The sequence below is a fragment of the Bradyrhizobium sp. 44 genome, assembly GCF_023073095.1.
GTDB lineage: Bacteria > Pseudomonadota > Alphaproteobacteria > Rhizobiales > Xanthobacteraceae > Bradyrhizobium.
Map to the genome: position 1 here is coordinate 1,156,605 of NZ_JADPIY010000008.1, position 57,039 is coordinate 1,213,643.

General features: G+C 65.4%; 50 protein-coding genes (2 of these 50 running past the window's edge). 24 read left to right on the forward strand and 26 right to left on the reverse strand.

Going from position 1 to position 57,039, the window contains the following annotated elements; translation table 11 throughout:
- The 3 genes from IVB41_RS07620 to IVB41_RS07630 all read left to right on the forward strand — a co-directional run.
- Positions 1-313: the 3' end of an aspartate/glutamate racemase family protein gene (locus tag IVB41_RS07620; protein WP_247428594.1), read on the forward strand. Its footprint begins 371 nt before the window's first position; 313 of the gene's 684 nt are visible here — the last part of the coding sequence; its start codon lies off the left edge, out of view; the stop codon is at positions 311-313.
- Between the two features lie 126 nt (positions 314-439).
- Positions 440-3,745: a carboxyl transferase domain-containing protein gene (locus tag IVB41_RS07625; protein ID WP_247428597.1), complete on the forward strand. Its 3,306-nt coding sequence runs from the start codon at positions 440-442 to the stop codon at positions 3,743-3,745.
- Between the two features lie 110 nt (positions 3,746-3,855).
- Entirely contained in the window at positions 3,856-5,724 is a 1,869-nt protein-coding gene (locus IVB41_RS07630; protein WP_247428600.1) for a sigma-54-dependent Fis family transcriptional regulator, read from the forward strand.
- Between the two features lie 78 nt (positions 5,725-5,802).
- Here the strand turns inward: IVB41_RS07630 and IVB41_RS07635 are convergent, their stop codons facing one another.
- Positions 5,803-6,357, reverse strand: coding sequence for a flavin reductase family protein (locus tag IVB41_RS07635; protein WP_247428603.1), 555 nt, complete (start codon positions 6,355-6,357; stop codon positions 5,803-5,805).
- Between the two features lie 57 nt (positions 6,358-6,414).
- Positions 6,415-7,512 carry an LLM class flavin-dependent oxidoreductase gene (locus IVB41_RS07640; RefSeq protein ID WP_247428606.1) on the reverse strand — a complete coding sequence of 366 codons (1,098 nt, stop codon included), beginning with the start codon at positions 7,510-7,512 and terminating at the stop codon, positions 6,415-6,417.
- A gap of 240 nt (positions 7,513-7,752) precedes the next feature.
- Between IVB41_RS07640 and IVB41_RS07645 the strand changes: the two genes are divergently transcribed.
- The 3 genes from IVB41_RS07645 (at position 7,753) to poxB (ending at position 11,130) form a co-directional block, all read left to right on the forward strand.
- A complete protein-coding gene (locus IVB41_RS07645; protein WP_247428609.1) occupies positions 7,753-8,667 on the forward strand; it encodes a 2-dehydro-3-deoxygalactonokinase in 915 nt (304 codons plus the stop codon).
- 13 nt (positions 8,668-8,680) lie between these two features.
- Positions 8,681-9,313 (forward strand): 2-dehydro-3-deoxy-6-phosphogalactonate aldolase, encoded by a 633-nt coding sequence (locus tag IVB41_RS07650; RefSeq protein WP_247428612.1) that lies wholly within the window; start codon positions 8,681-8,683, stop codon positions 9,311-9,313.
- A gap of 80 nt (positions 9,314-9,393) precedes the next feature.
- Complete coding sequence (gene poxB, locus IVB41_RS07655) at positions 9,394-11,130, forward strand: ubiquinone-dependent pyruvate dehydrogenase (protein ID WP_247428615.1); 1,737 nt, start codon at positions 9,394-9,396, stop codon at positions 11,128-11,130.
- Here poxB and IVB41_RS07660 read toward each other — a convergent pair.
- Positions 11,127-11,492, reverse strand: coding sequence for a hypothetical protein (locus tag IVB41_RS07660; protein WP_027565260.1), 366 nt, complete (start codon positions 11,490-11,492; stop codon positions 11,127-11,129). The two genes, poxB and IVB41_RS07660, sit on opposite strands and share 4 nt — an antisense overlap.
- A 67-nt stretch (positions 11,493-11,559) precedes the next feature.
- The gene (locus tag IVB41_RS07665; RefSeq protein WP_247428620.1) at positions 11,560-12,468 is read right to left on the reverse strand and encodes a PaaI family thioesterase; all 909 of its coding nucleotides are present in this window, start codon (positions 12,466-12,468) and stop codon (positions 11,560-11,562) included.
- Between the two features lie 147 nt (positions 12,469-12,615).
- Here IVB41_RS07665 and IVB41_RS07670 point away from each other — a divergent pair, with 147 nt between their 5' ends.
- The gene (locus tag IVB41_RS07670; RefSeq protein ID WP_027565258.1) at positions 12,616-12,936 is read left to right on the forward strand and encodes a hypothetical protein; all 321 of its coding nucleotides are present in this window, start codon (positions 12,616-12,618) and stop codon (positions 12,934-12,936) included.
- 38 nt (positions 12,937-12,974) lie between these two features.
- Here IVB41_RS07670 and IVB41_RS07675 read toward each other — a convergent pair whose 3' ends face one another.
- Positions 12,975-14,444: an amidase gene (locus tag IVB41_RS07675; protein WP_247428624.1), complete on the reverse strand. Its 1,470-nt coding sequence runs from the start codon at positions 14,442-14,444 to the stop codon at positions 12,975-12,977.
- Positions 14,445-14,569: 125 nt separating this feature from the next.
- On the reverse strand, positions 14,570-15,682 hold the full coding sequence (locus tag IVB41_RS07680) for a ring-opening amidohydrolase (RefSeq protein WP_247428627.1): 1,113 nt from the start codon (positions 15,680-15,682) through the stop codon (positions 14,570-14,572).
- Between the two features lie 399 nt (positions 15,683-16,081).
- Between IVB41_RS07680 and IVB41_RS07685 the strand changes: the two genes are divergently transcribed.
- From IVB41_RS07685 to IVB41_RS07700, 4 genes are all read left to right on the forward strand, one after another.
- Positions 16,082-18,418, forward strand: a complete 2,337-nt coding sequence (locus IVB41_RS07685) for a Tex family protein (RefSeq protein ID WP_247428630.1) — start codon at positions 16,082-16,084, stop codon at positions 18,416-18,418.
- A 239-nt stretch (positions 18,419-18,657) separates the two neighbouring features.
- Positions 18,658-19,098: a hypothetical protein gene (locus IVB41_RS07690; protein ID WP_081747780.1), complete on the forward strand. Its 441-nt coding sequence runs from the start codon at positions 18,658-18,660 to the stop codon at positions 19,096-19,098.
- Between the two features lie 97 nt (positions 19,099-19,195).
- A complete protein-coding gene (locus tag IVB41_RS07695; protein ID WP_007596553.1) occupies positions 19,196-19,888 on the forward strand; it encodes a response regulator transcription factor in 693 nt (230 codons plus the stop codon).
- Positions 19,875-20,948 (forward strand): HAMP domain-containing sensor histidine kinase, encoded by a 1,074-nt coding sequence (locus IVB41_RS07700; RefSeq protein ID WP_247428635.1) that lies wholly within the window; start codon positions 19,875-19,877, stop codon positions 20,946-20,948. Before IVB41_RS07695 ends, IVB41_RS07700 begins: the two co-directional genes overlap by 14 nt.
- Here the strand turns inward: IVB41_RS07700 and IVB41_RS07705 are convergent.
- Positions 20,945-21,316 (reverse strand): response regulator transcription factor, encoded by a 372-nt coding sequence (locus IVB41_RS07705; RefSeq protein WP_027565252.1) that lies wholly within the window; start codon positions 21,314-21,316, stop codon positions 20,945-20,947. The genes IVB41_RS07700 and IVB41_RS07705 overlap by 4 nt on opposite strands.
- Positions 21,313-22,179: a S1C family serine protease gene (locus tag IVB41_RS07710; protein ID WP_247428638.1), complete on the reverse strand. Its 867-nt coding sequence runs from the start codon at positions 22,177-22,179 to the stop codon at positions 21,313-21,315. The genes IVB41_RS07705 and IVB41_RS07710 overlap by 4 nt, the downstream gene beginning before the upstream one ends.
- A gap of 194 nt (positions 22,180-22,373) precedes the next feature.
- Here IVB41_RS07710 and IVB41_RS07715 point away from each other — a divergent pair, with 194 nt between their 5' ends.
- The 3 genes from IVB41_RS07715 (at position 22,374) to IVB41_RS07725 (ending at position 26,830) form a co-directional block, all read left to right on the forward strand.
- Positions 22,374-23,339 carry a VOC family protein gene (locus tag IVB41_RS07715; RefSeq protein ID WP_247428641.1) on the forward strand — a complete coding sequence of 322 codons (966 nt, stop codon included), beginning with the start codon at positions 22,374-22,376 and terminating at the stop codon, positions 23,337-23,339.
- A gap of 60 nt (positions 23,340-23,399) precedes the next feature.
- The gene (locus tag IVB41_RS07720; protein ID WP_247428644.1) at positions 23,400-24,275 is read left to right on the forward strand and encodes a dihydrodipicolinate synthase family protein; all 876 of its coding nucleotides are present in this window, start codon (positions 23,400-23,402) and stop codon (positions 24,273-24,275) included.
- A gap of 233 nt (positions 24,276-24,508) precedes the next feature.
- Positions 24,509-26,830 (forward strand): xanthine dehydrogenase family protein molybdopterin-binding subunit, encoded by a 2,322-nt coding sequence (locus IVB41_RS07725; RefSeq protein WP_247428647.1) that lies wholly within the window; start codon positions 24,509-24,511, stop codon positions 26,828-26,830.
- Positions 26,831-27,044: 214 nt separating this feature from the next.
- Here IVB41_RS07725 and IVB41_RS07730 read toward each other — a convergent pair whose 3' ends face one another.
- Genes IVB41_RS07730 through IVB41_RS07740 form a run of 3 tightly spaced genes read right to left on the reverse strand, consistent with a single transcriptional unit; the run spans position 27,045 to position 30,265 of the window.
- Positions 27,045-28,241 carry an acyl-CoA dehydrogenase family protein gene (locus IVB41_RS07730; protein WP_247403643.1) on the reverse strand — a complete coding sequence of 399 codons (1,197 nt, stop codon included), beginning with the start codon at positions 28,239-28,241 and terminating at the stop codon, positions 27,045-27,047.
- Between the two features lie 15 nt (positions 28,242-28,256).
- Positions 28,257-29,405 (reverse strand): acyl-CoA dehydrogenase family protein, encoded by a 1,149-nt coding sequence (locus IVB41_RS07735; RefSeq protein ID WP_247428650.1) that lies wholly within the window; start codon positions 29,403-29,405, stop codon positions 28,257-28,259.
- Positions 29,406-29,410: 5 nt separating this feature from the next.
- Positions 29,411-30,265: an enoyl-CoA hydratase gene (locus IVB41_RS07740; RefSeq protein ID WP_247403639.1), complete on the reverse strand. Its 855-nt coding sequence runs from the start codon at positions 30,263-30,265 to the stop codon at positions 29,411-29,413.
- Positions 30,266-30,449: 184 nt separating this feature from the next.
- On the opposite strand from IVB41_RS07740, the gene IVB41_RS07745 reads away from it, so the two are divergent.
- The 3 genes from IVB41_RS07745 to IVB41_RS07755 all read left to right on the forward strand — a co-directional run bounded on the left by IVB41_RS07745 (position 30,450) and on the right by IVB41_RS07755 (position 32,576).
- On the forward strand, positions 30,450-31,052 hold the full coding sequence (locus IVB41_RS07745; RefSeq protein WP_027565244.1) for a LemA family protein: 603 nt from the start codon (positions 30,450-30,452) through the stop codon (positions 31,050-31,052).
- A gap of 132 nt (positions 31,053-31,184) precedes the next feature.
- Positions 31,185-32,075 (forward strand): YgcG family protein, encoded by an 891-nt coding sequence (locus IVB41_RS07750; protein ID WP_247428653.1) that lies wholly within the window; start codon positions 31,185-31,187, stop codon positions 32,073-32,075.
- A 3-nt stretch (positions 32,076-32,078) separates the two neighbouring features.
- Entirely contained in the window at positions 32,079-32,576 is a 498-nt protein-coding gene (locus tag IVB41_RS07755; RefSeq protein WP_247403634.1) for a TPM domain-containing protein, read from the forward strand.
- 157 nt (positions 32,577-32,733) lie between these two features.
- On the opposite strand, the gene IVB41_RS07760 is transcribed toward IVB41_RS07755, so the two are convergent.
- Entirely contained in the window at positions 32,734-33,546 is an 813-nt protein-coding gene (locus tag IVB41_RS07760) for an MBL fold metallo-hydrolase (RefSeq protein WP_247282469.1), read from the reverse strand.
- Complete coding sequence (locus IVB41_RS07765; protein WP_027520234.1) at positions 33,543-33,914, reverse strand: Crp/Fnr family transcriptional regulator; 372 nt, start codon at positions 33,912-33,914, stop codon at positions 33,543-33,545. The genes IVB41_RS07760 and IVB41_RS07765 overlap by 4 nt, the downstream gene beginning before the upstream one ends.
- 289 nt (positions 33,915-34,203) lie before the next feature.
- On the opposite strand from IVB41_RS07765, the gene IVB41_RS07770 reads away from it, so the two are divergent.
- The 3 genes from IVB41_RS07770 to IVB41_RS07780 all read left to right on the forward strand — a co-directional run bounded on the left by IVB41_RS07770 (position 34,204) and on the right by IVB41_RS07780 (position 37,108).
- Positions 34,204-35,199 (forward strand): hypothetical protein, encoded by a 996-nt coding sequence (locus IVB41_RS07770; protein ID WP_247404358.1) that lies wholly within the window; start codon positions 34,204-34,206, stop codon positions 35,197-35,199.
- Positions 35,200-35,293: 94 nt separating this feature from the next.
- Positions 35,294-36,844 (forward strand): hypothetical protein, encoded by a 1,551-nt coding sequence (locus IVB41_RS07775; RefSeq protein ID WP_247428656.1) that lies wholly within the window; start codon positions 35,294-35,296, stop codon positions 36,842-36,844.
- Positions 36,845-36,943: 99 nt separating this feature from the next.
- Positions 36,944-37,108, forward strand: a complete 165-nt coding sequence (locus IVB41_RS07780; protein ID WP_197031092.1) for a hypothetical protein — start codon at positions 36,944-36,946, stop codon at positions 37,106-37,108.
- 9 nt (positions 37,109-37,117) lie between these two features.
- Here IVB41_RS07780 and IVB41_RS07785 read toward each other — a convergent pair whose 3' ends face one another.
- The 3 genes from IVB41_RS07785 to putA form a co-directional block, all read right to left on the reverse strand.
- Positions 37,118-37,765 (reverse strand): glutathione S-transferase family protein, encoded by a 648-nt coding sequence (locus IVB41_RS07785; RefSeq protein WP_027565239.1) that lies wholly within the window; start codon positions 37,763-37,765, stop codon positions 37,118-37,120.
- Between the two features lie 150 nt (positions 37,766-37,915).
- On the reverse strand, positions 37,916-39,121 hold the full coding sequence (locus IVB41_RS07790) for a CaiB/BaiF CoA-transferase family protein (RefSeq protein ID WP_247428677.1): 1,206 nt from the start codon (positions 39,119-39,121) through the stop codon (positions 37,916-37,918).
- A 113-nt stretch (positions 39,122-39,234) separates the two neighbouring features.
- Positions 39,235-42,246, reverse strand: a complete 3,012-nt coding sequence (gene putA / locus IVB41_RS07795) for a bifunctional proline dehydrogenase/L-glutamate gamma-semialdehyde dehydrogenase PutA (protein WP_247428681.1) — start codon at positions 42,244-42,246, stop codon at positions 39,235-39,237.
- A 114-nt stretch (positions 42,247-42,360) separates the two neighbouring features.
- On the opposite strand from putA, the gene IVB41_RS07800 reads away from it, so the two are divergent.
- Entirely contained in the window at positions 42,361-42,822 is a 462-nt protein-coding gene (locus tag IVB41_RS07800; protein ID WP_247428700.1) for an Lrp/AsnC ligand binding domain-containing protein, read from the forward strand.
- 171 nt (positions 42,823-42,993) lie between these two features.
- Here the strand turns inward: IVB41_RS07800 and IVB41_RS07805 are convergent, their stop codons facing one another.
- The 4 genes from IVB41_RS07805 to IVB41_RS07820 all read right to left on the reverse strand — a co-directional run bounded on the left by IVB41_RS07805 (position 42,994) and on the right by IVB41_RS07820 (position 46,791).
- Complete coding sequence (locus tag IVB41_RS07805) at positions 42,994-43,194, reverse strand: cold-shock protein (protein ID WP_007596519.1); 201 nt, start codon at positions 43,192-43,194, stop codon at positions 42,994-42,996.
- Between the two features lie 208 nt (positions 43,195-43,402).
- Positions 43,403-43,711 (reverse strand): cytochrome c, encoded by a 309-nt coding sequence (locus IVB41_RS07810; RefSeq protein ID WP_247428703.1) that lies wholly within the window; start codon positions 43,709-43,711, stop codon positions 43,403-43,405.
- 11 nt (positions 43,712-43,722) lie between these two features.
- Complete coding sequence (locus IVB41_RS07815; RefSeq protein ID WP_247428706.1) at positions 43,723-44,922, reverse strand: molybdopterin-dependent oxidoreductase; 1,200 nt, start codon at positions 44,920-44,922, stop codon at positions 43,723-43,725.
- Between the two features lie 135 nt (positions 44,923-45,057).
- Positions 45,058-46,791 carry an adenylate/guanylate cyclase domain-containing protein gene (locus tag IVB41_RS07820; protein ID WP_247428709.1) on the reverse strand — a complete coding sequence of 578 codons (1,734 nt, stop codon included), beginning with the start codon at positions 46,789-46,791 and terminating at the stop codon, positions 45,058-45,060.
- Positions 46,792-47,086: 295 nt separating this feature from the next.
- Between IVB41_RS07820 and IVB41_RS07825 the strand changes: the two genes are divergently transcribed.
- Positions 47,087-48,751 carry a glycosyltransferase family 39 protein gene (locus tag IVB41_RS07825; protein ID WP_247429101.1) on the forward strand — a complete coding sequence of 555 codons (1,665 nt, stop codon included), beginning with the start codon at positions 47,087-47,089 and terminating at the stop codon, positions 48,749-48,751.
- Here IVB41_RS07825 and IVB41_RS07830 read toward each other — a convergent pair.
- Complete coding sequence (locus tag IVB41_RS07830) at positions 48,660-49,688, reverse strand: YcjF family protein (protein WP_247282463.1); 1,029 nt, start codon at positions 49,686-49,688, stop codon at positions 48,660-48,662. The two genes, IVB41_RS07825 and IVB41_RS07830, sit on opposite strands and share 92 nt — an antisense overlap.
- On the reverse strand, positions 49,685-51,154 hold the full coding sequence (locus IVB41_RS07835; protein WP_247428713.1) for a YcjX family protein: 1,470 nt from the start codon (positions 51,152-51,154) through the stop codon (positions 49,685-49,687). The genes IVB41_RS07830 and IVB41_RS07835 overlap by 4 nt, the downstream gene beginning before the upstream one ends.
- A 178-nt stretch (positions 51,155-51,332) precedes the next feature.
- On the opposite strand from IVB41_RS07835, the gene IVB41_RS07840 reads away from it, so the two are divergent.
- Complete coding sequence (locus IVB41_RS07840) at positions 51,333-52,028, forward strand: hemolysin III family protein (RefSeq protein WP_247282461.1); 696 nt, start codon at positions 51,333-51,335, stop codon at positions 52,026-52,028.
- Between the two features lie 56 nt (positions 52,029-52,084).
- Entirely contained in the window at positions 52,085-52,879 is a 795-nt protein-coding gene (locus IVB41_RS07845; protein ID WP_247428715.1) for an SDR family oxidoreductase, read from the forward strand.
- Between the two features lie 175 nt (positions 52,880-53,054).
- Here the strand turns inward: IVB41_RS07845 and mdlC are convergent, their stop codons facing one another.
- From mdlC to IVB41_RS07865, 4 genes are all read right to left on the reverse strand, one after another.
- A complete protein-coding gene (gene mdlC / locus IVB41_RS07850) occupies positions 53,055-54,677 on the reverse strand; it encodes a benzoylformate decarboxylase (RefSeq protein WP_247428718.1) in 1,623 nt (540 codons plus the stop codon).
- A gap of 141 nt (positions 54,678-54,818) precedes the next feature.
- Positions 54,819-55,664, reverse strand: a complete 846-nt coding sequence (locus IVB41_RS07855; RefSeq protein ID WP_247428739.1) for a MaoC family dehydratase N-terminal domain-containing protein — start codon at positions 55,662-55,664, stop codon at positions 54,819-54,821.
- An 18-nt stretch (positions 55,665-55,682) separates the two neighbouring features.
- Positions 55,683-56,786 carry a CaiB/BaiF CoA-transferase family protein gene (locus tag IVB41_RS07860; protein ID WP_247428759.1) on the reverse strand — a complete coding sequence of 368 codons (1,104 nt, stop codon included), beginning with the start codon at positions 56,784-56,786 and terminating at the stop codon, positions 55,683-55,685.
- A 9-nt stretch (positions 56,787-56,795) separates the two neighbouring features.
- Positions 56,796-57,039: the 3' end of an acyl-CoA dehydrogenase family protein gene (locus IVB41_RS07865; protein WP_007614510.1), read on the reverse strand. The gene runs 926 nt beyond the window's last position; only the last 244 of its 1,170 coding nucleotides appear in the window; its start codon lies off the right edge, out of view; its stop codon occupies positions 56,796-56,798.

The following is a 57,039-nucleotide window of genomic DNA, read 5'->3' on the forward strand; positions in this document are numbered from 1 at the left end:
GCCGCTGCTGGAAGCGAAGATCGACGCCTTGCCGGACGCGCTGGGGCTGCGATCGTATTACACCGGCGTCCGCTTCGCGGAGGGCGATCCGCAGGAGCTGATGCGCGATCCGGCGCGGCTGCGCGCAGCGCTCGCCGGCGCGGTCGAGGCCTGCATCGCGCAGGATGGCGCGGAGGCCGTCATCATCGGCGGCGGGCCGCTGGGCGAAGCTGCGCGCGAGCTTCAGCTGATGTTCACCGTGCCAATCATCGCCCCGATCCCGTCTGCCGTGGCGCGGATTATTCGCCTCATCACGGCGCAAGCGACCGACTAAAATTCCGGCCCGCGGGAACGGTCGTCGCGACCGGCGTTCTTGCCCTTGACGGCCTCGATTAAAGTGACGAAGCAGAACCATCGGACCTGTCGACCGCGCTTGGGCACGCGGGCATGGAGACGCTGCATGTCGTTCAAGAAGCTCCTGATCGCCAATCGCGGCGAGATCGCCATCCGCATCGCGCGCGCCGCAGCCGATTCCGGCATCGCGACGGTCGCGATCCATCCAGCGGACGATGCGCTGTCGCTGCATGTGCGGGTTGCCGACGAAGCGGTCGAAATCCCCGGCCGCGGCGCACGGGCCTATCTCGACATCGAGGCCGTGGTGAAGGCGGCAACGGCATCCGGCTGCGACGCCGTGCATCCCGGCTACGGCTTCCTCAGCGAGAACGCAGCGTTGGCGAAAGCCTGCGCTGATGCAGGCATCGCCTTCGTCGGGCCGAAGGCCGCGGCGCTCGAACTGTTCGGCGACAAGGTTGCGGCACGGCAACTGGCAAAGCGCTGCGGCGTGCCGATCATCGCCGGCACCAGCGGGCCGTCCTCGCTGGAGGACATCGCGGCGTTCTTCACCTCGCTCGGCAGCAACGCGGCGATCGTGATCAAGGCGATGGCCGGCGGCGGCGGGCGCGGCATGCGCGTGGTCGAGCGCGCTGCCGATCTGGCGGAGGCCTACGCGCGCTGCCAGTCCGAGGCCAAGGCCGCGTTCGGCTTCGACGGCGTCTATGCCGAACGGTTGATCCGGCAAGCGCGCCATATCGAGGTACAGATCATCGGCGACCGCCACGGCGCGATCTCTCATCTTTGGGAACGCGAATGCACCATCCAGCGCCGGCACCAGAAGCTGATCGAGGTGGCGCCGAGCCCGTCGCTCAGCGACGGCTTGCGTGGCCGTATCATCGAGGCGGCGAAGCAACTCGCCGTGGCCGCGTCGTACGACAATCTCGGCACGTTCGAGTTCCTGGTCGACGGCGCCGCCGAAGACAGCTTTGCCTTCATTGAGGCCAACCCGCGGCTTCAGGTCGAGCACACAGTGACCGAGGAGGTGCTCGGCCTCGATCTCGTCCGCGCCCAGCTTGCGGTTGCTGCCGGTGCCTCGCTTGCCTCGCTCGGCCTGGCGCAAGGCTCGATCCCGAAGCCGCGCGGTTATGCCATGCAGCTCCGCGTCAACATGGAGACGCTGGACGAGCTAGGGGCGACGCACCCGACCGGCGGCGTGCTTGCCGTGTTCGAGCCGCCGTCAGGCCCCGGCGTGCGCGTCGATAGTTTCGGTTATGCCGGCTACAAGACCAGCGCCGCCTTCGACTCGCTGCTGGCAAAGGTCATCGTGCATACGTCCGGTGAAGCCTGGCACGAGGTCGTTGCCAAGGCTTCGCGCGCCTTGCGCGAGTTTCGGATCGACGGCGTCGTCACCAATATCGGCTTCCTCCAGGCCGTGCTGGCGCATCCCGACTTCCGCTCCAACCGCATCGCGACAGACTTCATCGATCGCAACATCGGCAAGCTCGTCGAAGCCGCGGATGGCGCGGCCAAACCACTCTATTTTGCAGCGACGGAGCGAAGCGGCGGTCCCGGCACCGAGGCGCATACGGCACAGACCGTGCCCGAAGGCACGGTGATGGTCGCGGCGCCCCTGCAAGGCACCATTGTCACTATTCAGGTGAAGGAAGGCGAGATCGTGCGTCCGGGCCAGCAGCTCGCCGTGATCGAATCCATGAAGATGGAGCATCTCGTCATGGCCGAGCAGGGCGGTCGCGTCATGCAGCTACTCGCTGGCGACGGTGTCACGCTGATGCATGGCGAGCCGATCATGTATCTGGAGCCGCTCGAGGTTGCGGCTGATGCGTCGGCAACGGAAACCGATATCGATCTCGACCACATCCGTCCCGATCTCGCCGAACTGATCGCGCGCCAGGCCAACACGCTCGACGAAAATCGCCCTGCCTCGGTCGAGCGCCGCCGCAACACCAATCAGCGCACCGCGCGCGAGAATGTCGCGCAGCTCGTCGACGACGGCTCGTTCATGGAGTACGGCAGCCTTGCGATCGCGGCGCAGCGGCGCCGGCGCAAGCTCGACGATCTCGTCAAGAACACGCCGGCCGACGGCCTCGTCATGGGCGTCGCGACCGTCAACGCCGAGAAGTTCGGCCCGGAGGGCGGTCGCTGCATCGTCGTGGCCTATGACTACACCGTGCTCGCGGGCACGCAGGGCCACATGAACCACAAGAAGATCGACCGCATGCTGACGCTCGCGGAAGACTGGCGCGTGCCGTTGGTGTTTTATGCCGAAGGCGGTGGCGGGCGGCCTGGCGATACCGACCGGCTCGGCATGACCGGCCTCGACGGCCCGTCCTTCGTGCAGTTCGCACGACTCTCGGGTCTCGTGCCGGTCATCGGCATCGTCTCCGGTTACTGCTTCGCCGGCAATGCCGCGATGCTCGGCTGCTGCGACGTCATCATCGCGACCAAAAACGCCTCGATCGGCATGGGTGGCCCCGCGATGATCGAGGGCGGCGGGCTCGGGGTCTATCACCCGGCCGAGGTCGGGCCTGTTACGTTCCAGTCGCCGAACGGCGTCATCGATATCCTCGTCGAGGACGAGGAGGAGGCGACGCGTGTTGCGCAAAAATATCTATCCTATTTCCAAGGTGCGGTGACCGAGTGGCAGGCCGCCGACCAGCGGCTGCTGCGCCGCGCCATCCCCGAGAACCGCCTGCGCGTCTACGACATCCGCAGCGTGATCGACCTCGTCGCCGACAAGGATTCCGTGCTGGAGCTGCGCCGCGACTACGGTGTCGGCATGATCACCGCGTTGATCCGCATCGAGGGCAGGCCGTTCGGCCTGATCGCCAACAATCCGCGCCATCTCGGCGGCGCGATTGACGCAGATGCCGGCGACAAGGCCGCGCGCTTCCTCCAGCTCTGCGACGCCTTCGATCTGCCGATCGTCTCGCTGTGCGACACGCCCGGTTTCATGGTCGGCCCGGAAGCCGAGAAGACGGCGATCGTGCGCCACGTCTCGCGCATGTTCGTGACAGGCGCGAGCCTGACCGTGCCGCTGTTCGGCATCGTGCTGCGCAAGGGCTATGGGCTCGGAGCGCAGTCGATGATCGGCGGCGGCTTCCATGCCTCGTTCTTTACCGCGTCCTGGCCGACCGGCGAGTTCGGCGGCATGGGCCTGGAGGGTTACGTCCGCCTCGGCTTCCGCAAGGAAATGGAGGCGATCGCCGACCCCGCCGAGCGCGAGACTTATTACCGCAACAAGGTCGCCGAGCTCTATGCCAACGGCAAGGCTGTCTCGATCGCCTCCGTGTTCGAGATCGACAACGTCATCGATCCCGCCGAGACGCGGCGTTGGATCATGGCGGGCCTGCGCTCGGTGCCGAAGCCGCCGGCGCGGAATGGGAAGAAGCGGCCGTGCATCGATACGTGGTGAGGGCGGTGCAGCAATTCCGATTTGCGCTTCGCCGCCTTCCTGGTTCCCGATTGACATCCCCGCCTGCGGTGCCAGACTTTGCACAATAATACAGGGTGGAGACGTCCGCGATGGCCAGCCTTTCGGCCTCGAACCATGTCGCCCGCGTCTTGTCCGTCGCCAATCACGTGGCCGACGTCGATGCCTCTTCGCGCATTGCCAATTCCTGGCGGCGTTGCCTGGTCAGCCACAAGCTCGATCCCGCCCGTCAGGGGCCGCCGCAGACGCTCACCGAAGCCGAGATCCGTCACGTCGCCGAACCCATGGAAGAGACGATCCGGCTCGCAACGCCGGAGCTCGACGACCTCGCCCGGGTGCTGCGCGATGCCGGCTATTGCGTCAATCTGGCAGACGTGAACGCAACCATGCTGTTCAGCCGTCTGCCCGGCGAGGCCGACGCAAGACTGTTCATGGACTGGAAGATCTACACGGGGTCGAATTTTTCCGAGGCTTTTGAAGGCACCAACGGGCTCGGTACCGCGCTCGCCGAGCAGAAGCCGATCCTGGTGCATCGCGACGAGCATTTTCGCGCGCAGTGGCACATGTTTTCCTGCGCGGTGACGCCGCTGTTCGACCAGGCCGGACGGCTCGCAGGCGCCGTGAACATCACTTCCTGCCGCGAAGACCTCGAGCGCACCGCGCATCAGCTCGCGCTCGCGGTGACGATGGAGGCGACGCGGCGCATGGAGGGTGCGATCTTCCGCGGTCATTTCCGCAACGCCTGGATCGCGACCGTACCAGGCGATGGCGGCAGCGGCCTGCTCGCCTATGACGACGATCGCCGCATCGTCGGCGCCTGCCGTTCGGCGCGCGCGCTGCTGGGTCTCACTGACGGCTTGATCGCATCCGGCATCGATCTGTCGCGCTACGTCAAGTTCGACCATCCCGCCGCGCGCGACGCAGACGATCTCGTCGAGCTGCGCCGGGCCGATGGCACTCCGTTGGGGCATGGCCATGTCGCGCCGCCGCTACGGGCGAGGGTCTCGAGCCGTCCGCTCGCGCCGCGCCGCGATGCACAGGTCGATCGCTTCGATGCTCTGCAGCGGCTCGCCGGCCGCGACCCCGGCCTGATCAGGAGCGTGAAGCGACTTAGAAGCATCGGCGATCGCAATCTGCCGGTGCTGCTGCACGGCGAGACCGGCGTCGGCAAGGATGTGTTCGCCCGTGCCATTCACGCAGCCGGCAATCGCGCGCGCCACAACTATGTCGCACTGAACTGCGCGGCGATGCCGGAAAGCCTGATCGATGCCGAGCTGTTCGGTTACGAGGCCGGTGCCTTCACCGGCGCGCGCCGCGACGGCTCGAAGGGTCTGATCGTGCAGGCCGACGGCGGGACGCTGTTCCTCGACGAGATCGGCGATATGCCGATCGCGCTGCAGACGCGGCTGTTGCGCGTGCTGGAGAACCGCGAAGTGTGGCCGCTCGGCGCGCTGAAGCCCGTGCCGGTCGACATTCGCCTGATCAGCGCCACCCATCGCGATCTCGGCCACATGGCCGAGGAGGGCGCCTTCCGCACCGACCTCTATTTCCGTCTGCGCGGCATGGAGGTGCGGCTGCCGGCCTTGCGCGAGCGTGCGGACAGGGATGACATCGTCCGCCAGATCGCGCGCGAGGAAGCGCCGAACTGCTCCCTCTCGGACGAGGCCTGGGCGCAATTGGCGGCCTATCCCTATCCCGGCAACATGCGCCAGCTCCGACATGTGCTGCGGCTCGCCGGCTGCACGGCGGAGGACGGCGTGATTACCTATGCCGATCTCGATCTGCCCCCGTTTGGCGGAAGGGCGGTGGAAGCGGATCTGGCCGCGGCGGAGCGCGCCACGATCGTGGAGACATTACGCAAGCATGGCGGCCGTGTAACTGAAGCGGCGCGCGCACTGAGACTCAGCCGGGCCACGCTCTATCGTAAGATCAAGCTGTTGAAGATCGAGACGACGCAGTAGTCCTCAACTGCGTGCGGCGCACATTCGTCCTTCTCCCGCAAGGGGAGAAGGAAGAGCGCACCATCAACGCCGCCGCTCCTACGAAAAATCGCTCCAGCTCAGATGTCGTGAGTCGAGATCGCCGACGGTTACGGTGCCGCGGATTTCGTGAGGGACGTGGAAGCTGCTGCGGAGATACACCAGCGGCGCCGCGCCGTCGGAATGCGATGCACCGCGCACCTCGCCGACGAAGATCGAATGCGTCGTCGTCTCGAATTCCTGCGCCAGCACGCAGTCGAATGCGGCGACTGCGTCGCTCAGCACCGGCGCGCCGGTCACCCCGCGCGTCCACTCCCCGAACGCAAAACGGTCGTCGCCATTAACGCCCTTCTGGCCGCTGAAGGTGAGCGCGAGGAGAGCGTGGTCCTCATGCAGGAAGTTGATCGCGAACGCGCCTTCCTCGCGGATACGCGCGTGCGCACTGGCGTTGCGGTTGACGCAGACCATCAGGGATGGCGGTGAGTCCGACAGTGAGCAGGCCGAGGTGACCGTCAGCCCCGTGCGCTTACCGTGCTCGGCACCGACCGTCACCAGCGCCACGGCGCCCGCGCACTGGCGCATCGCCTGCTTGAATTCCTTTGCGTCCACCGTCACGCGGAAATCTCCGAAATGGATGCGGGTGCGGCACGATCGCGCCGCACCCGCGTCGGGTCAAGCCGCCTTCTGCGCGGAGCCGAGATGCTTCAGGCGCGGCATCACCTCGTTCCTCAGCAGCGACAGCGAGTGATGCCAGGCTTCCGCCTTGTGCTTGTAGTCGAAGCCGAACACCAGCAGCACGCCGAAGCCACCGACCTCCTCGTAGATCTTCTCGATTTTCTCGGCGACGGTCGCGGGCGAGCCGACGATCCAGTTCCGCTTGGCGCAATATTCGACGGTGACATCGCTATCGGGCACGTCGGGCGCGTGCTTCAAATAGTCCTTGAACCCGAAGTGGCCGAGCAGCGGCAGGAAGTACTCGCCCATCATCCGGCCCATCATGTCGCCGGTCGAGAGCCTCCACGCTTCCTCGTCGGTATCGGCGACGAACACCTCGCGCACCAGCCGCCAATCCGCGCGGTCCGGCTTGCGTCCGGTCTTGGCGGCACCTGCTACGACCGAATCCCAATGACTGCCGACATAGGCGGGGTTCAGGTTGAGGCTCATCGGGATGAAGCCGCGCTCGCCGGCGAGCTTCAGCGTGTCCGAATTCTTCGAGAGTCCGGCGACGCCGATCGGCGGATGCGGCGCCTGCAACGGCTTGATGTGCGGCTTGAGGAAGTCGAACATCGTGTCCGGCTTGGTCACCGTCCAGAACTTGCCCTTGTAGGTCCAGGGCGCGGGATCGCTCCACATCTTCAGAATGATCTCCAGCGCCTCGCGCGTCATGTCGCGGTTCTGTCCGCTCATGCCGTCGACGTTGAACATGGCCCAGTCGCTTGGCAGGCCGCTGGCCGCAACTCCGAAATTGAGTCGTCCCCCGGAGAGGTGATCGAGCATCGCGACGCGGTTGGCGAGCTCGGCCGGGTGGTGATAGGGCAGCAGGAAGCCGCCCGGTCCGATGCGGATATTCTTGGTCTGCATCAGCGCCTGTGCGATCAGCAGATCCGGCGTGGGATTGGGTTCCCAGGGCGCGGTGTGGTGCTCACCGACCCAGGCCTCCTGATAGCCGAGCTCGTCGAGCCAGCGCATGACCTGCAGGTCCCAGTCGTTCCCTTCCTTCAGGCCGCACTCCGGCGGGTGCGAAGGCATCGTGAAATAACCGATCTCCATGGGTTTCCTCATCTGATGTTGACGCGTCTTGTTGCGCGGTTCACGGACGTGAGCGGGAACGCTTTAGCAAGCGGTGTGCCACCTCTTCGCAAGCGGTGTGCCACCGCGAACGGCGCCCCAGACCCGCGAAAAAAGGCTGGTTTGCGGCAGCAATAGCCGATATCCCGGGGCAGATTTGCGGGGCCCCGTCTCATTGTCGCGAGACGGCGTCTCGGCGGTGAGACGAGGATACGCGTTGAGATGACCGAACCTGCCTATGTCGCGGTGGACTGGGGCACCAGCAGCTTCCGGCTCTGGCTGATCGACCGCGCCGGCGAGGTGCTGGCCGAGCGCCGCAGCGATGAAGGCATGCTGGTGGCCGCGAAGGCCGGCTTTGCCGCCGTGCTGCAATCGCATCTCGCGGCAGTCGAGGCGTCCGATCATCTGCCTGTCCTCGTCTGCGGCATGGCCGGCGCGCGTACCGGCTGGATCGAGGCCGGTTATGTCGATACGCCCGCGCCACTCTCCGCTGTTCTGAAGCAGGCGGCGCGCGTGTCCGGCGAAGCGCGCGACATCCGTATCCTGCCGGGTATCGCGCAGCGCGATGCAAAAGCACCGGACGTGATGCGCGGCGAGGAGACGCAGCTGCTCGGCGCGCTCGGGCTTGATGCCGCAGGTGAAGCTCTGGTCTGCATGCCCGGCACGCATTCGAAATGGGTGCGCCTGAAGGACGATACGGTCGCGCATTTCTCTACCTTTATGACCGGCGAGCTCTTCAGCGTGGTGTCGCGCGAGACGATTTTGTCGCTTGCGGTCGCGGGCGCCGAAGACGCCGAGGATGTCACGAGCTTCCAGGCTGCGGTGAAGGCGGCGTACGAGGCACCGGCCTTCGCCGCCAATTTTCTGTTCGGCGCGCGGTCGCGTCAACTCCTGTTCGGGGGCACACCGGCCGCCGCGCGCGAAACGCTGTCGGGCACGTTGATCGGCGTCGAGCTGGCGGCAGGGCTCTCCGGCGCGATGCCGAAAGCTGGAATCACGCTGATTGCCTCGGGGCGGCTCGCAATGCTGTACAGGCTGGCTTTCGACGCGCTGTCGGTCACCGTGAAGCCGGTCGATGCCGATGAAGCCGTCCGCCGCGGACTGTCAATGGCGGCTGCCGCGATCTGGACGAAATGAGAGGATAGTCGAGATGAGCGTTCCCTTTCCGGCGATGAAACGGCCACTGGTCGCGATCCTGCGCGGCATCAAGCCGGAGGAGGCCGAGGCCATCGTCGGCGTGCTGATCGAGGCCGGCATGACCGCGATCGAAATCCCGTTAAACTCGCCCGATCCGTTCCGCTCCATCGCCACCGCCGTCAAGCTCGCGCCGGCCGGCGTGCTGATCGGCGCCGGCACGGTGCTGACCACAGCGGATGTCGATCGGCTCAACGATGTCGGCGGCAAGCTGATGGTGTCGCCGAATGTCGATACACAGGTGCTCACGCGTGCGCACCAATACGCCATGGTCACGCTACCGGGCGTGTTCTCGCCGACCGAGGCGCTGCTGGCCGCGCGCTCCGGCGCCTCTGGCCTGAAATTCTTTCCGGCAAGCGTGCTCGGCGCGTCCGGCATCGCCGCGATCCGTGCCGTGCTGCCGGCCGGCGTGATGATCGCCGCCGTCGGCGGCGTCTCCGACCAGAATTTCGCGGAGTATATCAAGGGCGGCGTCACCGCGTTCGGGCTCGGCTCCAGCCTCTACAAGCCCGGCATGACGGCAACGGACGTTGCCGCTCGCTCAAAATTGACGATCGCGGCCTACGATCGGGCGATTGCGAAAGACTGAAGCAGCAATAAACAAGCCGTGATGCCGTCACTGTTGCGCGTTATCCTATCTTGCCGCAGAAGCAAGATCAGGAGACCGACATGGCAATCAACAACGTGGCCGATCTGTTCGTGGCAACGCTCGAACAGGCCGGCGTCAAGCGCATCTACGGCATCGTCGGCGACAGCCTGAATGCGCTGACCGAAGCGCTGCGGCGGCGCGGCACGATCGAATGGATCCATGTCCGGCACGAGGAGGTCGCGGCCTTCGCCGCTGCCGGGGAAGCGGAGATGACGGGCAGCCTTGCGGTATGCGCGGGCTCGTGTGGTCCCGGCAATCTGCATCTGATCAACGGCCTGTTCGACGCCCATCGCAGCCGCGTTCCCGTGCTGGCGATCGCCGCGCAAATCCCGACGGCCGAGATCGGCAGCGGCTATTTCCAGGAGACGCATCCGCAAAACCTGTTCCGCGAGTGCAGCCATTATTGCGAGCTGGTCTCCGATCCGAGTCAGCTGCCCTATGTGCTGGAAAACGCGATCCGCGCGGCGGTCGGCATGCGCGGCGTTGCCATCGTCGCCATGCCCGGCGACGTCGCCTTCCGCAGCCCACCCAAGCGCGCGCTGTCGACGGCGCGTGGCCTTGCACTGTCGGCGCCGAAAATCGTGCCGCAGGCCGATGAGTTGAAGGCGCTCGCAGACCTCTTGAACGGCGCCGAGCGCATCACCTTGTTCTGCGGCCGCGGCTGCGCCGGCGCGCATGCGCCGTTGATGCAACTCGCGGAAGCCTTGAAGAGCCCGATCGTGCATGCGCTCGGCGGCAAGGAGCACGTCGAATACGACAATCCCTACGACGTCGGCATGACCGGCTTCATCGGCTTCACCTCCGGCTATGCCGCCATGCACGCCTGCGACGCGCTGGTGATGCTCGGCACTGATTTTCCCTACAAGCAGTTCTTCCCGACTGATGCGAAGGTCGCCCAGATCGACATCCGCCCGGAGAATCTCGGTCGTCGCTGCAAGATCGATCTCGGCCTCGTCGGCGACGTCAAGCTCACCATCGAGGCGCTGCTGCCGCTCCTCAAGGCCAAGACGCAGCGCAGGCATCTCGACGATGCGATCGCGCACTACAAGAAAGCACGCGAGGGCCTGGACTCGCTCGCGAAGGGCACGCCGGGCAGCAAACCGATCCATCCGCAATATCTCGCCAAGGTCATCAGCGACCACGCCTCTGATGATGCCGTGTTCACCGCCGATGTCGGTACGCCGACGGTGTGGGCCGCGCGCTATCTCGAGATGAACGGCCACCGGCGGCTGATCGGCTCGTTCGTGCACGGCTCGATGGCCAACGCCATGCCGCAGGCGATCGGCGCGCAGGCCGCGCAGTCCGGCCGCCAGGTGATCTCGCTCTCCGGCGACGGCGGCTTCACCATGCTGATGGGCGATCTGATCACGCTGACGCAGATGAAGCTGCCGGTGAAGGTGGTCATCTTCAACAACGGCGTGCTCGGCTTCGTCGCACTGGAGATGAAGGCGGCCGGTTTCGTCGACACCAATGTCGATCTGGAGAATCCGGACTTCGCGGCAATGGCGCGCGCCATGGGCATCTTCGCAAGGCGCGTCGAGGATCCCGGCGAGCTCCCGGGCGCGATGAAGGAGATGCTGGCCCACAACGGACCGGCGCTGCTCGACGTTGTCACGGCGAAGCAGGAGCTGTCGATGCCGCCGACCATCACGCCCGAGCAGATCAAGGGCTTCAGCCTCTGGGTCCTGCGCGCCGTGATGAACGGCCGCGGCGACGAGGTCGTCGATCTCGCCAAGACCAATTTGCTGCCGCGCTAACCCCGCTTGACCGACGGCACGGGCAGCCGCTCATGGCGGCGCTGGAAGCGTTGCCAGTGCAGCACGATGCCGATCAGCAGCGCCGGTACGAAGCCGAGCGCGATCAGGAAATGCGGCAGCTGCGCCGGGGAGATGAACGCGATGCCGATGTCGGAGATCAGCCACAGCGCGGCGAACATCACCGCGAAATCGGTGCGCGGGCAGCGCAGATAGTAGAACACGGCGGTGATGACGACGGCGGGTCCGATGGCGATGCCGATCATCACCGTCGTCAGTTCCTTCGGCGTCAGCGCGTCGAGCACCATCGCTGCCAGCAGCCAGAGCGCGGCGAACATGGCGACGATGTCGAGCGGATGCCGCAACCCAATACCTCTCGCGGGAACATGCTATCGTTGTGGCCCAGACCCTGGCCGTCAAGGGAAAATGCGCCTATTCCTCGTCGTTTCCGGGCGTCGGCCGCAGCATGAAATGGCCGAAGGCGGTGGCGATCGGCTTGTTCGCATCGTCCTGCCAGGCCCGCGCCTCGAAGGCGACGATGCGCCGGCCCTGCTTCACGATCGAGACGTTGGCGAAGGTGTCGAGCGCGCGGCCCGAGCGCAGATAGTTGACGGTCAGTCCGATCGGCTTGGGCAGCGCGGCTGCGCCGAGTTCGCGCGCCACTCCGAAGATCGCGGTGGTCTCGAGGAAGGCGCCGGTCATGCCGCCATGGATCGCAGGCAGGATCGGGTTGCCGATGATCTTTGGCGAGAACGGCATCGTCAGTGTGTCGTCGTCGTTGACGCGAATGCCGAGGCAGCGCGCGAACGGGCTGTTGGCGAACGGGCCGTCCGGATCGTCCGGCGCCTCCAGCGTCGGGATGTTGCGGGAGTCCATCCTGCGGTCTGCGAGCATGTTGGTGCGGTTGGCACCGATCATGAAGCAGGCGGTGGCGGTCGCGACTGGATCGTCCTCGGAGTCCTGATAGGCGGTCGAGCGCACGAAGGCGATCGAACGCGTGGTGCGGTAGCAGACCGAATGCGCCTTGATGTCGAGGCCCGGCGTCGCCGGCTTCTGATAGTCGATGCGCAGATCGAGCGTCGCGATCGCGCTCGTGCCGTCGAGCGCAAGTTGCACCGCCATGCCGCAGCTCTCGTCCAGCATCGCGGTGACGACGCCGCCATGCAGCACGCCGGTCTCGGTATCGCCGACGAACACTGGCCGGTAGGGCAGGCTGGACCAGGCCTCGCGAGGCGCGAAGCGGTCGAGTTGGAGCCCGCTGATCTGGCCGTAATCGGAGCGGCGACCCCTGATCGCCTCGGCGAGGTCCTCGAACGAAAGTGTGGTCGGTGAGCTGGACATGAGGACGTTCTAGACCAGTGGCGGGCGCGGCGCAAAACCCCGGATGCGCGTCCCACGGCAGGTGCCGGGGCGGTTTGGCCTCGACAGGGCGGGCCGAAGCAACGATGGTGGGCGCCTCGTTCGTTCGACTAGCCGCAAGGAGTGCCCATGGCCGATCCCGAAACGCCCGCCACCAGCCAGGGGCCCGTCATTATTTCGACCTCGAGCTCGGAGCGGGCGCCGATCATCTATTTCGACGGTGCATCCTGCTTCGGCCACCACAACGGCGCGATCCAGATCGAGCTTGCGGCCAATTTGTTGATGCCGGTCGGCGCCGCCGTCAGGGTCGACGTCGTTCAGACCGCGCATCTGCGTTGCAGCGTGGCCGCCGCGCTGGCGCTGCGCGAAGCGCTCGAAAAGGCGCTGGCAATGTACCAGCAGGGCCAGCAGCAGCCCCGGCCGGAGGAAATTCCCTCGGTGAAGAACTGAGGCAGTTAGCGGATCGCAAGTTAATGCGATCAACTCACTCAGCTCACATGCACCTTCGGCTTCCTGCCGTCGTTCCACTTGCCGTCGAGCGCGCGCTCGATCTGGGCGGCGAGTTGCAGCAGCAGGCCGTCATTGGCCTGTTTCGCAATCGCCTGGATGCCGAGCGGCAGGCCGTGTTCCTGCGTGGCCATCGGCATCGAGATCGCCGGCATGCCGCAGAGATTGGCGAGCGGCGTGAAGGCTAAGAAGCGCCAGAGATTGCCGAACCAGTCGAGCACGTCAGGATTGTCGGAGATGGTGAGATACTCCCGGGTGCCCACCTTCGGCGTCGGCAGCGCGGTGATCGGGGTCAGGATCACGTCCCACTGCTCGAAGAAAGCGCCGAAGGCGCGCGAGGTCGTGTTGAACACGCCTTGCATCTTCGCCCGCTCGGCGAAGCTCGTATGCCGGCCGGCTTCCCAGATCCTGATATTCATCGGCTCGATGAGGTCTTCCGGCGGCCGTTCCAGTCCGCGCGCGGCGAGCATGTTCGAGATCACCACCGCAAAATTCGAGATGTAGCAGGTGGTCTGCGCCTCGAACGCGGCGCGGAAGTCGAGCTCGGGCAGGGCGTAGTCGACGTGATGGCCGAGGCCTTCGAGGAAGCGGCCGGCCTTCGCCAGCTCGGCGGCGATCTCTGGCGTCGCGGTGTAGTCGCCCCAGCTGTGCGACAGCGCGATGCGAAGCTTTGACGGATCGCGCTTGATCATCTCGGAATAGGGCTGCGCCGTGGTCCAGAACGGCATGAACTCGCCCGGCGCCGCTCCCCTTGCATGATCGACGAAGGCGGCGGTGTCGCGCACTGAGCGCGACTGGCAGCCCTGGATCGAGACCAGGCCGGTGAGATCGGACATGTGCGGTGCGAGCGAGAACACGCCGCGCGAGACCTTCAGCCCGATATTGCCGTTGACGCCGGCAGGAATGCGGATCGAGCCGCCGCCGTCAGTCGCGTGTGCGATCGGCACCACGCCGGCCGCGACCATTGCGGCGCTGCCGGCCGACGAGCCGCAGGTGGTGTAGTCGGTGTCCCAGGGATTGCGCGTGACATAGACGGCCGGATTGTCGGCCGAGCTGCAGACGCCGAATTCCGGCGTCGTGGTGCGTCCGATCAGGTTCAGTCCGGCCTGGCGGAATTTGCCGGTCAGGAACGTGTCGGCGCTGGCGCGATTGCCGCGCATCAGCAGCGAGCCCATCTCCTGGAGCCGGCCCTTCATGGTCGGGCCGAGGTCCTTCATCAGGAAGGGCAGGCCTGCGAACGGGCCAGCGAGATTGGCGCCGTCCTTGGCCGGATCGGCGATCACGTCATCGAACAGCTCGACCACGCCCGACAGTGCCGGATTGACCTTGGCAACGCCCGCGGCGGCCTGGCGCGCCAACTCCTTCGCCGTGAGCTCGCCCTTGCGGACGCGCGCGGCCAGCCCCACGCCATCGTGCTGCGCCCATTCGTTCCAGCTCATCGGGAAAGTCATGCGATCCAAACCTCTTCGTGCGGCGCCATCTTAGTTTCGCACGGAAACACTTTAATCAACTGAGGCGGCGCGAAGGGCAGGGTTGCGCCGGATGGAGAGGTAATCCCGCATTGCATGCGCGCGCATCAATTCGAGAGCTTTGCGATCACCGCGACCGGCCCGCCGCCGGCGGGGCCCTGATGCTCGGCGCCGCCGGAGACATAGACTGCCCCGGTGCCGGCAAGGCCGGCAATCAACCCGCCAACGGCAGCCCGGGCGTGGCGCGTCGAGCTGATATCGGTATCTTCCAGCATGGTGTGGCGGAAGCCGCGCACGCTGCCGTCAGGCGAGGCCTCGGCCTTGGCGAAAATGTTGACGAACTCGCGGCCGGTCGTCGTCTGCGGCGCGGCACGGAGCCCAACGCTCTCCAGCGCCGCGAGCACGGCGGCAGCGTCGATCGCATCGCTCATCACGGCATGTCCGATCTCGAATTCGCTCGTCGAGGACATCGAATTGCCGAGCACGATGACGACGTTGTGCATCAGCTCGATTCCGGATGAGGTCGAGGCGACGTTCGAAAACAGATCGTAGCGTCGCAGCACGTCCTCATCATGAACGTCGGTTGCGATCTCGCCGAGCGCGACCGCAACGCCGAGCGCGGAGGCGCCACGCGAATAGGCCATCGAACTGTAGGCGCTGGTCGTCGCCGTCTTGTGGCCGCGCGCGTTCGCCGCCGCGACGCGCTCACTGGTGAGCAGCGGGCACTTGATCTGCACGAAGTGGACGTCGGCGGGATCGGCGATGCCGGCATCCGCCATCGCGGCCTTCGCGGCCTCGGCTGTTTCCGTGATCTGAGCGGAGCGCCCGAGCTCTTCAGGGAGAAAATCCCGCGTCTGCGCCATGCCGATGCTCAGGCGCTTGCCGGAGATGCCTGCCGGGCGCTGCGGGACTTCCCTGCGCGTGAACACTGTAATGTGCGGGCTGAGCACGCCCTCGGTGCCGCCGGACATCACGAAAGCAATGCGCTGCTCGACCTCCTGCGGCGACAGCCCGAGCCGTGGCGCCAGCGCCGTGCACAGCGCGGCAACGGCATATTCCCGGGTAAAGTCGTTGACGCCGCCATTGCCTTCGGTCTTGCCGAGGATCGCCAGGATGGATGTCGGATCGATCGCGCCGGAGCCGATCATGCTGATCAATCCGGAGACGTCGCCGGGGCCTTTGGTGGCGATTCTAACGACGCCGACCGACGTGGTACGCATTATAGTCCTCACATGGGGTTCAGGAGCCCGGCGGACAAAACAGCCGTCGAACGAGGGTGTCTGTCAAGGTGTCGAGGCAATCCCCATCGTCGTCCTGGCGAACCCCAGGATCCACTACCCCAGGGGTGAGTTTGGCGAAGGCTCGTCGTTCGGTACGCCTACCGCCCACAATCGATGAATCACGCGGTATGGGTCCTGGCTTTCGCCAGGACGACGGGGATATGTGCGCCGTCTGCGTCGCACCCACGATTGTGGCGAGATCGCATCGCTTCGACAAAAAATCCCTTGTCGACGGTTGTCCGCTGCACCTTGATGAATCAACCCCGATTGGTCCATAAGCGGCGTCCCGCAGCCGGTGGTTCGCCTCCGCGATGCGTGCTTGGATAGAGGGGTTCTCGCGTGGCAAATATCAACCAGAAAATTGCGCAGGAGCTTGGGGTTCGGGCGGAGCAGGTCGAGGCGACTGTGGCGCTGCTCGACGGCGGCGCCACGGTTCCCTTCATCGCCCGCTACCGCAAGGAAGCGACCGGTGCGCTCGACGACGCGCAATTGCGCACGCTGGAGGAACGCCTGGGTTACCTGCGCGAGCTCGAGGACCGCCGCAAGGCCATCCTCGAATCGGTCCGCGAGCAGGGCAAGCTCGATGCCGCGCTGGAAGCCTCCATTCTCGCCGCCGACAGCAAGGCGCGCCTCGAAGACATCTATCTGCCCTTCAAGCCGAAGCGCCGCACCAAGGCGGAGATCGCCAAGGAAGCCGGCCTCGAGCCGCTCGCCAATCAGCTCATGGCCGAGCCCACCAACGATCCGAAGGTCGTCGCCGAAGCTTTCGTCAATGCAGAGAAGGGCGTTGCAGATGCCGCTGCGGCACTCGACGGCGCCCGCGCCATCCTGGTCGAGCGTTTCGACGAAGACGCCGATCTGATCGGCGCGCTTCGCGAGGAGGTGTGGACCAATGCGCGCATGGCATCCAAGGTACGCGACGGCAAGAAGACCGAGGGCGAAAAGTTTGCCGACTATTTCGAGTTCTCCGAGCCGCTGACGAAGCTGCCCTCGCACCGTATCCTCGCGATGTTCCGCGGGGAGAAGGAAGAGATCCTCGATCTCCAGATCCAGGCCGAGACCGAAGCATCGCCGCCGGGCGTGCCGAGTGTCTATGAGCTGAAGATCATGAAGCGGTTCGGCATCGCCGACCTCAAGCGCGCCGGCGACCGCTGGATGATCGATACCGTGCGCTGGGCCTGGCGCACCAAGATCCAGGTGCATCTCAACATCGACCTGCGCATGCGGCTGTGGAATGCCGCCGAGACCGAGGCCGTGCGCGTGTTCGCGTCCAATTTGCGCGACTTGCTGCTCGCGGCGCCAGCCGGCACCCGCGTCACCATGGGCCTCGATCCCGGCTTCCGCACCGGCGTCAAGGTCGCCGTCACCGACGCGACCGGCAAGGTGGTGGATACCGCCGTGATCTATCCGCACGAGCCGCAGCGGCAGTGGAACGAGGCGCTTGCGAGCCTCGGCAAGCTCGCGCTGAAACATCGCGTCGAGCTGATCGCGATCGGCAACGGCACCGCCTCGCGCGAGACCGACAAGCTCGCGGCCGACCTCGTCAAGGGTCTGCCCGACTTGAAGATGACCAAGATCGTGGTGTCGGAAGCCGGCGCGTCGATCTATTCGGCCTCGGCTTTCGCCTCGGAGGAATTGCCTGATCTCGACGTCACCCTGCGCGGTGCGGTGTCAATCGCGCGGCGGCTTCAGGATCCGCTCGCCGAACTCGTCAAGATCGAACCCAAGGCGATCGGGGTCGGCCAGTACCAGCACGACCTCGGCCAGGCCAAGCTCGCCAAATCGCTCGATGCGGTGGTCGAAGACTGCGTGAACGCAGTCGGCGTCGACGTCAACACCGCGTCCGCTCCGCTGCTCGCGCGCGTGTCGGGTGTCGGCTCCGGCCTCGCCTCGAGCATCGTGGCACACCGCGACGCCAACGGGCCGTTCAAGTCGCGCAAGGCGCTGAAGGACGTGCCGCGGCTCGGTCCCAAGGCGTTCGAGCAGTGCGCGGGCTTCCTGCGCATCCTCGGCGGCGAGGATCCGCTCGACGCCTCCGGCGTGCATCCGGAAGCCTATCCGGTGGTGCGCCGGATTCTCAGCGCCACCAAGAGCGACATCAAGGCGCTGATCGGCAGCAGCGACATCGTTCGCACGCTGAAGCCGAAAGACTTTGTGGACGAGACGTTTGGTCTGCCGACCGTCACCGACATCCTGCGCGAGCTCGAGAAGCCCGGTCGCGACCCGCGTCCGGCATTCAAGGCCGCTGTGTTCATGGATGGCGTCGAGGAGATCAAGCACCTCAAGAAGGGCATGATCCTCGAGGGCACCGTGACCAACGTCGCCGCGTTCGGCGCCTTCGTCGACATCGGCGTGCACCAGGACGGCCTGGTGCACATTTCGGCGATGTCCAGGACCTACATCAAGGATCCGCGCGAGGTGGTGAAGCCCGGCGACATCGTCAAGGTGAAGGTGCTGGACTTCGAGGTCGCGCGCAAGCGCATCTCGTTGACACTGCGCCTCGACGACGAGGTCGGCGCCAAGAAGGACGCCCCCGGCATGCAGCGGGACAACAGCTCACGCAACCCCTCCCGCATGACATCGTCGGCCCCGCGCCAGCAGGAATCTTCCGGCGGCGGCGCACTCGCCGAAGCGCTGCGCCGCGCGGCGGAGAAGAACGGCGGCAAGCGGGCGTAGCTTCTTCTATCCGCGTCGTCATTGCGAGCGCAGCGAAGCAATCCAGAATCTTTCCACAGCGGGACTCTGGATTGCTTCGTCGCAAGGGTTCCTCGCAATGACGAGGAGAGAGCGGGTCCTCTCCCTAACACCGGCGTCAGAATCTGGCGCGTTTGTAAGTTGAAGGCGCCTGTCCCTTGCTCTCATCTGATCCTTCTCGCGCGGTAGAAATATCGCCGCGCAGCACGGAGGATGCTTCGATGGACAACAGGCTTCTCAAAGGCCTCACCGCGGTGACGATCGCAGCGGTGATGGCGCTCGCTTCACCGGTGCTCGCCAGAGGTGGCGGTGGTGGCGGACATGGCGGCTTCGGCGGTGGCGGACATTTCGGCGGTGGTGGGCATTTCGGTGGCGGTATGCACGCCGGTGGCTTCGGCGGCATGCATGTGGGCGGTGCGCGCTTTGCCCATGTTGGCGGAGCAGGCTTCGGTGGACCACGCTTTGCGCATGGCGCGATCGGACCACGCTTTGCCGGCGCCGGCTGGCACGGCCACCATGCCTTCCACCACCATCACTTCCGTCGTTTCGCCGTCTTCGGTGCGCCCTATTACTATGCCGGCTACAATGACGGCTGCTGGCGCAGGAGCTTGACGCCCTATGGGTGGCAATGGGTCAATGTGTGCGGAGACTCTTGGTACTAGCATCGCCGTACCGCACCATTGTCGCGATCGTCATCGGGCGGTTCCGCTCAGCCCCGGAACGGGATAGTCTGGTGGCGATCGTCGCGCGGAGTTTGTCATGTCCGGAGGTCACCGCCGCATTCTGGTCGTCGAGGACGATGCGGAAACCGCAGGCCAACTCGTCGAGGAGCTGACGATTTCTGGCTACGACGTCGATCTCGCCGCCACGGGGCGCGAAGCCCTCAGCCACGGCGCCGCGCGCGACTATGCCGTGATCACCATCGACCGCATGCTGCCCGACATCGACGGCATCAGCGTGATGCGCCAGTTGCGCGACGACGGCATCGCCGCGCCGTTCCTGATCATTTCCGCACTTGGCGAGGTCGACGATCGCGTGCGGGGCTTGCGCGCCGGCGGCGACGATTATCTCGTCAAGCCGTTCTCCTTCACCGAATTGCTGGCGCGGCTGGAGGCACTCGGCCGGCGCAGCGACACCGTTGCCAAGGAGACGATCCTGCGGGTCGGCGATCTCGCCATCGATCTGATCGCGCGGAGCGCGAGCCGCCGCGGCCGGAAGATTCCGCTGTTGCCGCGGGAATTCCAGCTGCTCGAATATCTCGTCCGTAACGAGGGCCGCGTCGTCTCGCGTGCGATGCTGCTCCAGCATGTCTGGGATCTGCACTTCGATCCCTCCACCAACATCATCGACGTCTATGTCGGTCGCGTCCGCCGCAAGGTCGATGATGCCCAGGCCTATCCACTGATCCACACCATCCGCGGCATCGGATATTGTCTCCGTGCTCCTGGCTAAAACGCTCCGCTCCTCGACCTTCCGCCTGGCGCTGATCGCGATCGCGGCGTTCGGGCTGATCGTCGCGGCGATCATGGCCTATGTCTATTTCGGCACGATCGCCTATGTGCAGAACCGTGTCGGCGATGCCGGCGATCACAGCGGCTTCACCGCGATGATCGAGCTCGCAATGGCCGCTGTCGCGGTGCTGATGCTGGTGCTCGCGGGGCTCGCCGCGGTGCTGGTGACGCGCCGCACGGTCGGGCGAATCGAGGAGATCAACGCCACCAGCCGCGCCATCATGATGTCCGGCCTCGACCAGCGCATTCCCTTGCGCGGCAGTCACGACGAGTGGGACCGTGTCGCCGAAAACCTCAACCAGATGCTCGACCGCATCGAGACTTTGATGGGCGAGGTCAAGCAGGTCAGCGACAACGTTGCCCATGATTTGCGCACGCCGCTGACGCGCATGCGCGGCCGGCTGGAGAAGGCCTATCACACCCCTCGCAACGGCGAGGCCGACGCGGTGCTGATCGGCGACACCATCGCCGATCTCGACGCCGTGCTCGGCATGTTCGCCTCAATCACCCGCATCTCGGAGATCGAGACCCGCGCCCGCCGCAGCGCGTTTCGCACCCTCAATCTCGCCGAAATCGCCGGCGAGGTCGTCGAGCTCTACGATGCCGCCGCCGAACAGGTCGCGACGCGGCTCAGCCTGGGCGGCGACCGCGAGGTGGCGATTATTGGTGATCGCGACCTTCTGTTCGACGCCGTCGCCAATCTCGTCGATAACGCGATCAAGCACGGCCGCAAGGGCGGGCAGGTGACCGTCACCTGCCGCAGTGCCAACGAGGGGGCAGTGATCGCGATCGTCGACGACGGTCCAGGCATTCCGGCGGATCAGCGCGATCACGTGTTCAAACGCTTCTACCGGCTGGAGCAGAGCCGCTACACCCCTGGTAACGGCCTTGGTTTAAGCCTGGTCGCCGCGGTCGCTCGCCTCCATGGCGCCGAGATTGCCCTGCACGACAACACGCTGGGCCTGACGGTCCAGCTCAGTTTCCCGCCGCATCCGCCCTAGAGTTCGATCACGCCGCGGCGTGCCGCATGTGCCACCGCATCGGTTCGGCCGGTGGCATCGAGCTTGTCGAGCAGCGAGCCGACATGGAATTTCACGGTGTGCACGGAAATGCCGAGCTGACGCGCGATCATCTTGTTGGAGCCACCTTCCGCCATCAACGCTAGCACATCGAGCTCGCGCTGTGTCAGCGCGATGTCGTCAGGCATGATGCGCGGATCGCGGGTGACGATCGCCGCTGCGGCCTTCTCGCCGGGTCCGGCGAGGCGAAGCCCGGCGATATTGCCGAGCAGAGCAGCCAGGCGATCGGCGAGGGCGGGATCGTCGATCTCCAAAGCCAGCACGATCTCGGGCGCGATGTCCTCGCTCACGCCGCCGGCCTCTCGCCGATCGTAACCTTGAAGCTGACCGGCTCGCCGCCGCGGCGCGCCGCGATATCGACCACCGCGCCCACGCTCGCCGGACCCAGCGTCCGCGACAGCGCGCGTACGCCGGACAGCTTCTGGTCGTTGACGGCGACGATGACGTCGCCCTGGCGAATGCCGGCCGCGGCCGAAGGGCCGGCCTTGTCGACATTCATCACCATCGCGCCGACGCCGTCGTCGAGCCGGACCGGCTGCAGCCCGAGGCCGAGATACCCGCGTGCGATGCGGCCGCGGGCCTCCAACTGTGCCGCGACCCGCTCGATCGTCGCTGTCGGGATCACCAGCACACGCCTCGGGCCTAGCACGGCCATGCCGAAGGCCTCGCCCGATGCATCGAGCGCGAGGCCGCCCTGCTGGCTGGAGCGCAAGCGGACATCGATCTCGATCCGCGCGTCGATGTCGCCGCCGCGCAAGGAGCGCCAGCTCTTGCCGGACAGCGACACCATCCCGAGCGCGGCGCTCGGCGTATCGCGGTTGGTGGCGACGACGACCGACAACGCGCCGAGGGGCGGGACAATTGTTGCCAGCTTGACCGGGGTCAGCGCGCTATCGGCGCGCAGCAGCGCGATGTCCGTCGTATGGTCGCGGCCTGCAATCGTGGCGGCTGCGGTGCTGCCGTCGGGGAGGCCGATCTCGATGTCCCCCTCATCGGCCAGCGCCTCGTCGGCGGTGACGATCAGGCCGGGCTTCCAAACGAACCCGGTGGCGCGGGAGCGATGCGAATGCACGGTGACGACGGACGGCGCGGTGCGCGCCACCACATCCGCGAGCGCGGACGACAGCGAGGACAGGGGGGTGGGTTCGGTCATGGGAGGCTCCTGTAAAGCTGCCGTCAATCTGGGATGTCGCGGGCGATCGCGTAACTGGCCGCATGGCCAGGAAATGAGCAGGGAAGCTGATTCATACGACCACTGCCGACGAACATGTGATTGGGAGCCGCTCACGGGAACGTGTAGCAATCGCGAAATTGCGCCGCCTTCACGATTTTCAGCGAGCCTGACCGATGACCATCTACCTCACCCGCCGCACCCTGCTTCAACTCGCCGGCGCCACCTCGCTGGCAATGGCGGCTGCGGGCGCGGCGCGGGCCGAGGGCGCACCGCAGGGCGGCGGGCCGACCTACGCCAGCCGCACGCCGATGCGGGTCGGCATGGTGACGCTCCGGGTGAAGAACCTCGACAAGGTCGCCGACTACTATCGCGACGTGATCGGCCTCACCGTGATGGAGCGCTCTGCCAGCGCCGCCAAGCTCGGCACAGCCGGTATCACGCTGCTGGTGCTCGAGGCCCGTCCCGATGCCACAATCGAGCCGCGCAACGCCGCGGGCCTCTACCACACCGCCTTCCTGATGCCGACCCGCAAGGACCTGGCGCGCTGGCTGGTGGCAGCCGCTTCGCATCGTGTGCCGCTTTCGGGCTTCGCCGATCACCTCGTCAGCGAATCCGTCTATCTCGACGATCCCGAAGGCAACGGGATCGAGGTCTATGCCGACCGCGATCCCGCGCAATGGCAGTGGAGCGAGGGCAGCGTGAAGATGGCGTCCGACGAGCTCAACATTCCCGACCTGCTGTCGCTGACCAATACGCGCGTGCCTGATTATGCCAAGGCGCCGGACGGTCTGCGCATCGGCCACATGCATCTGCGCGTCGGCGACCTCGCACAGGCCGAGCGCTTCTACCACGGTGCCATCGGCCTGGACCCGACCCGCAGCCGCAACGGTGCCGCGTTCCTGTCGTCGGGCCGCTACCACCATCACCTCGGCATGAACGTCTGGCAGAGCCAGGGTGCCGGCCAACGCGACGATCAGGCAACAGGGCTCGCCTGGTTCTCGCTGGTGACGGAGAAGCCGGACCTGCTTGCCGCGCAGGACGAGCGCCTGCGCAAGGGCGGTGCGAAAGTCACGGGGCTGGCCAATGGCGTGGAGGCGATCGATCCCTGGGGCACGCGGGTGCGGTTGATCAGGGTTTGATCGCCTGCGCCGGCGTTGCTAAGACCCGTCAGGTGCAAACCAGTCTCCGGGTCCCCTGACATGCCCGATTTTCGCGGTGTCTTCCCCTATCTCGTATCGCCCGTCGATGCCGACGGCGCGGTGCGGACGAACGTCCTCGCAAAGCTCTGCGACGATCTGATCGGCGCCGGCGTCCATGGTCTGACCCCGCTCGGCTCGACCGGCGAGTTCGCCTATCTCAACGCCGCCCAACGCACAGCGGTCGTGCAGACCACGATCGAGGCGGCAAAGGGACGTGTGCCTGTGGTTGCGGGCGTTGCCTCCACCTCGACGGCTGACGCGGTGGCGCAGGCGATAGCGTATCAGAAGCTCGGCGCCGACGGCATTCTGGCGATCCTGGAAGCGTATTTCCCGCTCGCCGACGTTCAAATCGAATCTTATTTCCGCGCCATCGCCGATACCGTGAACATCCCGGTCGTCATCTATACCAATCCGCAATTCCAGCGCTCTGATTTGACCCTCGACGTCATCGCGCGCCTCGCCGAACATCCCCGCATCGGCTATATCAAGGACGCCTCGACCAACACCGGCCGGCTGCTCTCGATCATGAATCGCTGCGGCGATGCCTTGCGGGTGTTCTCGGCCTCCGCCCATATCCCGGCCGCGGTGATGCTGATCGGAAGCCTCGGCTGGATGGCGGGCCCGGCCTGCATCATCCCGCGCCAGAGCGTCGCGCTGTACGACCTCTGCAAGGCCGGTCGCTGGGACGAGGCGATGGCGCTCCAGCGCAGGCTGTGGCGCATCAACGAGGCTTTTGCCCGCTTCAACCTGGCGGCCTGCATCAAGGCCGGATTGGCCTTCCAGGGCTACGACGTCGGCGATCCCGTCCCGCCGCAGGCCGCACTCACCGCCGATGCGCGCAAGGTCGTGGAAGCGGCCTTGCGGGAGCTGGCGTAGCCGGTCCCCTCGTCGTCATGGCCGGGCATAGCCGCCCGAAGGACGGCGTCGCTTTCGCTCGCCTATGTCCCGGCCATCCACGCGCCTCCACACGAAAAGTACGTGGATGCCCGGGACAAGCCCGGGCATGACGAAATCGCGGATATACCACCTAAAAGCGCGGCTGGTATGCCCTTGATCGATCCGCTAAAAGGCGGCCCGCAGTTTCGAAAAGACCCTGAGGACCCCACTGAATGAACATTCTTCCCGGCAATTTGCGTTTCGGAGCGGGGCAACCCGTCAAGCGTTTGGAAGACCAGCGGCTGCTCACCGGGAAGGGGCAGTTCATCGACGACAAGCCGGAAGATGGCGCGCTGTGGCTGTACCTGCTGCGCTCGCCGCATGCCCACGCGAAGATCGTCTCGGTCGACACCAGCGCCGCCACTGCGATGCCCGGCGTGACCGCGGTCTACACCGGCGCCGACCTCATCAAGGACGACATCGGCGTCATCCCGACCTTGAGCATCTTCAAGCGCCCCGACGGCAAGCCGATGACGGTGCCGCCACGCCGCCTGCTGGCGCACGAAATCGTGCGCTATGCCGGCGAGGCCGTGGCCGCCGTAGTGGCCTCCTCGCGTGCCGACGCGCAGAGCGCAGCCGAAGCGATCGTGGTCGAATATGACGTGCAGCCGGCGGTGGTCGATCCCGTCGAGGCGGTCAAGCCCGGCGCGCCATTGGTGTGGCCGGAGGCGCCCGACAACGTCGTCGGCGCGATGGCTTACGGCGATGCCGCCAAAGTGGACGAGGCTTTTGCCAAGGCGGCGCATACCGTCGAGCTCGATCTCGTCAGCCAGCGCCTGGTGCCGTCAGCCATGGAGCCGCGCTCGACCATTGCCGAGATCGACAAGAAATCCGGCCGCCTACTGCTGCATGTGCAGTCGCAGACGCCCGCCTCGACTCGCGACGTGCTGGCCGAGGCCGTACTGAAGCGTCCGAAGGACAGCGTTCGCGTGCTGGTCGGCGATATCGGCGGCGGCTTTGGCCAGAAGACCAACCTCTATCCCGAAGACGGTATCGTCGCCTATGCCGCAACCAAGCTGAACAAAAAAATCCGCTGGCGCGGGGACCGCACCGACGAATTCGTCGGCGGCACCCATGGCCGCGATCTGACCTCGACCGCTTCCTTCGCACTCGACGAGAAAGGCAAGGTGCTGGCCTATCGCGTCAGCTCGATCGGCTGCACCGGCGCGTATTCCTCGGGCGCGGCCAACATCATTCCGCTGGTGCTGGGCCCGTTCGTGCAGACCGGCGTCTACGATCTGCCGCTGGTGCATTTCGAGGTGAAGTCGGTGATGACTCACACCGCGCCCGTCGGCGCCTATCGCGGTGCGGGTCGCCCGGAAGCCGTGTTCATCGTCGAGCGCCTGTTCGACGCGGCCGCACGAAAAATCGGCATGGATCCGCGTGCGATCCGGAAAGCCAACTACATCAAGCCGGCGCAACTGCCCTATACCAATGCGGCGGGGCAGGTTTACGATTCTGGCGCCTTCGCGCACATGCTCGATCGCGCCGTGAAGCTCGCCGACTGGGACGGCTTTGCCGCGCGCAAGAAGGCCGCGAAGAAAAGGGGCCTGCTCTACGGCCGCGGGCTCACCTCCTATATCGAATGGACCGGCGGCCGCGCCCACACCGAGAAGGTCAGCCTGCACGCGACGTCGGAAGGCCGCGTCATCCTGCATTCCGGCACCATGGCAATGGGGCAGGGGCTGCAGACCACCTACACCCAGATGATCTCCGACACGCTCGGCATTGCCATGGACAAGATCGACGTGGTCCAGGGCGACACCGATCTGGCGACGGGCTTTGGCAGCGTCGGCTCGCGGTCGCTGTTCGTCGGCGGCACGGCGGTCGCGGTCTCCTCCAACGATCTGATCCAGAAGGCGCGCGAGAAGGCGGCGAACGTGCTGGAGACCTCGATCGAAGACATCGAGTACCAGGGCGGCATGCTCACCGTGGTCGGCACCGACCGCCGCATCAGCCTGTTCGATATTGCAGAGAAGGAGAGCGGCGCAAAACTCAGCGTCGATTCCGAAGGCGAGGTCGATGGTCCGAGCTGGCCGAACGGCACGCATATCTGCGAGGTCGAGATCGATCCGGAGACCGGCAACTCCAAGGTCGTGCGCTACACGACCGTCGACGACGTCGGTGTCGCCGTGAACCCGATGCTGGTCACCGGCCAGATCCATGGGGGTGTCGCACAAGGCATCGGCCAGGCGCTGTATGAGGGCGTGTCCTATGATGCCGACGGACAGCTGCTCACCGCAAGCTACCAGGACTACTGCATCCCGCGCGCCGACGACGTTCCGCCGATCGTGGTGACGCTCGATGATTCCGCGCCCTGCCGCACCAATCCGCTCGGCGCCAAGGGCTGCGGCGAATCCGGCGCCATTGGCGGCCCCCCCTGCGTCACCAACGGCGTGATGGATGCGCTCGCCGAGCTCGGCATCACCCAGCTCAACACGCCCTTGACGCCGCAGAAGATCTGGCAGGCGATCAAGGACGCGAAGGTGGGGTAGGTGTAGCCCGCGCTGTGGCGGCGATTTCCGCCGTCGTCCCGGCCTAGTGCGCCATTGCGCACGGGGGGCCGGGACCCATAGCCACCGAGTCTAATTTGGCGACGGCTGGTGGTTACCAGCTACGCACGCCAACTTCGTCACGGCGTATGGGTCCCGGCCTTCGCCGGGACGACATTGAGTTTGTGATGCGTGCGTTGCCAAATTGCTCGCCGGTTCAAATCCCCAACATCATCTTCGCAATAATATCGCGCTGGATCTCCGAGGTGCCGCCGAAGATCGTGTAGGCGCGTCCGTTGAGATATTCCGGCACCACCGTCAGCATCTCCTCCGGCATCGCTGGCTCATGGTTGAGCCTGTAGAGCGGGCGCATCGGCTCGACCGCGAGGGCGTCATGGCCGATCACGTCGGCGCCGAGCCGGGTCACGGCCTGCCGGATCTCGCTGTTGCGCAGCTTCAGGATCGACGACACCGCGCCGGGATTCTGTCCGGTCTGCAGCGCCGACAGCACGCGCAGCTCGGTCATCTCCAGCGCGTCGATGTCAACCTCGACCTCGGAGATGCGCGTCGCGATATCAGGACTGTCGATCGCGCGGCCCGTCAAGTCGGACTCGGCGAGACCCGCGATCGCCTTCAGCCCTTCGCGCAATTTTGCCGACGCAATGCCGGAGCCGCGCTCGAACTCGAGCAGATACTTGCCGTAGGTCCAGCCCTTGCCTTCCTCGCCGACGCGGTTCGCCACGGGAACGCGCACGTCGTCGAAGAATACCTGGTTGACCTCGTGGTCGCCGCCGATGGTGAGGATCGGGCGCGTCGTGATGCCCGGCGTCTTCATGTCGATCAGGATGAAGCTGATGCCGTCCTGCTGCCGCGGGCCGTCGCTGGTGCGCACCAGCGCGAACATGCGGTTGGCGTGATGGGCATGCGTGGTCCAGATCTTGGTGCCGTTGATGATGTAGTCGTCGCCGTCGCGCACCGCGCGCGTCTTCAGCGAGGAGAGATCGGAGCCGGAGCCCGGCTCGGAATAGCCCTGGCACCAATAATCCTCGCCGGACAGAATGCGCGGCAGGTAGAAGTTCTTCTGCTCCGCCGAGCCGAAGCCGATGATGACAGGGCCGACCATCTTCACGCCCATCACGTTGACATTGGGCACGCCGGCCCGCGCGCTTTCGGTCTCGAAGATCCAGCGCTGCGCCGGCGTCCAGTCGGGACCGCCATGCTCGACCGGCCAGCCCGGCGCGCCCCAGCCTTGCTTGTGCAGCGTGCGCTGCCAGGCCATGCCGATATCGGGGTCGGAGAACACCGACGGCGTCAGCGCGGTCGCGCGCTTCATCTCCTCGGTGAGATTCTTGGCAATGAAGCCGCGCACCTCGTCCTGGAAGGCGCGCTCCTCGGCATTGAACGACAGGTCCATGATGCGCTCCTTGTGTCAGGCCGGCACGGTGCCGCGGCCAAGCAGGGCGTGGCGGCCATAGTGGTGCGCGCTGCCGCCGAACAACGTGTCGAACGCGACCAGCCGCTTGAAATAAGCGCCGACCTCGAGCTCCTCGGTGACGCCCATGCCGCCGTGAAGCTGGATCGAATGCTCGCCGACGAAACGCGCGGATCTGCCGATCTTCGCCTTCGCGCCCGACGCCGCCCGCGCGCGCTCGACCGGATCGGCGTCGACCTTCAGCGCGGCGCGCAGCGCCATCGAACGCGCTTCGTCGACCTGCACCGCCATGTCGGCGAGGCGGTGGCGGATCACCTGATTGGCCGAGAGCGGCCGGCCGAATTGCTTTCGGATCTTTGTGTACTCCAGCGTGGTGTCCAGCAGCACCTGCATGATGCCGACGGCCTCGGCGCTAAGCGCAGCCATGGCGCGGTCAACAGCCCATTCGATGGCCGGCAGCGCGTCGTGCCCGTTGCCGAGCAAGGCATCCTCCGGCAGTTGCGCATCCGACAGCTCGATGTTGCAGGCGCGCCCGCCGCCGAGCCGCTCGTAGTCGGAGATCGCGACACTCGGAGTCGTCGCCGGCAGCAGGAACAGGCCGATGCGGCCGGAGGGGCCCTGATGATCATGGATATGCGCGGAGACGATGATCTCGTCGGCGGCGTGGCCGTCGAGCACGGCAATCTTGCTGCCGGCCAGGCGCCAGCCTTGCGCCGTCTTGTGGGCGGTGGTTGCGACCTTGGCAAGATCGAACCGCGCCGCGCGCTCGGAATGCGCGAGCGCAAGCTTCAACGATCCCTCCGCGATCTTCGGCAGGATTGCCTGCTTCTGCGCCGTGCTGCCGCACCGCTCGATCAACGCAGCGCCAAGCACGACCGTCGCGATATACGGCTCCGACACCAGCCCGCGACCGAAGGCTTCCATCAGAATGCCGATCTCGACCGCGCTGCCGCCGAGCCCGCCAAACTCTTCCGCAATCGGCAGCGCCAGCCAGCCCAGTTCTGCGAATTGTTTCCACACCGCCGGACTGAAGCCGAGCGGATCGTTCGCCATCTTGCGGCGGTGATCGGCATCGTAGCTTTCGGCCACGAAGCGCCCCGCGCTTTCGCGCAGCAGCCGTTGCTCGTCGGTGAGATTGAGATCCATCGTATCTACTCCGCGGCCGCCGGCGGCTTGCGCACGGAGGGGTGCAGGCCGGATGGATCGACTACCATGCCGAATTCCTGAAGATTATGCGCGTGACAGAGCTGATGCAGCGTAAAGGCCTGGTCGATTGCGGCCGGTTGGCCCATCACGTCAACCGAACGATTCACCGCCTCCTTGGTCAGCTTCAGCGCAAAGGACGGTTTTGACGCGATTTTGCGCGCCAGCGCCAGCACGGCGGATGACAGCTCTGCGCGCGGCACGACCCGGTTGACCATCCCGAGTTGATGCGCCTCCTGCGCGCTCCAGCTATCGGCCGTGAACAGAAATTCCTTGGCCTTGCGCGGGCCGAGCTCCCAGGGATGCACGAACCATTCGACGCCGCAGACACCCATGGTGACCACGGGATCGCAGAACTGCGCATCGTCGCTGGCGACGATGAGATCGCACGCCCAGGCCAGCATCAGGCCGCCGGCGATGCATTTGCCGTGCACCTCGGCAATGGTCGGCTTGGCGAGGTTGCGCCAGCGCCGCGTGATCTGGAGATAGATCTCCTGCTCGCGCGCGAAGCGGCCATGAGCGTTTGCTTCGGCGAAGCCGCCCCAATTTCCGATCGGCGGAAAATCCACGCCCGCTTCATTCTTGCTGCCGGGTCGCAGGTCATGGCCTGAGGAGAAGTGCGGACCATTGCCGGCCAGAATGATCACCTTGACCGCATCGTCCTGCACCGCCTGATCGAAGGCGGCGTTGAGATCGTAGGTCATTTGCAGGTTCTGCGCGTTGCGCGCGTCGGGCCGGTTCATCACGACCCGGGCAATCGCCGGCTCCGGCCTCTCCACGAGGATGGTCTCGAACGAGCTCATCGCGTTCCCCTGGCGTTCCCGACCTGGCATTATTGTTCCCTCAAGTTGACTATTACAGCCGGGATTAAGCAAGAGGCTTGCGTACATCGGCTGCTTTTCACAGGCCACGGCCGGGACGCAAGATGTCTGGCATCTCGCGCGCGCAATCTGGTAGCTTGCGCCCGATTCCACCGGGAGAAATTTGATGCGCAAGATCCTGACCGTGCTGGCGGCGCTGGCCTCGTTGAGCCTCACCAATTGCGGCTATAACGCGATCCAGAGCGAGGACGAGCAGATCAAGGCCAACTGGTCCGAGGTCGTGAACCAGTATCAGCGCCGCGCCGATCTCGTGCCCAACCTCGTCAACTCGGTGAAGGGTTTTGCGCAGCAGGAGAAGGACGTGCTGCTTGGCGTCACCAATGCTCGCGCCAAGGTCGGCAGCATCCAGGCGACGCCCGAGGTGCTGAACGATCCCGCCGCATTCCAGAAATTCCAGGCGGCCCAGGGCGAGCTCTCCGGCGCGCTGTCCCGGCTGCTCGTGGTCACCGAGAACTACCCGCAGCTCAAGTCGGACGCGCTGTTCAAGGATCTGATGTCGCAGCTCGAGGGCACCGAGAACCGCATCACGGTGGCGCGCAACCGCTACATCAAGGCGGTGCAGGACTATAACGTCACCATCCGTTCGTTCCCGAGCAATGTCACCGCGATGGTGTTCGGCTACAAGGAGAAGCCGAACTTCTCGGTCGCGAACGAGAAGGAAATCTCGACCGCACCGAAGGTCGATTTCAATCCGGCGCCATCGAAGTAAGTGCCTTCGACCCCGATGCATACCCCACCCACCACTGTCATTCCCCGCGAAAGCGGGAAATCCAGTACGCCGCGGCTTCACCATATCCCGCTGGCGTCTCTGGAATACTGGATCGCCCGGTCGAGCCGGGCGATGACAGCGAGTGTGTGGTGGCGTGTTGCCATCACGGTCGCGCTCCTGTTCACCTTTGCGCTTCCCGCCTCAGCCGATGTCGCCATACCCCAGCTCACCGGCCGCTTGGTCGATCAGACCGGCACGCTCTCCAGCGGCGACATCGCCGCGCTGTCGCAAAAGCTGCAGGACTTCGCGACCCGCAAAGGCAGCCAGCTCGTCGTCCTGATCGTGCCGACGACGGATCCGGAGACCATCGAGCAGTTCGCGATCCGCGTTGCGGAGGCCTGGAAGATCGGACGCAAGAAGGTCGACGACGGCGCCATCCTCGTGGTGGCCAAGAACGACCGGCACCTCCGCATTGAGGTCGGTTACGGCCTCGAGGGCTCGCTCACCGACGTCACGTCGCGGCGCATCATCGACGAAGCCATCACGCCGAAATTCAGGAGTGGCGATTTCGCCGGCGGCATCACGGCGGGCGTCGATCGCATGATCCGCGTCATCGATGGCGAGCCGCTGCCGACGCCCTCGCGGAGCGTGAATTTCGGCGATTGGAACGACATCGAGCCGCTCTTTTTCTTTCTGCTGTTCGGCCCGCTGGTCATCGGCGGTATCCTGCGCTCCATGTTCGGGCGGCTGTTCGGTTCGGGGATAACCGGAGCGATCGTTGGTGTCATCGCCTGGTTCGTGATCGGCTCTGCGATCATTGGACTAGGTGTCGGTTTGCTCGGCGCTGTTCTGACGTTTATTGCCGATCTGTTTGGGGCGGGATCGGGCACGGGATCCTCGCGTCGCGGCTCGTGGTCGAGCGGCTCGTCATCCGGCGGCTGGAGCAGCGGGTCGTCGTCGAGCGGCGGCTTCAGCGGCGGTGGCGGCAGCTTTGGCGGCGGCGGTGCTTCGGGGAGCTGGTAGGTCATGAGCATCAGGCGCATCACCCGGCATCTGCTCCAGCATCATTGGCGTGCCAAGCAGGTGTTTCCGAAAGACGTGCTCGACCGCATCGAGCAGGCGATCAAGCGTGGCGAAGCCATGCATTCCGGCCAGGTGCGGTTCGTGATCGAAGGCGCGCTCGATGGCGGCCCGCTGTTTCGCAATCAGCCGGCGCGCGAGCGGGCGCTCGACGTGTTCTCGCAGCTGCGCATCTGGGACACCGCACACAACAACGGCGTCCTGATCTATCTCCTGCTCGCCGACCGCGATGTCGAGATCATCGCCGATCGCGGTATCGATGCGAAGGTTGGCGCCGAGGGCTGGGAGAGCATCTGCCGCGCGATGGAGGCGGAGTTCAGGTCAGGGCAATTCGAGCGCGGCGTGATCGGCGGGATCGAGGCGGTGTCCCGCGAGCTGGCAAAGCATTTCCCGCCGCAGGGCCCGCATGCGAACGAGTTGCCGGATGCGCCGGTGGTGATGTAGTCCCGGCTGGTAACCCTACACTCCGTCATTGCGAGCGTAGCGAAGCAATCCAGACTGTCTCCTCCGTGGGACTCTGGATTGCTTCGCTGCGCTCGCAATGACGATGCTGAAGCGCCGTGCTTCTTCCGCAAAGAGTCACACGCAGCCGCCAGCCCACCTAATCATCCAGCTTGTTCAGATCCCGCACCGACTGCATGATCGGCTCGAAGTTCGAGCGCGCATCAAGCGCGTCGAACAGTTGCGCGGTGTCGTCCAGCAATCCATGCGACCTAGCAATCGCGATGCGGACGTCTTGCTGCGGTGTGTCCGACAGGCGCCCGTGACCAGACAGCAGGATCTTCGAGTCCAGCCCCTTCAGCCGCTCCAGCGATTCGATGTAGTCGGCGATGCTTCCCGAGCCGAACACGCCGCCCATCACGCCGCCGGGCATGAGCGTATCGGCGGCGAACAACAGCCCCTTGTCCTGGTCGAACAGCGTGATGCAGGCCGAGGTGTGGCCGGGCGTGTGCATCACGTTGAGACGGAAATTGCCGAGGTCGATCAGATTGCCCTCCTCGAGCCAGATGTCGATATTAACAGGCACGTTCGGCTCGTTGAACATCTTTCGCAGCATCGAGAAGTCGTCGCGCAGCATGATCTTGTTGGCGGCGAGGCGATGGGCGGCGACGAAGGTGCGGCGCTCGTTGAAGTGCCAGGCCGCGCCGATATGGTCGAGATGCTCGTGGCTGAGCACCACCATGTCGATCTTCTCCGGCGGGCAGCCGACGAAGTTCAGGCATTCGACCATCGCCGCATAGTTCGAGGACAGCCCGGTATCGATCAGGATGGTCCGCGCCGAGCCGCGCACGAGATAGACATTGGCGGCGCGATTGGAGAAACGGATCTGGTAGACGTCGTCCGCCGCCTGGATCAGCGAGCAGGTGTCGTTCTTCATCAGGACCGGAAAGGCCGTCGGCTTGCCGTCGCTCATGATTGGGCCGCCCGGTAGCTGACCGCGTTGGCGGCGCGCAGGCGCTTCGACAGCGCATCCATCACCATCAGCGCAAAGGCCGGCTGCTGGCTGACGAGATAGACGAAGCGGGCGTGGTTGACTCTCATCACCTTCGTGTTCGGCGCCGCCGCGATCGCGGTCGCCGAACGTGCGGAGCCGTCGATCACGGCCATCTCGCCGAAGAATTCGCCCTTGCCGAGTTTGATGATGCTGGTCTTGCTGGCGCCGCTGAACTTGGCGATCTCGACCTCCCCGTCGAGGACAACGTACAGCTCGCGGCCGGTCGAGCCTTCCTCGAAGATGATGTCATCGACGCCAAACTCGTTGATGCACTTCTCGATCGTCATGGCACCCCCCAAGGGCCTCTGCAGCCGTTCTGGCTGACAGGCAGTCATGTTAGCGGGGTAACAGGGGCGGGCAAACAGCCTGTTCTGGCGGGAGCGTGCCCTACCGCAGGGCAGCATCGGCTGACGATTTGTTGCACGCCGTCACACCGGTTCCACTTTCCCGGCCCAATTCGGCCCCGGATGAGTTCCTAAAATTTTGGTAAGCGGGTCCGCAGGTAAGGAATTCGCAAGCAATGAAAGTTACCAAAAGGTCAACCGAGACTGGAGTATTTGAGCCGTGAGCGAACCAATGCCCGAGCAGGCCGCCCAGGATACTGGCGTCGTCGTAGCCGCAGCGACCGTGCCGCAGGCCATCGAGGCTGCTGCCGGCATCGAGGCCCCCTCGATTGCCCCCGACCACGAGACGCCGCCGAAGCCTGATCCGGTCAAGCCCGATCCAATCAAGGTCGAGCCCCCAAAAATCGAGGCATCGAGGATCGAGACGCCGAAGTTCGAAACCAAAGCCGAGCCCAAGCCAGAAACCAGGTCCGAGCCAAAGCCCGGCAAGCTCATCGTCATGGCACCCGCGGAGCGGTCTTGGGGCGGCGAGGAGTTTGCGCCGCATGTGAAGGCGGACGAGCCGCGCGAGACCGGCGGCAAGCGCCGCCTGTCGGCGATGGCCGCGGTGGTGGCGATTGCGGCCAGTGTCGGCGCCATCAGCGGCGCGCTCGCGACCGCAGGGATGATGCACTTCGCAAGCCCCGCGCCGGCACAGGTCGCCGACACCAGCGCGCTGGAATCCTCGGTCGCCCGGATCGATGCCGATGTCGTCGCGCTCAAGGCCAATGTCGAGCACACCTCCAAGACCGGCCTCGGCCAGTTCAACCGGACCAACGACCGCCTCGACAAGCTCGAGAAGGCGCAAGCCGAGCCGATGGCCAAAATCGCGAAGCTGTCCGAGACCGTCGACAAGCTCCGTGCCACTCCGCCGGCGGCGCCCGCCCAGGCCGCAGCCGCCGTGCCGGCCCGTGAGACCACCGGCTCGATCGCTCCGGCCCAGGTTGCGACCGCAGCAGCTGCGCCGGCTCCCGCCGCACCCAAGACCGAGGTCGGCAGGCTGCCGACGGTCGAAGGCTGGGTGCTGCGCGACGTCTCCAACGGTGGTGCACTGGTCGAGGGCCGCGGTGGGCTCTACGAGGTTTATGCCGGTGACCCCATCCCAGGGGTTGGCCGTGTCGATGCGATCCGCCGCCAGGACGGCCGCTGGGTGGTCGTCACCAGCAAAGGGCTGATCGTCGCGCGCTGAGCCGCTCATCATCCGACTTTCGAAGAGGCGCTTCACCACCAGGTGAAGCGCCTTTTTGCTTGAATAGTCGTCCCTGCGCGGTGTTACCTGAGGCATGAGCCGCGCCTTGCGAATTCTCGTTGCTGCTGCCGTATTTTTCGGCGGCATCGTGTCGTTGTTGGCCGCGGAGAACGCGCAACTGGCACGCGGCACGGCGATCACCGATCCCGATCTCCTGCGCGAGATTGACCAGCACGATGCGCTCACGATCTCACGCCTATTGTGGCCGGAGCGGAACGCGAACTTTGCGCTGACGACCGATCTGATGTTTTCGTGGCTGTCGCAGCTCAAGGAAATTCGCCCCGCAATCGACGCCGAGATCGACCGCTATGTCGCGCGGCAGAAGGCGGCATATTCGACCGAGACCATCGGCGTCGGCGAGGGCTTCGACGTACAATTGTTCGATCGGGCCAATCTGAAATCCCGCGACACCCGTTTCGTGCTGGCCGGCATCGTCAACCGCATGGACCGGGCCTATGTCTCGGAAGACTCTTGCGGCGAGATCAGGCTGATCTATCGTCTTGCGCGTTTCGAGACCAAACCGGACGGCGGCAGGACAGCCACGCGGCTGCCGATGACGCTCAATCTGGTGATGAAGGCGCGCGACGCGCGCCAGATGGACGGGAGCGGCAAGCGGATCACCTGCGCCGAGGTCGCGCGACGCTGGCTCGGCGATGGCGACTGGCAGGGGCTGATCGACAGCGACTTCTTCCCTTACGATGCGACGCTCGATCGCATCGAGACCAACGTTCAGATCTCGGTTGCAGCGAAATCGGCGCTGCACGATTTCCGCTCCGACTATCTGCTCAAGGTGTTCAAGTACGACGCCGCCTCCAAGACGTTCGCGGAATCGACCCTGGAGAACCAGATCGACCGCGACCGCATTCTCGCCGACAATGATCTCCGGCGCGACTTCAGGGATTGGCTGCTTGCGCCCGACCATCTTCGCGACTTCGATCGCGGGACGGTGCTGATCCCGGAAAAATTCCTGGCCAAGGCTGCAATCGTGCCGACGCCCGCCGGCCTCGATTCTTCCCCGTTGCAGCCGGAGTTCGGGATGATGCAAGGGGAGGGCAACGGAGAGGGACAAGGCGAGCCGGTCTTCTCCGACAACGACGTGGTTGGTGCGCTGAAGCAGGCTGCGGCGCGTGGCATCGATCTGCAGAACGTCCGCTCGGTCGCGGGCTTCCAGCGCCGCCTCAACGATATCACCTGCGCCGGGTGCCACCAGACCCGCGGCATCGGCGGCTTTCATTTCCCGGGCGTCGATTGGCTCGCGGACAAGCCGTCCAATGCGACCATCGTGCCGGCTTCGCCGCATTTTCTTGGCGACCAGGTCCGCCGCCGCGACATCCTGACCGCGATGGCCGCAGGCAAACGTCCTGATTTCTCACGCGGATTTGCCAGCCGGCCGCAGACCCGCGGCAGCACTGAGCTGGCCGGGACCGAATATCAGGACGGCTGGGGCGCGCATTGTTCCCTGGAAAATGCGGGATCGGGATCGGCCGACAGGAGTTTTACGTCATGGAACTGTGCTAAAGGATTGACCTGTCAGGCTGCCGCGGCCTCGCGCCGCATCGGCATGTGCTTCATCAAGACGCGTTAGCGCGTGATCCGGACCCGGAGGGCCGCGCCAGCGCAAAGTGTGCAGCGGTTTTCCGAAGATCACGCGCAAGATAAAGCCCACAACCGGTTTGGATGACCCATGACGGACTCCAGCGAAGCCAACAAGGAGCGCAATCGCGAGATCGCGCAGAATGAAGAGGCCAAGCAGGTCACCGGCAGCATCCGCGTCAGCACCTGGGCTGTCACGGTCGTCGTCATCATCGGTGGAATCCTGTTCACGCTCGGCTGGCTGGCGCTGAAGTAGTCGGCACGCTCACTTCGCGTAGTTCGTCATCCGCTTGCCGGGCAGCAGCTCGTAGGCCGGCTTCCACCCGGGCAGTGCGGCCATGCGGCCAAGCCAGGCGTGGATGGCGGGATAGCTTTCCGCGAAATCGAAGCCGTGCTCGTCGCTCGGATAGTGCAGATAGGCCATCATCGAGATATCGGCGACGGTCGGCCTGGTGCCGATCGCGAATTCATTGTGCTGGAGATGGCCGTCGAGAATGCCGAGGAAGTCTTCGAGCCGCCTGCGAAAGTGTTTCAGCACCTGCGGATCGTTACTTTGCGTGAAGGCGCGCATGAAGCGGTAGGTCGCCATGTAGCCGGTGAGCTTGTGGTTGTCCCAGAACAGCCAGCGCAGCAGCTCGAACTTTTCCTCCTCGGTCTCGGCACCGAAACGCCCGTACTGCTCGGTAAGCTTGAGCAGGAGAGGCGCGGTCTGCGTCATCTTCACACCGTCGACCTCGAGCACGGGAATCTCGCCCATCTCGTTCACGCTCTTGCGCCATTCCGGCGTGCGCGTGACGCCGCCGGCAAAGTCGGTCCAGACCGGCTCGAACCTCTCGCCGCAAAGCGTCAGCATCAGCGCCAGCTTGTAGCTGTTGCCGGATTCGGGGAAGTAGTGCAGGCGGTAGCTGGGCATGGGACCTCGCGATTACTTTGCCGACTACTATACCGCGATCTCCTGACATGGTCATTGCGAGCGTAGCGAAGCAGTCCAGCAATGCGTTCGCGGCGGGATTCTGGATTGCTTCGCTGCGCTCGCAATGACGGGGTTGTGGCAGCGTATTGCCTACCCCACCGCCCCCTGCGACCGCAGCTGCTTGATCGCGGCGTCGTCGTATCCCGCGCCGCGCAAAATCTCGTCACTGTGCTCGCCGACGCCGGGCGGCTTGCGCGGCTGCACTTTCTTGGCGCCGTCGATCCAGATCGGGCTGGAGATGGTGAGCATGGTGTCGTTCTCGAACGGCACCAGCACCTCGTTGTCGAGCATTTGCTTGTCGTTCGGGATGTCGTCCAGGATGCCGACGATGCCGAACACGAGTCCGTTGCCGTCGAGGATCTTGCGCCATTCGGCGAGATCCCTGGTCGCGAAGGTCTCGTCAAAGATCTTGATCAGCTCGACGGATCGGGCGTGGCGGTCGGGTTTGGTAGCGAAACGCGGATCGGTGACGAGGTCTTCGCGGCCGAGACACCTGGCCAGCGTCGGAAACTGCTTCTCCTCGCTCAGCAGTGACAGGATCAGCCAGCGGCCGTCCTTGCACTGATAGTGGTTGGCGACCGCGTTCAACGCGCGTTCGCGCGGCCGCCGCTCGGCGAACTTGGCGCCGCAGAGCTTTGCCTGCGCCAGCACGCTCGCAGCCCACACGCCGTTTGCCATCAAATTGGAGGCGACATGCGAGCCCTTGCCGGTCTTCTCACGCTGGTACAGCGCGGTGACGATGGCGCCGTAGAACGCCATGGCGCAGGGATGGTCGCCCATGCCGGCGACCGAGCGGGCCGGCGTCGTGTCGGTGTCGGCGCGGACGAGGTCCATCAGGCCGGAGCGCGCCCAATAGGCGTTGCTGTCGAAGCCGGGCTTGTTGGCCTCTTCGCCTTTCTCGCCATAGCCGGTGAAGGAGGCGTAGATCAGGCGATCATTGAGATGGGCGAGGTGGTCATAGGTGATGCCGAGCTTGGTGCGCACCGGCGGCGGCATGTTGGTGATGAAGACGTCGGCCTCTTCCACGAGCTTGTAGAGCACGGCCTGCGCCTCCGGCTTTGCGAGGTCGAGCGCGATGCTCTTCTTGTTGCGGGCCTCCAGCAGCCAGGCGAAATTGTGCTCGCTGGTCGGATAGCCCGGAATGTTGGGCAGGTTGCGGTAGGGATCGCCGGCACCGGGCGGCTCGATCTTGACGACATCGGCGCCGAAATCCGACAGCACGGTCGCGGCCGCTGGTGCTGCGATGAAGCTCGCGCAATCCAGCACCTTGAGCCCTGCAAAAATGCCCTTTTCCATCGCGGATTGCTCCCTCACTCGTGTTGTTTCCCGCGCGCTGGAATTGGCGAGGGCCACGTCACGGGCAGCATTAGACCGATGTTTCGGCGGGATGCAACGCTCCTCGCCGCGCCTCACTCATCCCCTGCGAGCAGGGCAGCGTTGCCGCCGGCTGCTGCGGTGTTGATCGTCACGGTCTGCTCGGTCGCAAAGCGCGCGAGGTAGTGCGGGCCGCCGGCTTTCGGGCCGGTTCCGGACAGGCCGTTGCCGCCGAACGGTTGCACGCCGACGACGGCGCCGATCATGTTGCGGTTGACGTAGATGTTGCCGATCTGGACGCGGTCGACGATCGCCTCGATGGTATCGTCGATGCGGGAATGGATGCCGAGCGTCAGCCCGTAGCCGGTGCGCTCGATGGCTTGCAGGACGCGTTCGAGATTTTCGGCAGGGTAGCGCACGACGTGGAGGATCGGGCCGAACACCTCCTCGGTCAGCTGGCCGGCATCCTCAAGCTCGAAAATATGCGGCGCCACGAAGCAGCCCTTCGGCGCGGTGCCGGCAAAGTGCAGCCGCGCCTCTCTCTTCATTCGTGCGATATGCGCATCGAGGCGCTGCTTGGCCTCGACATCGATCACCGGGCCGATATGGGTCGCGACGTCGCTTACGTCGCCGATCTTCAACTCGCGCGCGGCGCCCGCGATCATCTCGATCATGCGGTCGGCGACGTCCTCTTGCACGAACAGCAGCCGCAGCGCCGAGCAGCGCTGGCCGGCGGAACGAAACGCCGAGGTGACGACATCGTCCGCGACCTGCTCGGGCAACGCGGTCGCATCCGCGATCATGGTGTTGATGCCGCCGGTCTCCGCGATCAGCGGCACGATTGGCCCGTCCTTGGCTGCCAGCGCCCGGTTGATGCTGCGCGCGACCTCGGTCGATCCGGTGAAGACGATTCCGGCGATATCGGGGTGCGCGGCCAGCGCGGCGCCGATGTGGCCGTCGCCGGCGACGAGGTGCAGCGCGCTTGCGGGGATGCCGGCTTCGTGCAGCAGCCGCACCGCCTCGACCGCGATGCGCGGGGTCTGCTCTGCGGGCTTGGCCACCACGCTGTTGCCGGCCATCAGCGCGGCCGTGACCTGGCCGAGGAAGATCGCCAACGGAAAATTCCATGGCGAGATCGCGACGAAGACGCCGCGGCCGCGCATGGCCAGTGCATTGCTTTCGCCGGTCGGACCCGGCATCGCCACATCGTTGCCGAATAGCTTGCGGCCCTGCGCGGCATAATAGCGGCAGAAGTCGGTGGCCTCGCGCAGTTCCGACAGCGCATCGTCGAGCGTCTTGCCGCCCTCGCGTTGCAGCAGCGCGATAAAATGGGGCGCGCGGTTCTCCAGAAGATGCGCTGCCTGCTCCAGCGCCGCCGCGCGCGTGGCTGCGGGTGTCCGGCTCCAGGCGGCAAAGCCGGCGCGCGCTGCAGCCACTGCCGCATTGGCCTGATCCGGCGTTGCCTCAGTGACAGGTTTGAAGTCGATCGTCTCGGCCTTGACCTCGGTCAGCAACCGCTCGAGCGCGGCGCGCGCGCCGAATTCGACGCCGCGCGAATTGCGCCGTTCCGGCGCGAACAGATCGCCCGGCAGCGGAATTTTCGGATGGGACGCCTGCTGCGGCCGGACGACGGCATCCGCCGGGCGTTGCAACAGCGCCGTAACCGGCACGCGGTAATCGGACGCCTGTGCCACGAAGGAGGAATTGGCACCGTTCTCCAACAATCGCCGCACCAGATAAGCGAGCAGGTCGCGATGGCTGCCGACCGGGGCGTAGGTGCGGTAGGCGATTTCGGGGTGATCCTTGGCGAGCTGCTCGTAGAGCGCCTCGCCCATGCCATGCAGGCGCTGAAATTCGAAGCCGCCGTTGACGCCGGCAAGCTCCAGCACGGTCGCCACGCTCAGCGCGTTGTGGGTGGCGAATTGCGGGAAGATCCGTGGCCGCAGACTCAACAGCTTTTGAGCGCAGGCGACGTAGTTCAGATCCGTCATCGCCTTGCGGGTGAACACGGGATAGCCGTCGAGCCCGCGCTCCTGCGCGCGCTTGATTTCGGTGTCCCAATAGGCGCCCTTGACCAGCCGCACCATCAGCTTGCGGTCGTGCGCGCGGGCGAGCGCATCGACATAGTCGATCACGTCGCTGGCGCGCTTCTGGTAAGCCTGAATCGCGAGGCCAAATCCGTCCCAACCGGCAAGCGAGGGATCGGCGAGCGTTGCCGCGATCACGTCGAGGGACAATTCCAGCCGGTCGGCTTCCTCGGCATCGACGGTGAAGTTGAGATCATGGGCCTTGGCGCGCTGCGCCAGGTCCAGCAGTTGCGGCACCAGCTCGGCCATCACGCGGTCGCGGCTGATCGCCTCGAAGCGCGGATGCAGCGCCGAGAGCTTGACGGAGATGCCGGGCCGGTCGGGCAGGGGATGGTTGCCGGCCGCCTTGCCGATCGTCTCGATGGCACTGGCATAGGCGTCGAAATAGCGCCTGGCGTCGGTGGCCGTGCGCGCGCCTTCGCCGAGCATGTCGAAGGAATAGCGCGCCCTCTCACCCGAGCGCGGCCGGGCCCGCTCCAGGGCCTGCGCGATGGTCTCCCCCAGCACGAAATGATTGCCCATCAGCCGCATCGCCTGGCGCGTGGCGGTGCGCACGGCCGGTGCGCCCAGCCGCTTCACGAGACGGCCGATGGTGCCGTCGGGCGTCTCGCCGGGCTGGATCACCCGCGCCGAGAGGCCCAACGCCCAGGCCGAGGCGTTGACCAGGAAGGCGGTGGACTTGGTCTCGTGATGGATGAAGTCGCCCTCGCCGAGCTTGTCCTCGATGAACTGGTCGGCGGTGCGCGCGTCCGGCACGCGCAGCAGCGCCTCGGCCAGCACCATCAAAGCGAGGCCTTCCTTGGTCGAGAGCGCGAACTCCCGCAGCATGTCCTCTACCCCGCCAAGACCGCCGCCAAGCCGATCGTCGCGCTTGCGGATGGCTTCGATCAGCCGTGTCGCGGTGCGATCGATCCGCGCCTCCTGCGGCGGGCCGAGATGCGCAGACGGCAAAAGGCGCGCGGCGATCTCGGCATCATCGGGCGCGTAGGCGGCGGAGAAGGGAGGCGGGATGTTCGGCATGACGTGTCCTGTGGCTCCAATCCAGGATAATGCCGGCGTTACCTTAGCTCGATAGACAATTTAGCCGATCTGGCTTAGGAAATTAAGCCTCGCAGCCATTTGACCTCATAAAGTATGGAATTAGATCGCACAGACCGGAAGATCCTCTCGATTTTGCAGCAGGACGGGCGAATCGCCAATGTCGAGCTCGCGGAGCGCATCGGGCTGTCGCCGACCTCGATCGGCGAGCGGCTGAAGCGTTTGCAGCGAGAGGGCTTTATCGAGGGCTATGGAGCGCGGCTCAACCCGCACCGGCTCGGCCTTGGGCTCCTGGTGTTCGTCGAAGTGCTGCTCGACAAGACCACGCCTGATAATTTCGAGCGTTTTGCCCGCGCGGTGAAACTCGCGCCCGAGGTGCTGGAGTGTCACATGGTTGCCGGCGGCTTCGACTATCTTGTGAAGGCGCGGCTGGCAAACATGACCGCGTATCGGCGCTTCCTCGGCGAGACCTTGCTGTCGATGCCCGGCGTGCGCGAAACGCGAACCTATGCGGTGATGGAAGAGATCAAGCGCGACGCACCATTGCCGGTGGACTAACGAAGTGCTGTCGCGATTGTCATTGCTGTGGCGTTGAACGGGCGATCTTCGCGGGACAAATAGTTCTCCGTGTGCAATCGCAACGCCTGTCGTCGAATGCACTGACCGACTTCTGAAATTTTCTTGGCCCGGCTCCCGGATCGATCCGGGAGTTAGCGAAAGCCGCCGGGCTTATACTTTGAGGTTCTCTGCGGAGCTTTTGCCTCGGTTTGCGATCTCTTCATATTCCACCGTCTGCCCTTCGTTCAGGGACGACAGGCCGGCTTTCTGCACTGCCGAGATATGCACGAACACATCCTTGCCGCCCGACGCAGGCTGGATAAATCCATAACCCTTCGTCGGGTTGAACCACTTGACCGTACCTTTAGCCATCACGACTTCTCCGCGGGTCTTCCTCCGAGATCGCGAACCGCCAGTCCCCGCCAACCGGCCGGTTCGGTCCTAATACGATACGCGGAATGTGGCTGGCTTGGTAGCTCAAACCACATCCGCCTTTCGCCGAATTCCGCTCAACTTCGCGGCGTTTTTGCCGGATTTGCCCGTTTCGCGGTCACTTGGTCCGCGCGCCGCGTGCCATCCGTCAATAAGTCGCGGCCAGATAATCGACGATCTTGCCGACATCGGCATTGTCGATCGGCGCGCCATAAACCTTGATCATCTTGGTGACCTCGGCCTGCCAGAAACCTTTCTTGTCCTTCATCGGCGGCTGCGTGTTGATGTAGTCGGCGGAGTGGCAGGCGCTGCAATTGCCCTGCACGACTTCAAGATTGGGCCCGGGCTTGAACGCCGCGACCTCATCGGGGGTCTTGTAATTGACCGGGGCTGCAAGTGCAGAACCCACCACGGCGGCGAGCGCGAGCGAAATGGCGAGAAGAGCGGTGCGCTGCATGATCATTCCCCTCAAGCCACGGTGACGCGGACGGTTTCGACGACGTTGCGCAAGTAACCCGCCGGATTCCAGCGCGGCGTATCCGGCTGGGTTTCGCCGCCATTGCCAGTGGCGCGCACCTTGAGCTCGTGAGAGCCCGCCGCGAGCTTCACCGGCAGCGTCCATTCACGGAATGAGTATTTGCCGAGATCCTTGCCGAGCTTGGCGCCGGTCCAGGTCTTGCCGCCGTCGGTGGAGACCGCGACCTCCTTGATACCCTTGCCGCCGTCGAAGGCGATCCCGCGCAGCGTCGTGCCGCCTGCTTTCAGCTTGGCTCCGTCGGGGACGCTGGTGATGAAGGAGCGGATGGTGAAGCGGTTGATCGGGATCGTCGCCTTCGGTGCGGTGCCCGGCTCGACCGCATTGTTCGGCGTGTCCGGAATGCGATAGGCCGACTTCATCCAGAAGCCGTCATAGACATTGTCGATGACGGTGATCTCGTTGACGTGCTTGACCCAATAGGTGCCGAAATAGCCGGGCACGATCAGGCGCAGCGGAAAGCCGTTGAGGAACGGCAGGTCCTCGCCGTTCATGCCATAGGCGAGCATCACCTCGCCGTCGCTGGCGTGATCGATATCGAGCGCCTTGACGAAGTCGGGCGTCTTGTCGCTGACCGGACCGTCCATGCCGTTGAAGGTGACCTGCTTGGCGCCGCTCTGCACGCCCGCCATCGCCAGCACGGCCTTCAGCGGCACGCCGCGCCATCGCGCATTGCCCATCGCGCCGTTGGCGAGCTGGCCGCCGGCGACGCGCGGATCCAGGAAGCCGCGGCTGTTGCCGGAGCACTGGTTGACGGCGACGATCTCGGTCGCCTTCATCTTCCTGATGTCCTTCAGCGACAGCTTGAGCGGCTTGTCGACCTTGCCCTTGACCTCGAGGGTGAACTTGTCGGGGTCGAGACTGTAGGGCAGGTCGGAAAGGTGATAGCGCACGAAGAACGCGTTATTCGGCGTGATCGGGCCGTCGTTGAAGACCGCGAATGGCGTCTCGAGCTGCGGCGGGCGGCTGGTCAGGCCGATCATCGGCCGCTTCTGCGGGTATTTCACCAAGGGCCGTTCGCCATTGGCTAAGGGCAGGGCGACGGTGTCGAGTGCCAGCGCTTTGGTCGAGTTCAGTGCAGTCGCAACAGCGGCAAGGCCCGCTCCTTTGAGCAGGTCGCGTCGATCGAACATGTGGTCTCCTCCCGGAGCTTTTCGGTGGATCACGGTCATCACCGCGATCTCGCACTCATGTGTCGCAACGACTCAGTTGAAGTCAATTCGTGCTTTCGCAGCAGGCCCATGCCGCTGCGTTGCAGCAAGCCGGTGTTACGCCGCGACGCGTTCGCCGCGATCGACGAGCGCCGACAGCTCCCTCGCGTCCGCAACCACACGCACGGCCATCGGTTCGTCGCGGCCGCGGATCGCGACCTCCTGCTGCGGCAGCGCATCGTCGGCAAGGCCCGCGGTGCGGCGGACTTCCTCCGAGACGATCGCTTCGCAGGCCAGTGTCTTGGTCATGTCCTGGAGGCGGGCCGCGACGTTGACGGCATCGCCCAGCGCCGTGAATACGATGTGATCGCGATAGCCGATGTCGCCGATGATGACCTCGCCGCCGTGGATGCCGATGCCGAAGCGGATCGGCTGGCGCAGATCGTGGCTCAGGAGCTCGTTCAGATCGTCGATTTGCCTGGCGATGCCGGCGGCGGCCTTCAGCGCCTGCCGGCAGGCTTCTTGTGGATCGGCGCTCAGCCCGAACAGCGCCAGCATACCGTCGCCGACGAACTGGTTCGGCTGGCCGCCATTCTCGATCACGGCCTGCGAGACGGCGCCGAGGAAGCGGTTGACGATGAACACGGTGTCGAACGGCAGCCGCTTCTCGGCCAGTTGCGTCGAGCCGCGCATGTCCACGAACAGGCTGACGAGATAGCGCTCCTGGCCGATTCTGGCGGGCGTCGAGGCCTGTGTGCTCGCCGTCAGGGTATGCGCGGTGAAGAGCTGGAAGAAGGAGAGATCCGACGTCGGCCGCAGCTGGCAGGCGAGCCTGATCGAGGGGTCGCTGGTGCCGACGCGGGTGAGCACGAATGCCTCGCGCTGCGACGGCTCGGGCAGGGCGTCATGATCGCCGATGATGCGGATGCGACAGGTCGAGCAGCGGGCGCGGCCGCCACAGACGCTGGCATGCGGCACATTGTGGCGCAGGCTCGCTTCCAGCACGGAAAGGCCTTTTGGCACCCGCACCGTCTTGCCGTTGCCGTAGGACAGCGCGATCATGCCACCGCGTCGTTCGCGCAAGGCCCGCACGCCGCGTGCGGCGAGCGCCAAGGCGAGCAATCCGAGATAACCGGCGGTGAGGCCGCCGGTGATGCGGTCGAGCGTCGTGGCCTCGGCAGCCGTGCCGACCTGGCGGCGCGTGAGATTGTGCGTCCGCCATTCCCCGTCGTCGGCCTCGACCTCGACGCTGCGGCCACCCTGGTAGACACCCAGCAGCGACAGCGTCGGGATCAGCACGGCCGCCGCGAGCAGATAGGGCGCCGCGCGCGTGAAGAACGGTTTGAGACGAAGCCAGAAATAGATGCCGATGCAGCCGTGCACCCAGGCGATGAGAAGCAGGATCGTCATGGTCCAGATGCGGTTCGACGCAACGAAGAACAGATAGAGTTCCTGCGGATAGAGCTTTTGGTGCCCGTACAGCGTCTGGCCGAGCCGCACGCCGATCACGTGCCCCATGACCAGCGCGGGGATGCTCAAGCCCAGCACGAGCTGCAGCGGCTCGACCGTCCGCCAGCGGAACTGCCGGCGCTGATACAGTGCATAGATGCCGAGCCCCATATGCGTGAGCGCCGCCGTGTAGAACGTGATCGCAACCGGCAGGAACTGCCACAACAGCGTGTGGTAGTAGACTCCGATCTCCATGGCATCGACCGAGATGTTGCCGAGCGCATGGTTGAGGAAATGGCTGACCACATAGGCGAACAGAATGACGCCGCAGACCAGCCGCACCTGGCGCACGCTGATGGCGCGGGAAAGCTCGGAAAATCGTGAGGATGCGGTTGCGGCCATGATTCTGTTGTATCAGTTCATGAAGGAGAACAGCCAGCGTCGCGTTTAATTCCGGGGATGGCCAGCTTGCGGGATCACATCCGCGGCAGGGTGACGAAATCGTAGGGTGGGAAGGCGTCTTGGCGCCGTGCCCACCAATCGGCACTTGTGGTGGGCACGCTCGCTTTGCCCACCCCATAGTCTCCTCGTCGGGGCTGGGATCGCGACAGCGGAATAGGTCGATCCGTTCCCAACATTGACTCCCCCTCCCAGGTTGGCGAAAAGCGCCGCCGTGACGACAGCTCCCGACATCACGATGCCCCCCGCCGGCGCGGCGCGCCGGCCGCTCGTCATGGCCGCGGCGATCATCGCCGCGATGACGCTGCTGCGCATGGTCTACGCCTCGGCCATCGAGCTGCGTACGGACGAGGCCTATTACTGGACCTGGTCGCAGGAGACGGCGCTCAGCTTCCTGGATCATCCCCCCGGCATCGCCTGGCTGATCCGGTTCGGCACTGCGATCTTCGGCGACACCACGCTCGGTGTGCGCTTCGGCGGCATCGTCGCGATGCTGGTGACGCAGCTCCTGCTCGCCGACATCGTCCGCCGCCTCACCCATGATGTGCGCGCCGTCGTGCTCGCGGTGCTGATGCTGGAGGCCGCGCTCTATTACGGCCTGCTGATGGCCAAGGTTGCGCCCGATGTCGCCATGATCCCGTTTGCGGTGGCGATGATGTGGTGCCTGGTGCGGCTTGCGCTGGGCGGCGACGGCCGCTGGTGGCTCGCGGCCGGCCTGTTCGCCGGATTGGCGATGCTGTCCAAATTCACCGTGATCATGTTCGCGCCGGCGGTTGCCGCCTTTCTGCTGGTGCCGGATTGGCGCTGGCGCTGGCTGCGCAGCCCCTATCCGTATCTCGCGGTCCTGATCGCAATCGCCGTATTCTCGCCCGTCCTGATCTGGAACGTGCAACACGACTGGGCCGCGATCCGCTTCCAGGGCGTGCGCGCCACCACCAGCTACGGCATCTCGCTCCGCACCTTCGGCGACTACATCGGCCTGCAATTCGGACTGGTCGGCTTCGTCATGCTGCCGGTGGTGCTGACGGGGGTGGTGATGACGGCGTGGCGCGGCTATCGCACGCGCGAGCCGGTCGCGATTTTGTTGTCGACCGCGGTCCTGGTGCCGTTTCTCTATTTCCTCGCGAAATCCCTGACCCTCCGCGTCGGCGACACCTGGCCGATGTTCATGTGGCCGGTGGGTTTCGCCGCCGCCGCTGTCAACCTCACCGTGCTGTCGGGCGAAGGAAGATCGGCGCGGATGGTCAGGGCGTCGCTGTTCTGGGCCAACACGGCAGTGGTCTCGGGCATCGCCTTTGTCGTCATCGTGTTCTTCTATTACGTCGCCGCGCCCTGGAATTTGCTCGGCAAGATCGATCCGGTCGGCGCTGAATCCGGCTACGAGCAGGTCGCCGCGCGCGCACAGGCCGCATTGGACGAGACCGGCGCGACCTGGATCGCCACGACGGACTACCGCACCTATGCCATGATGCGCTGGCTTTTCAGGGGCCGCGTGCCCGTGATCGAGATCAACGAGCGCGGCCGCTTCCAGGACTTTCGTGATCCCGGCATGGATCGGATCAAGGGCCACGCCGGCATTTATGTCGGACGCGAGCCGGACAACCGCTCATCGCTGTGGGAGAACATCCCCGCCAGGCGCGAGTCGCTTGGTCAAGTCGAACGCCGCTGGCGCGGTCTCGTGATGGACAATTATGTGCTGGAGAAGCTCTCAGGCTGGACGCCGGAGCTGTCGCCGCCGACGAACTCGCCGCTGTTCCAGTGGCGCGTGCTGGCTTTCGTCTCCCCGCAAGCGTGGGACGGCAAACAGAATGCTACTCCTCCTCTTCCTTCTTCCGCAGCAGATCCGTGGCGAGATCCGACAGCTTCGGCGGCGGCAGTGCCGCGAACGGCAGCGGCCGGGTGACGTCGATCGCGGCGAGGCCCAGCCGCGCCGTCAGCAATCCATTCAGCATGCCTTCGCCCAGCCGCTGCGACAGCTTCGCCGCAATGCCGTGGCCGAGCATCTGCTGCACCAGGCTGTCGCTCGCCGCCATGCCGCCGGTGATGGCGAGATGGGCGATGACGTGGCGGAGCAGGCGGATCATGCCGAGCGCGCCGGGACGGCCGCCATAGAGAAAAGCGAGCTGGCGGATCAGGCGCAGCGACGCCACGAACACGAACAACACGTCGATCAGCGCGCGCGGCGAAACCGCCGTGACGATCGAGACCTTCTGCGCGGCTGATGACACCAGCCGCCGCGCCTCGATGTCCAGCGGCGACATCAATTCGCGCTCAGCGAGCCGGATCATGTCGGCTCCGTCGATAATCTCCCCGGCGTGGCTCTCCAGTGCGGCACGGGCGCGCGCGAGCTGCGGGTTCTGATGTGCGATCTTGAGCAGATCCTGCACGATGATTCGGCTCTCCTTGCGGTCGTCGCTGGCAAGGACGGCGGCCGCGCGCTGATGCAGCTTTTCGATGGTTGCCAGCCGCGCTAGCCCGAAAGCCTCGCGTCCGGTCACCACCGCGAGCGCAAGCGCGGTGACGAAGGCAAGCGCCAGTCCGACGAAGCCGAGGCTTTCGCTGCGCGCAAACAGATCCTCGATCAGACGGACAACGCCGAGTCCGACCCCGAGCAGCGTCAGCCCGGCAACGCCGGACCAGAACAATGTGCCCCAGGGAAAGCCGCGCCGCGCCGGTAGCGTCGCTGCGATCGGCACCGGCAAATTCGCCGGATCGGGCTCCGGCGTGATCTGGATGGTGGTGCGACCGAGCCGGGTCGTCTCGTCGGCTTCGGTGACGACAACACCGGGGTCGTCGAGCCGGAACGTTGCCGGTCGCCGGGACTTCGATCGGTCGTTCATGACAATTTGTCTCCGATCAGGAACTGCAAGGCACGGTCGAGGCGGATGTGAGGCAGCGCCGGCTGGTCGGCGCCCTCGCGTTCGAGCTTTGGCGGGCGGAAGCGCAGGAAGCGAAAATCGCTTCTGTCGGCGGCCTCGGTCGAGAGGCCGCGGAACGCGTCGGTGCCGTTGAACAGCGGTTCGGGATCCAAGGGCAGGTCGCCCGGAAAGGTCGCCACCTCGGTGTTGCCGTCGAAGAACTCGCCGCCGGCGCTTTCGCCGGCGGCCGGCGTTCCCAAGATCGACGGCAATTTGTCACGACCATGTGCGACCTGCGCCTCGCGCGTGGCGCGGACGGCGGCGAGCGCGACGACGTCGATCGCAGCGCCCGTAGTTTCCGCGCGCGCAACCGCGTGGGTGACCGCGCGGCGCAGCACGGCCTCGAGCCGGTCATGGCTGAAATGATGCAGATGATCCGCCTTGGTCGCCGCGAACAGAACGCGGTCGATCCGCGGCCGGAACAGGCCGGAGAGGATCGTGCTGCGGCCGATGTTGAAGCAGTCGAGAATGCCCGCGAGCGCGGCTTCGAGATCGTGCAGCGCTTCGGGGCCGGCGTTGAACGCGGCGAGCGCGTCGGCCAGCACGATCTGGCGATCGAGCCGGGCAAAATGATTCCGGAAGAACGGCCGCACCACGACGTCCTTGTAGGCCTCGTAGCGACGTACCATCATCGCCCACAGCGATCCCTCCGGCGCCTGGCCGCCCGCGGGCACGTCGAGCGGTGCAAAGGTCAGCGCCGGTGTGTCGGCGAGATTGCCCGGCATCAGGAAGCGGCCGGGCGGCAGCAGGCTCATCGCAAACCGCTCGTCGCGGCAGCCTTGCAAATAGCCCCTGAACAGCTTCGCGGCCGTGAGCGTCGCCTGCTCGTCCTCGCGCGCCTCGGGCTTGAGCGTTGCGAGATGCGCGTGCCAGTCCGCGGCCAGATGCACGCGCGGCGCCTCGCGCGACAACGCAAGGCTTTCGGCGGACCATTGCTCGAAACTCTTCTGGAGCAGCGGCAGGTCGAGCAGCCACTCGCCGGGATAGTCGACGATGTCGAGCGTCAGCGTGCGGTCGGCGCCGTTCGGGCGCTGGTAGTCGATGACGAGCCTGAGCTCGCTGATGTCGACAGTCGAGCTCGGCCAGCGCCGCTCCTCGATCAGCGCGCGCAGATGGCTCTCATAGGCAAAGCGCGGCACGGCGTCGTCCGGCTGCGGCGCCAGATGCGCCCGCGCGATCCGCCCGGATGAATAGGCCTCGAATACCGGAAACCGCCCACCGCGCGTCAGACCATGGATCAGCGCGGTGATGAACACCGTCTTGCCGGCCCGCGACAGGCCTGTGACCCCGAGCCGCACCGTCGGGTTGAAGAAGTGCCCGCCATAGTCGATCAGCGCCCTCGCCGACAACCGCGCTTCTTCGACCATATCCTGGAAACTGAATGCCATTTGAACGTTAAGTGATCTCGGCGGGAGAAAATGTGTGACCGATCACAAAAGTGGCAATTGCGTGGGGAAAATCAAGCTTCATACTTCCACCTCCTTTGTCGGCAAATCACCCGTTTGAACGACGCGCCGGTCCCGAAACACCCATACAAGAGGGTATTGTCTCAACTTGCGGATTGCCATGACCGTCTTCCAACTGAAACAGCTCGCATCCTCCTCCGTCCACGCAGCCGCCGACGCGGTCGGCTGGCATTACGACCGCGCCGAGTTGATCGCCGACGGCGTGATCCACGCCATCGGCGTGCTCTGCGGCATCATTGCCGCGACCGTGCTGGTGGTGCTGACGGTGCTCTTTGCCGACGCGACCGACATCGTCGGCGTCTCGATCTACGTCGCCGGCCTGCTCTCGATGCTGGTGTTGTCGGCGACCTATAATCTCTGGCCGGTCTCGCCGGCCAAATGGCTGCTGCGGCGCTTCGACCATTCGGCTATCTATCTCCTGATCGCGGCGACCTACACGCCGTTCATCCTGGAGGTGAAGGACAGTGGATTCGCGCTGGTGCTGCTCGCCGGCGTCTGGTGCGTGGCACTCCTCGGCATCGTGCTGAAACTTCTCTACCCCGGCCGGTTCGACCGCGTCGCGGTCGGCATCTACCTCGCGATGGGCTGGAGCGGCATCATGCTCTACGATTCCGTGGTCAAGGCGCTGCCCGCGCTGGTGCTGGGCTTCATCCTTGCGGGTGGACTACTCTACAGCTTTGGCGTGATCTTCCATGCCTGGCGGCGGCTGCGCTTCCAGAATGCGATCTGGCACGGCTTTGTCTTGGCCGGCGCGGCGTGCCATTATACCGCGGTGCTCGACCTCGTGTTGAGCTGAGCAAGCTCCGCAAAGCGGAATAAGCCAAAACGGTATAAGACAAGAGGAGACGTCGCATGCAGGTGACCGGCAAGGTCGTGGTCGTCACGGGCGGCGCCAACGGCATCGGCAAGGCGCTCTGCGAAGCCTTTCACAAGGCCGGTGCGGCCAAGGTCGTCGTCGCCGACATGGACGCGGACAACGCAAGGGCGGTCGCAGCCACGGTGGATGGCGCGGCGTTCAAATGCGATGTCGCGCAGGAAAAGGATATTTCCCACGTCATCGAGGAGACCGAGCGGCAGTTCGGCCCGATCGAATTGTTCTGCTCCAATGCCGGCATCGGCGGCGGCTTCGACCCGATGTCGGTCAATGCCGGCGGCGCCTCGGATGAGCCTTGGCAGCGCAGCTGGGCTATCCACGTCATGGCGCATGTCTATGCGGCGCGGCATCTGATCCCGCGCATGAAGGCGCGCGGCGGCGGCTATTTCCTCAACACGATCTCGGCCGCGGGACTGCTGTCGCAGGTCGGCAGTCCGGCTTACTCCACCACCAAACATGCCGCGGTCGGCTTTGCCGAAAATCTCGCGATCTCTCACAAGGCGCACAACATCCGTGTCTCGATCCTCTGCCCCCAGGGCGTCGATACCAACATGCTGCGCTCGATTCCCAAGGGCCCGCAATCCGGCGACGGCGACCTCTCGCCCGAGCAGGTCGCCAAGGACGTGCTCGCCGGCCTCGAACAGGAGACGTTCCTGATCCTGCCGCACCCGCAGGTGCTCGGCTACATGCGCAAGAAGACCGAGAATTACGACCGCTGGGTCGGCGGCATGGCCAAGATCCAGGCCAGGATGCGCGACGAGTTCGGGACGTAGGGAAGAGGCGCGCCACGACCTCCGGTGTCGTCCTGGCGAAGGCCAGGACCCATACCGCGAGGTCTACCGACCTTGCCGTGGTAGCAGTACCGAGCGACAAGTCTTCGCCAAACTACTCCCTGGGGTAATGGGTCCTGGCTTTCGCCAGGACGACGGCATGAAGCGCAGTGCGCCCCTAATGCTTCTGCCCGTACAGCACCGGCACCGCCGAATCCACGATCACCTCGACGAGGCTGGTCCCTTCGAATGCCATCCCGCGCTTGAGCGCTTCGCCCAGCTCGGCCGCCTTGCTCACCCGCACCGCGTGGCAACCCATGCCCTCGGCGAGCCGGACGAAATCGATCCCCGGCAGCTCCAGTCCCGGCACGTTCCTCACCTGCATCACCTGGCTGAACGAGCGCATCGCGCCGTAGCCGGAATTGTTGATGACGACGATGGTGAGCGGCAGCTTGCGCTGCGCGGCGGTCCACAGCGCCTGAATCGAATACATCGCCGAGCCGTCGCCGATCAGGCACACCGTGCGGCTGTTCGGCTTGCCGAGTGCCATGCCGACCGCGGCCGGCAGCGAGTAGCCGAGGCCTCCGCTCGCCATGGTGTAAAAACTATCCTGGCCGCGCATCGGCATGAACTTTTGCATCGCCGGCCGGTGCGAGGGGATTTCCTCGACCAGCGACGCGCCGTCCGGCATCGCCTGCGACAGCGAATGCAGCAGGAATTCGACCGGGAGCGGATCGGCGGCCTGCGGCGCCGGCGGCAGCGTTCGCCCCTTCGGTGCCGCGCGCTTGCTCTCCGGCAAGAGGTCGAGCAGCATTGCGAGCGCCGGCTTCATCGTCGCGATGATGCTGGTTCCGACCGGCGTTACCGCTGCGGCATCCGGGTCGTCCGTGATCTGGAAGAGCGTCGCACGGCCGTCGAAGATCGCGGCGTGGCCTTCGACGTGGAAAGTGAACACCGGCGCCCCGATCACGATGACGAGGTCGTGCTCGCGCAGCGCGTCCGACAATTGCGCCGGCGAGGCATGCAGGAAGCCCGCGAACTGGGGATGGCGTTCCGGGAACGAGCAGCGCGCCGAAAACGGGCTGACCCAGACGCTGGCCCTGGCCTTCTCGGCCACGCGCACCATCAAATCGACCGCGCCGGCGCGATCGACGCCGGGGCCGACGACAAGGGCAGGGTGCTTGGCTGAACCGAGCGCGGTGACCAGCGCCTTCATCGCGTCAGCCTCAGGCGCCATCTCGCGACTAACCTTGCGGGCTTCGATGGGAGCTGCCGCATGCGCCCAGTCGTCGACCGGGATCGAGACGAAAGTCGGCCCGCAGGGCGGCTGCATCGCGGTGTAATAGGCGCGCGCGATGGCGGCCGGCACGTCCTCGGGCCGCGCCGGCTCGACGCTGTATTTCACATAAGGCCGCGGGAATTCGGACGCACGCTCCGCATACAGGAATGCCTGCAACGGCAGGATCGAGCGCGCCTGCTGGCCCGCGGTGATCACCAGCGGCGTCTGGTTGCGATGCGCGGTATAGATGTTGCCGAGCGCGTTGCCGACGCCGGCGGCCGAATGCAGATTGACGAAGCCGGCATTGCGCGTCGCCTGCGCGTAGCCGTCGGCCATGCCGACCGCGGAGGCCTCCTGAAGCGCCAGCACGTAGTCGATGTCGTCGGGCCAGTCGCTCAGGAACGGTAGCTCCGTCGAGCCGGGATTGCCGAACACGCGTCTGATGCCGAAGGAGCGCAGCAGGTCGAGTGTCGCCTGCTTGACGGTGACGGATTTGCTGCCGGTCTTGCCGTTCTTCGCCATGGTTTCCGTTCCCTGATGTTTGTCGGCGCTGCTAACCCAGCCGTCATTGCGAGCGCAGCGAAGCAATCCAGAATGCCGCCGCGGTGACAGTCTGGATTGCTTCGTCGCTTCGCTCCTCGCAATGACGAGGAGAGACTATCATCACACTGCCGTCCCCTTCATCGTCGGCTGCCCCTCCGCGTTCGCGGTCCACAGCTCCATGCCATCAGCGGTCTCGTTGGCGTTGATGGAGAACTCCGAGCCTTCGAACAGCGGCTGCACCCCGCGATACGAAAACTTCTTCGGCGCCTTGCCGTCGCGCAGCTTCGCGGCCATCTCGATGATGAACGTTGCCTGCAACGGCCCGTGGAAGATCAGGCCCGGATAGCCCTCGACCTTGGTGACGTAGTCGCGGTCGTAATGGATGCGGTGGCCGTTGAAGGTCAGCGCGGAATATCGAAACAGCAGCACGGGATCGGAGACATGGGTCTCGCGATGCTGCGCCTTGGGCGGCGGAGGCGGGGTCTTTGCCGGCGCGGACGTCGTCGTCATTTCGCGATAGACGATGTCCTGCCGCTCGCGGATGGCGATGCCGCGCGGCGACGAGATGCTGTGCTCGACCGAGACGAAGCACAGCGTGCCGGTCGAGCCCGTCTTCACCTGCACGTCCGCGATGCGCGATGTCCGCGTCGATTCGTCGCCGACGCGCAACGGCTGCAGGAACTCGATCTCGCCGCCGGCCCACATCCGGCGCGGCAGCGGCACCGGCGGCAGGAAGCCGCCGCGGGTGGGGTGGCCGTCGGGGCCGAGCATCGACATCGGAAACACCGGCTGCGCCAGGCACCAATGCACCGTGAACGGCGCCGCATCGCCCGGCTTGGGCGAACCGACCTCCTGGAACAGCGTCGCGCGCAGGCCCTTCACGAGCTGCGCGGTGACGGTGTCGGTGGCCTCTTCGCTGCGGCCGATCCATTGCCTGAGATGATCGATGTCGAGCTTCTCGGTCATGACGCCTCGCTCTTGTTGTTATGATTTCTTGACCGGTCGTTCGCCGATCCCTGGCACGGCACCATAGTTGCGCGTCTCGCCGACGATGATCGGCGCCGGCGCGGGATAGCTGACGCGTCCCCGGGGCGTGTCGACCTCGATGCGGCGCAGATGCGGATGCTTGGTGAGATCCGCCATGGTGTTGACCTCGGCAAAGGCGATGTCGGCATCGGACAGCCGCTTGAGCAGCTCGTCGCGCGTCATCTTGGCGAAGGCATCCGCGACCGTCTTGTCGGTGAAGTCGCGGTTGCGCACGCGCTCGACCATGTTGGCAACGCGCAGATCGGCAGGCAGATCCGGCTGGTCCAGCACCTTTGCGCAGAGCGTCTTCCACTCGCGCTCGCTCTGGATCGAGATCAGGATGTCCTTGCCGTCGCTCGACGTGAACACGCCATAGGGTGCGATCGAGGGATGGCGCAGGCCCATGCGCTTGGGCGGATTGCCGGCTTCCGAGTTGAGCAGCGGCACGGTGCACCAGTCCGCCATCACGTCGAACATGGAGATGCGGATGTCGGCGCCCTTGCCGGTGCGTCCGCGCCCGATCAGCGCCTCCAGGATCGCCGCATGCGCGGTGGCGCCGGTCGCGACATCGACGATGGACATGCCGACGCGCGAGGCGCCGTCGGGATTGCCGGTGATCGAGGCAAGGCCGCTCTCGGCCTGGATCAGGAGGTCGTAGGCCTTGCGGTGCGCATAGGGGCCCTCGTCGCCATAGCCGGTGATCGTGCACGAGATCAGTTTTGGATAGTCCTTCAGCAGCCGCTCGCGCGAAAAGCCGAGCTTGTCCATCGAGCCCGGCTTGAGATTCTGGATCAGCACGTCGGCGCTTGCGATCAGTCGCTCCAGCTCGGCGCAGCCTTCCTTGGTGGCGAGATCGACCACCGCCGATTGCTTGCCGCGGTTGAGCCACACAAAATAGCTGCTCTGGCCCTTGGCCGCCGCGTCATAGCCGCGGGCGAAATCGCCTTCGGGCCGCTCGATCTTGATCACTTCCGCGCCGGCATCCGCCAGCCGCGACGAGCAGAACGGGGCCGCCACCGCCTGCTCGACCGCGATCACCCTGATCCCGTCAAGTGCTCCCATGGTGCTGCCTCAGTACGAGCGGGGCATGCCGAGCACGTGCTCGGCGATGAAGGACAGCACGAGGTTGGTCGAGATCGGCGCCACCTGATAGAGCCGCGTCTCGCGGAATTTGCGCTCGACGTCGTACTCCTCGGCGAAGCCGAAGCCGCCATGGGTCTGGACGCAGGCATTCGCCGCTTCCCACGACGCATCGGCCGCGAGCATTTTTGCCATGTTGGCCTCCGCGCCGCAGTCGAGCCCGGCCTCGTATTTG

Bases quoted from the DNA above. Each gene is read 5' to 3' on its own strand.
- IVB41_RS07750 (WP_247428653.1), top strand. From the start codon at position 31,185: ATGACAGCGAGTGTGTGGTGGCGTGTTGCCATCACGGTCGCGCTCCTG.
- IVB41_RS07645 (WP_247428609.1), top strand. From the start codon at position 7,753: ATGACCGAACCTGCCTATGTCGCGGTGGACTGGGGCACCAGCAGCTTC.
- IVB41_RS07820 (WP_247428709.1), bottom strand. From the start codon at position 46,791: ATGGCCGCAACCGCATCCTCACGATTTTCCGAGCTTTCCCGCGCCATC.
- IVB41_RS07845 (WP_247428715.1), top strand. From the start codon at position 52,085: ATGCAGGTGACCGGCAAGGTCGTGGTCGTCACGGGCGGCGCCAACGGC.
- IVB41_RS07780 (WP_197031092.1), top strand. From the start codon at position 36,944: ATGACGGACTCCAGCGAAGCCAACAAGGAGCGCAATCGCGAGATCGCG.
- IVB41_RS07800 (WP_247428700.1), top strand. From the start codon at position 42,361: ATGGAATTAGATCGCACAGACCGGAAGATCCTCTCGATTTTGCAGCAG.
- poxB (WP_247428615.1), top strand. From the start codon at position 9,394: ATGGCAATCAACAACGTGGCCGATCTGTTCGTGGCAACGCTCGAACAG.
- IVB41_RS07720 (WP_247428644.1), top strand. From the start codon at position 23,400: ATGCCCGATTTTCGCGGTGTCTTCCCCTATCTCGTATCGCCCGTCGAT.
- IVB41_RS07710 (WP_247428638.1), bottom strand. From the start codon at position 22,179: ATGACCGAACCCACCCCCCTGTCCTCGCTGTCGTCCGCGCTCGCGGAT.
- IVB41_RS07670 (WP_027565258.1), top strand. From the start codon at position 12,616: ATGGCCGATCCCGAAACGCCCGCCACCAGCCAGGGGCCCGTCATTATT.
- IVB41_RS07730 (WP_247403643.1), bottom strand. From the start codon at position 28,241: ATGGACCTGTCGTTCAATGCCGAGGAGCGCGCCTTCCAGGACGAGGTG.
- IVB41_RS07770 (WP_247404358.1), top strand. From the start codon at position 34,204: ATGCCCGAGCAGGCCGCCCAGGATACTGGCGTCGTCGTAGCCGCAGCG.
- IVB41_RS07860 (WP_247428759.1), bottom strand. From the start codon at position 56,786: ATGGGAGCACTTGACGGGATCAGGGTGATCGCGGTCGAGCAGGCGGTG.
- IVB41_RS07715 (WP_247428641.1), top strand. From the start codon at position 22,374: ATGACCATCTACCTCACCCGCCGCACCCTGCTTCAACTCGCCGGCGCC.
- IVB41_RS07650 (WP_247428612.1), top strand. From the start codon at position 8,681: ATGAGCGTTCCCTTTCCGGCGATGAAACGGCCACTGGTCGCGATCCTG.
- IVB41_RS07630 (WP_247428600.1), top strand. From the start codon at position 3,856: ATGGCCAGCCTTTCGGCCTCGAACCATGTCGCCCGCGTCTTGTCCGTC.
- IVB41_RS07680 (WP_247428627.1), bottom strand. From the start codon at position 15,682: ATGCGTACCACGTCGGTCGGCGTCGTTAGAATCGCCACCAAAGGCCCC.
- IVB41_RS07835 (WP_247428713.1), bottom strand. From the start codon at position 51,154: ATGGCATTCAGTTTCCAGGATATGGTCGAAGAAGCGCGGTTGTCGGCG.
- putA (WP_247428681.1), bottom strand. From the start codon at position 42,246: ATGCCGAACATCCCGCCTCCCTTCTCCGCCGCCTACGCGCCCGATGAT.
- IVB41_RS07760 (WP_247282469.1), bottom strand. From the start codon at position 33,546: ATGAGCGACGGCAAGCCGACGGCCTTTCCGGTCCTGATGAAGAACGAC.
- IVB41_RS07725 (WP_247428647.1), top strand. From the start codon at position 24,509: ATGAACATTCTTCCCGGCAATTTGCGTTTCGGAGCGGGGCAACCCGTC.
- IVB41_RS07695 (WP_007596553.1), top strand. From the start codon at position 19,196: ATGTCCGGAGGTCACCGCCGCATTCTGGTCGTCGAGGACGATGCGGAA.
- IVB41_RS07805 (WP_007596519.1), bottom strand. From the start codon at position 43,194: ATGGCTAAAGGTACGGTCAAGTGGTTCAACCCGACGAAGGGTTATGGA.
- IVB41_RS07755 (WP_247403634.1), top strand. From the start codon at position 32,079: ATGAGCATCAGGCGCATCACCCGGCATCTGCTCCAGCATCATTGGCGT.
- mdlC (WP_247428718.1), bottom strand. From the start codon at position 54,677: ATGGCGAAGAACGGCAAGACCGGCAGCAAATCCGTCACCGTCAAGCAG.
- IVB41_RS07815 (WP_247428706.1), bottom strand. From the start codon at position 44,922: ATGTTCGATCGACGCGACCTGCTCAAAGGAGCGGGCCTTGCCGCTGTT.
- IVB41_RS07785 (WP_027565239.1), bottom strand. From the start codon at position 37,765: ATGCCCAGCTACCGCCTGCACTACTTCCCCGAATCCGGCAACAGCTAC.
- IVB41_RS07810 (WP_247428703.1), bottom strand. From the start codon at position 43,711: ATGCAGCGCACCGCTCTTCTCGCCATTTCGCTCGCGCTCGCCGCCGTG.
- IVB41_RS07840 (WP_247282461.1), top strand. From the start codon at position 51,333: ATGACCGTCTTCCAACTGAAACAGCTCGCATCCTCCTCCGTCCACGCA.
- IVB41_RS07735 (WP_247428650.1), bottom strand. From the start codon at position 29,405: ATGGATCTCAATCTCACCGACGAGCAACGGCTGCTGCGCGAAAGCGCG.
- IVB41_RS07855 (WP_247428739.1), bottom strand. From the start codon at position 55,664: ATGACCGAGAAGCTCGACATCGATCATCTCAGGCAATGGATCGGCCGC.
- IVB41_RS07775 (WP_247428656.1), top strand. From the start codon at position 35,294: ATGAGCCGCGCCTTGCGAATTCTCGTTGCTGCTGCCGTATTTTTCGGC.
- IVB41_RS07625 (WP_247428597.1), top strand. From the start codon at position 440: ATGTCGTTCAAGAAGCTCCTGATCGCCAATCGCGGCGAGATCGCCATC.
- IVB41_RS07825 (WP_247429101.1), top strand. From the start codon at position 47,087: ATGCCCCCCGCCGGCGCGGCGCGCCGGCCGCTCGTCATGGCCGCGGCG.
- IVB41_RS07740 (WP_247403639.1), bottom strand. From the start codon at position 30,265: ATGAGCTCGTTCGAGACCATCCTCGTGGAGAGGCCGGAGCCGGCGATT.
- IVB41_RS07765 (WP_027520234.1), bottom strand. From the start codon at position 33,914: ATGACGATCGAGAAGTGCATCAACGAGTTTGGCGTCGATGACATCATC.
- IVB41_RS07745 (WP_027565244.1), top strand. From the start codon at position 30,450: ATGCGCAAGATCCTGACCGTGCTGGCGGCGCTGGCCTCGTTGAGCCTC.
- IVB41_RS07665 (WP_247428620.1), bottom strand. From the start codon at position 12,468: ATGTCCAGCTCACCGACCACACTTTCGTTCGAGGACCTCGCCGAGGCG.
- IVB41_RS07790 (WP_247428677.1), bottom strand. From the start codon at position 39,121: ATGGAAAAGGGCATTTTTGCAGGGCTCAAGGTGCTGGATTGCGCGAGC.
- IVB41_RS07830 (WP_247282463.1), bottom strand. From the start codon at position 49,688: ATGAACGACCGATCGAAGTCCCGGCGACCGGCAACGTTCCGGCTCGAC.
- IVB41_RS07640 (WP_247428606.1), bottom strand. From the start codon at position 7,512: ATGGAGATCGGTTATTTCACGATGCCTTCGCACCCGCCGGAGTGCGGC.
- IVB41_RS07690 (WP_081747780.1), top strand. From the start codon at position 18,658: ATGGACAACAGGCTTCTCAAAGGCCTCACCGCGGTGACGATCGCAGCG.
- IVB41_RS07675 (WP_247428624.1), bottom strand. From the start codon at position 14,444: ATGACTTTCCCGATGAGCTGGAACGAATGGGCGCAGCACGATGGCGTG.